This window comes from Amycolatopsis arida (assembly GCF_900115565.1).
GTDB lineage: Bacteria > Actinomycetota > Actinomycetes > Mycobacteriales > Pseudonocardiaceae > Yuhushiella > Yuhushiella arida.
The window spans coordinates 406,888-463,244 of record NZ_FOWW01000002.1; the positions used below are offsets into that span (position 1 = coordinate 406,888).

The window sequence follows — 56,357 nt, forward strand, 5'->3', positions numbered from 1 at the left end:
TGCACCGAGTCCTGTGCGAGCAGGTCTCGGGCCATCCGCGCCAGCGCGGTCGCCAACTCCTCCCAGTCCACCGACCCCGACACGGCACACCTCCCCGCTCAACACCACGGTCAGATCAACCACCTTGCCACAGCCCCGATGTGGAGGCTGGCGTGGTGGTTCAAGTGTCCGAGGGCGGGCACACTGTATCCAGGTTGGCTTCGTGCTCGGCACGTAGCCGGCTCAGATTCCGCCGGTTGAGCAGCCAGCCGGCGGGATCGCCCGGTCTACGGCATGTGCTGGCAGGTCTCGTTCCCTGGCCGGGTATCCCTTGTCCCGAGATGGTTGGCGCCGTGGTGAGCCGGTGCTCCTACGCGTGGCGACGTACTGAGCTTCCCCCTGTTGTTCGGGCACCTCAATCCGCGGCGGCCGACGACCGCGCACGGCCCAAGATCGTCGAAACCGTCCACCGCGGAGCACCACGAGCCAAGATCATTTCGCCAAACCTTGCCTTAAGCATCCCCCACCCGCTCCGGGGGCCGGCCCCGCTTCCAGTCTATCGATGACAGGGGCTCCGGAAGGGGGGCGCGGAAATCTGTGGATCACCAACGGGTGATGTGGACAACTGCCCCGGTCGCACGTGGCGCGAGCAGAGCACCAGGTGTGCTCGGTGTAAACTGGCGTCCCGTGCGCTTTCTCGACGGCCGCAGCCCGGCCCACGACCTGACCTACGACGACGTGTTCCTCCTGCCGAACCGTTCGGCGGTGGAGTCGCGATTCGACGTCGACCTCTCCACCGCGGACGGCACCGGCGCGACCATCCCGATCGTCGTGGCCAACATGACCGCCGTCGCCGGCCGCCGGATGGCCGAGACCGTCGCCCGGCGCGGCGGGCTGGTGGTCCTCCCCCAGGACGTCGATCCCGCCGCGGTCGCCGACATCACCTCGTGGGTCAAGCAACGCCACCCCGTCTGGGACACCCCGCTCGTGCTCACCCCCGGTGACGCGGTGGCCGACGCGCTCAACCTCATCGGCAAGCGCGCGCACGGCGCGGTCGTCGTGATCGACGCCACCGGCCGCCCGGTCGGCGTGGTCGACGAGGCCGCCTGCTCCGGCGTCGACCGGTTCGCCCGGCTCGGCGAGATCGTCGACACCTCGGTGCTCACCTTCGACCTCGACACCTCGCCGCGCGACGTGTTCGACAAGCTGCACGCCCACGGCGGCCGGCTCGCCCTCGGCGTCGACGCCGAGGGCCGGCTGGCCGGGGTGCTCACCCAGGTCGGCGCGCTGCGCGCCGGTGTCTACACGCCGGCCCTGGACGGCGACGGCCGGCTGCGGATCGCCGCCGCGGTCGGGGTCAACGGCGACGTCGCCGCGAAGGCCGAGGCGCTGCTGCGCGGCGGCGTCGACGTCCTCGTCGTGGACACCGCGCACGGTCACCAGGAGAAGATGATCTCCGCGCTGCGCGCGGTCCGCGCGCTCAACCCGGCCGTGCCCGTGGTGGCCGGCAACGTCGTCACCGCCGAGGGCACCCGCGACCTGATCGAGGCCGGCGCGGACGTGGTCAAGGTCGGCGTCGGCCCTGGCGCGATGTGCACCACCCGGATGATGACCGGCGTCGGCCGCCCGCAGTTCTCCGCCGTGCTGGACTGCGCGCGAGCCGCCCGCGAGCTCGGCAAGCACGTGTGGGCCGACGGCGGCATCCGGCACCCGCGCGACGTGGCGCTGGCGCTGGCCGCCGGCGCGTCGGCGGCGATGGTGGGCTCGTGGTTCGCCGGCACCCACGAGTCGCCCGGCGACCTGCGCTACGACGAGCAGGGCCGGCCGTACAAGGAGTCCTTCGGGATGGCGTCGAAGCGGGCGGTCACCGCGCGCACCCGCACCGACAACAGCTTCGACCGAGCGCGGAAGGCGCTGTTCGAGGAGGGCATCTCGTCGTCGCGGATGGCGCTCGACCCCGCCCGGCCCGGCGTGGAGGACCTGCTCGACTCGATCTGCTCCGGGGTGCGCTCGGCGTGCACCTACGCGGGCGCGCGGACGCTGGAGGAGTTCCACGAGCGCGCGGTGGTCGGCGTGCAGTCGGCCGCCGGGTTCGCCGAGGGGCGACCGCTGCCCGCGGGCTGGTGATCACGAATTCGGCTTGCCGGCGCGGCTAGCCTGGGGACGTGGATGACGCCGTCGTCGTGACCGACCTGGTCAAGCGCTACCGCCGGGGCGGCCCGAACGCGGTCGACGGGCTGAGCTTCTCCGTCAAACGGGGTGAGGTGTTCGGCCTGCTCGGGCCGAACGGCGCGGGCAAGACCACCACCGTGGGGGTGCTGACCACGCGGGTGCTGCCGACCAGCGGCAGTGCCGTCGTGCACGGTGTCGACGTGGTGGCCCACCCGAGCCCGGCCCGGCAGCTGCTGGCCGTGGTGCCGCAGCGCAACAACCTCGACCGCTCGCTCACCATCCGGCAGAACCTGATCTTCCACGCGATCTACCACGGCGTGGGCAGGGCCGAGCGCAACCGGCGGGCCGACGAGATCCTCGAGAAGATGGGCCTTGCCGACAAGGCGAAGGAGCGGGTGGACTTCGTCTCGGGGGGACAGTCGCAGCGGGTGATGATCGCCAGGGCGCTGATGCACCGGCCGAAGGTGCTGTTCCTGGACGAGCCCTCCACCGGGCTCGACCCGCAGGCCCGGCTGTTCGTGCACGAGCGGGTCGCCGAGCTGCGCGCCGAGGGGATGACCGTGGTGCTCACCACGCACGACATGGACGAGGCGGCGAAGCTGTCCGACCGGGTGGGAATCGTCGACCACGGCACGTTGCTCGCGCTGGACTCGCCGGCGGCGCTCACCCGTTCGCTGCCCGGCAGCACCACGCTGAGCGTCACCATCCACCTAAACGGGCACGGCCCGGACGCCGTCGCCAGTGCACTGTCCGGTGTGGACGGTGTTCAGCGGGTCGAGCACGTCGACGGCGCGGCCGGCGGGGACGCCCGGTTCCGGCTGTACACCGCGGCCGAGCCGGCGGCGGTGCTGCCGCACGTGCTGACCTCGGCGTCGGCGGTGGGCTGCGGGGTGAGCGACCTGTCCATCGGCACCCCGAGCCTGGAGGACGTGTTCATCCACCTGACCGGGCGGGAGTTGCGATGACCCAGGCGACCGACCAGCCGGCGGGGAGCGCCGGGACCGCGGTGCGGACGTTCGGTGCCGTGCTCTGGCGCGACGTGTTCGTCACCGGCCGCGAGCTCGGCCCGTTCGTCGCGCAGGTGGTGATCCAGCCGTTCTTCATGCTGTTCATCTTCGGCACGGTGCTCACCAGCATCGGCTTCGTGCGGGACGAGTACGTGCACATCCTGCTGCCCGGGATCGTGGCGCTGAACGGGTTCATGGTGGCGCTGCAGAACACCACCATGCCGCTCGTGCTCGACTTCTCCTGGACTCGGGAGATCGAGGACCGGCTGCTGGCGCCGATCCCGATCCCGCTGGTGGCGGTGGAGAAGATGGTGTTCGGCGCGCTGCGCGGCATCGTCGCGGCGCTGCTCATGATCCCGGTCGGGTTCCTGCTGCTGGAGGGCGTGCACTGGCCGGCCTCGGCGTGGCCCGGCGTGCTTGGGCTGATCGCGCTCGGGTCGCTGGCCGGCGCCGCGATCGGGATGATGATCGGCACGCTGGTGGAGGCCCGGCGGATCAACATCATGTTCGCGGTGGTCCTGGTGCCGCTGATGTTCACCGGCTCCACCCAGTTCCCCTGGCACGGGCTGGACCACCTGCGCTGGTTCCAGGTGGTGTGCGCGATCAACCCGCTCACCTACGCCAGCGAGGGCATGCGCCACCTGCTGCTCGGCGGCGAGCTCGAGTCGATCCCGCTGTGGGTGGACATCCCGGTGCTGGTCGGCGCGTGCGTGGTGTTCGGCGCGATCGGCATCAAGGGCTTCCTGCGCCGCGCCCTGGACTGATCGGCCGCGGGGCGAGCGGCGCCCGCCCCGCGGCGTCCGGGTCAGTGGTCCTCGAGCATCTCGGTGACCAGAGCCGCGATCGGTGAGCGCTCGGAGCGAGTGAGCGTCACGTGCGCGAACAGTGGGTGTCCCTTGAGCTTCTCGATCACCGCGGACACCCCGTCGTGCCGGCCGACCCGCAGGTTGTCCCGCTGCCCGACGTCGTGGGTGAGCACCACCCTGGACGCCGCGCCCAGCCGGGACAGCACGGTGAGCAGCACGTTGCGCTCCAGCGACTGCGCCTCGTCGACGATCACGAACGAGTCGTGCAGCGACCGGCCGCGGATGTGGGTCAGCGGCAGCACCTCGAGCATGCCGCGGTCGAGCACCTCGTCGAGCACGTTCTGACTGACCAGCGCGCCGAGGGTGTCGAAGACCGCCTGCGCCCACGGCTGCATCTTCTCGCTCTCCGAGCCGGGCAGGTAGCCGAGGTCCTGGCCGCCGACCGCGTACACCGGCCGGAACACCACGACCTTGCGGTGCGAGTTGCGCTCCAGCACCGCCTCCAGGCCGGCGCACAGCGCGAGCGCGGACTTGCCGGTGCCGGCCCTCCCGCCCATCGAGACGATGCCGACGTCGGGGTCGAGCAGCAGGTCGAGCGCCACCCGCTGCTCGGCGGAGCGGCCGTGCAGCCCGAACGCCTCGCGGTCGCCGCGGACCAGCCGAATCCGTTTGTCCTGGGTGACCCGGCCCAGCGCGCTGGACGTGCCGGCGAGCAGCCGCAGCCCGGTGTGGCAGGGCAGCTCGGCGACCTCGGGGACGCCGAAGTCGGCAGGGTCGATCGGGCCGTCGTGGAACAGCGCGTCGACGGCCTCCTGCGGCACGTCCACGTCGGCCATGCCGGTCCAGCCGGACGGGGTGACCTCGTGCGCGCGGTACTCGTCGGCGTCCAGGCCCACCGCGCCGGCCTTGACCCGCAGCGGCACGTCCTTGGTGACCAGGGTGACCGCCCTGCGCTCGACGGCGAGGTTGAGCGCGCAGGCGAGGATGCGGTGGTCGTTGGAGTCGGTGCGGAAGCCGGGTGGCAGCACGGTGGGGTCGGAGTGGTTGAGCTCCACGTGCAGCGTTCCGCCCTGGTCGCCGATCGGGACCGGCGCGTCGAGGCGGCCGTGCGCGCGCCGCAGGTCGTCGAGCATGCGGAGTGCCTCGCGGGCGAACCAGCCCAGCTCGGGGTGGTGCCGTTTCGCCTCGAGCTCGCTGATCACGACGAGTGGCAGGACCACGGCGTGCTCGGCGAACCGGGTGATCGCCCAGGGGTCGGACAGCAGGACCGAGGTGTCGAGGACGTATGTCCAGGGCCGGTCGGAACCCGTGTCGGCGACTCCGCGCGACCGGCGGGTGGACTTGCGGGACGAACGCTGCGCAGTCACGGCATCTCCCTCGTGGGCGCGGCACCACGCCCACACTCGCTGGGCCGGGCACCACCCTGGCTAATCGCACTCGCCGATCGCTCGGCGTCAACTCGTGCGGTCACGAGGGCCGCGTGCCGGCCCCCTCGCGCGTTTCGCGAACGGCGGTGCCGTTCGTTCCACCACAGCCACGACCAGGGCCTCCCGCGACGGCCCGCATGGGCTCACGGACCATCACTTCGGAAGCTACCTGCGTACCGACGATCTCGCAGGCAGCCACACAGGTGATTCCCCGATTCGTCACCTCTCGGCCACCGGATCGACGCCGCGTTAGGGTCTCGATACTTTTCGTGTCCAACACACCGGCCGATCGGGGTATTGCGCTCCGCCGAAATCCGGCACCACGTCCGGGAACTCGACCACGACCTCCCGTCGCGTCCCGGGGAACGGCCCACCCACCCGGGGGCGGCGCGGGTCCAGCGTATCCGTGGCCGGCCGCCGGAAGGGGTGCGGCGGGACAGGGTGGACGACAGGGTGTCGCGATCGGGCGGCTCACGGCGTTCCCCGCCGGATGCCGCTGCCTACGGTTGGCCGGCGACCTCGTAGCGGACGTACAGGCCGAGGTCGCGCAGCGGGCGGACGGGCCGGGTGAGCGCCGCGAAGACCCGCGCGCCGAGGGGAAGCGCGGTGCCCGCCGCGGACAGCGCGTTCACCACGTCGAGGCAGCGCAGCCGTGGGTGCACCCGTTCCAGCTCGCGGGGGTCGTCGATCCCCCAGCGGAGCAGGGGCGCGCCGAACATGCGGGCCAAACTCCGCCCCACCATCCACACGGCCAGCCGGTTGTGGGTGTCGAACACGATCACCGCGCCGGGGAAGCGGTCGGCGATCCGGCGGAACAGCGCGTGGCCCTCCTCCGGCCGCAGGTACATGGTCAGCCCCTCGGCCACGACCAGCGTCGGCCCGCCGGTCGGGACCCGTTCCAGCCACTCGGAAGCGGTCACCGACGACCCGATCAGCCGGTAGTTCGCCCGCTCCGGGTACAGCTTCGCCCGCACGTCGACCACCTCCGGGAAGTCGACGTCGTACCAGGTGACGCCGGGGCCAGGATCGATCCGCCACACCCGGGTGTCCAGGCCCGCGGCCAGGTGCACGACGGTGGCCCGCTCGTGCGCGGCCAGGAACTCCCGCGTCCAGCCGTCGAAGTGCTTCGCGCGGGCCGCGGCGGAGGCGGCGACCCGCTCCACGCGCCGCAGCCGGGTGACGTCGTAGTCGATCCGCTCGATCGCGTCCGCGGCCATCGTGTCGCCGAGGATGGGCCGGGGGTCGCGGGCGTCGAGCGCCTTGCCGTAGAGCGTCAGCACCGCGGTCTCCATCGCGTCGCCCAGCCGGACCTTGACCTGGTTCATCCGCTCGCTCCTGTCGAACCGTCGGGAAGGATCTCGGTGAGCTCGCCCCACCACTCCTCGTAGAGGTCGGCCAGCTCGGCCGCCGCGGCCTCCAGCGCCGCGGGCGCCGGCTCGGTGGCCGGCTCGAAGGCGCGGCGCAGCGTGGTGGCCAGGGCATCCGCCTTGTCGGCCAGGTCGAGCTCCCCCACCGCGGGCGTGCCCTCCAGGTGGAATGCCCCGACGACCGCGGCGGACAGCCGGTAGGGCAGCGCCGGGTCGGCGGCGGGGTCGTCGGCGAGCAGGCCGTGGTCGTGCAGCACGTCCAGGTAGCGCACGGTGTTCTCGACCTTGCCGGCGGCGAACCGCACGCCGATCTTGCTGGTGCTGGCCAGCTCGCCGAGCAGCTGGTGGTCGCCGGTGTAGAGCGCCCTGGCCAGCGGCCGGCGCATGACGTTCAGGTACGACCGGCGCATCGAGCGGTGCAGCCGGACCTCGGCCGGGTCGGCGCGCAGCGCGGCGAGGTGCTCGATGACCAGGTCGGCGGCCTCGCGGGTGAGGACCGCGGCGAAGAGCTCCTGCTTGCTGGGCCAGTACAGGTAGACCGTGCCCTTGCCGACGCCGGCGCGGCGGGCGACCTCGTCCACCGTCACCTTGCGGTAGCCGAAGCCAACCAGCAGCGACTCGGCCGCGTCGAGAATCCGCGACGCCTTGTCCTGCCCCATGTCCACGCCCAACCGACCGACTGACTGACCGAACTGGTTCTGCAGTCAGTCTAGCCCGCGGAACGGTCAGCCGCCGAACCGGCGGTGCCGGACCGCGTAGTCGCGCAGCGCACGGAGGAAGTCGACGCGGCGGAACGCCGGCCAGTACGCCTCGGTGAACCAGAACTCCGAGTGCACGGACTGCCAGAGCAGGAAGCCGGACAGCCGCTGCTCACCCGAGGTGCGGATGATCAGGTCGGGGTCGGGCTGGCCCGAGGTGTACATGTGCTCGGAGAGGTGGTCGACGTCCAGGATCTTGGCCAACTCGCGAATCGAGGTGCCCTCGTCGGCGTGCTGCAGCAGGAGCTTCCTGACCGCGTCGGCGATCTCCTGCCGGCCGCCGTAGCCGACGGCGACGTTGACCTCCATGCCGTCGCGGTCCTCGGTGCGGCGCGCGGCGGCGGTGAGCCGGGCGGCGGTCTCCTCGGGCAGCAGGTCGAGCGCACCGACGATGCGCAGCCGCCACGGGTTGCCCGGCAGGGCGAGCTCGTCGACGACGTCCGGGATGATCTCGAGCAGGGCGGAGACCTCGTCGGAGGCGCGGCGCAGGTTGTCGGTGGACAGCAGCCACAGGGTGACGATCTCGACGTCGGCCTCGCGGCACCAGCTCAGGAAGTCGGCGATCTTCTTGGCGCCGACGCGGTGGCCGTCGCTGACGTCGGTGAAGCCCGCTTCCCGAGCCCAGCGGCGGTTGCCGTCGAGCATGATGCCGATGTGCCGCGGTTGGCGGCCAGCGGCCTGTTGGATGAGTCGCCACGCGTAGACGCTGTAGACGACGTCGGAGAGGAAGGACCGAAGGCTCACGGCCTGGGAGCGTACGCAGGGGCGTCATGGAGAGCACACGCGCGTTCGATGGCCGGCCAACCTACGGCCCCGTAACGTGGGTCGGGTGAGCGTTGCGACCGAGAAGCGACCGGACCCGGGTCCCGAGTCCCGTCCCCGGTTGCGGGGGCACATCCACTACTGGTCGTTCTTCGGCGCCGTGGCCGCGGCGGCGACCCTGGTCGCGCTGGCGTCGGCCACCGTGTCGGGGACGGCCGCGCTGGCGACGTCGATCTACGGGCTCACCGTGCTCGGGGTGTTCGGGGTGAGCGCGCTGTACCACCGGCGGATCTGGAGCCGGAAGGCGTACCAGTGGATGAAGCGCGCCGACCACTCGATGATCTTCCTGTTCATCGCGGGGACGTACACGCCGTTCACCCTGCTGGCGATGTCGCGGCCCACGGGGTACGTCGTGCTCGGCGTCGTGTGGGGCGGCGCGCTGGCCGGGGTGGCGCTGAAGCTGCTGTGGCCCGGGGCGCCGCGGTGGCTCGGCGTGCCGATCTACATCGCGCTCGGCTGGGTGGCGATCTTCGTGCTGCCCGAGCTGGCCCGGCACGCCGGGGTGGCCGCCCTGGTGCTGCTGCTGGTCGGCGGCGCGTTCTACACCCTCGGGGCCATCCTCTACGCCACGAGGTGGCCCAACTTCTGGCCGGAGACGTTCGGCTACCACGAGTTCTTCCACGCCTGCACCGTGCTCGCCGCGGCGTCCCACTACATCGCCATCTGGCTGGCCCTGTACGCCTAGCGGATTCCACCCGGACGTCTTTGCTCAGGCCGAATGCAGTAGCGGGGCGTCGAGGAACTGCTCCGGGATGGCGAAGGCGTCCACGAGGGTCTCGGCGTGGGGGCGGAGTTCCTGGCACAGGGCGTTGACCGCCGCCACCACGGCCTTCGCGCGGGTCGAGCTCAGGCGGCCGTGCTCCAGGAACCAGGCGCGGTCCGCCTCGATGGTGGACAGCACGTACAGGTCACACAGCCGGTCCAGCAGCGCCGTCGCGTCGGGGTCGTCGCAGCGTTCGATGGCGGCCACGAAAGCCTCCAGCACCACCCGGTCGACGTGCACCCGCCCGGCCCTCAGCACGTGGTCCTGGGCGTTGTTGAACACCGCGAACGCGTCGCCGTCGGCGGCGGGGCGCAGGCGGCGGGCCAACGTGTCCAGCACGTGCGACTCCCGGTCCTCGAACAGCCTCAGCTGCCACCCCCGGTCGAACAGCGCGTCCTCGTCGTCCCGGGTCGAGCCGGCGTCGACCAGCCGCTCGATCACCTGCCGCGCAGCGGTGCGCTCGATCACCGCCCCCACGAACTGCTCCGCGACGAACCGCGCCGTCGCCAGCATCCCGAGGTCCTGGAAATCCTGCTGGTAACTCGTCAACAACCCCTTCGCCACCAGCTGCAACAACACCGTGTTGTCACCCTCGAAGGTGGTGAACACGTCGGTGTCGGCCTTCAACGCCGGCAACAGGTTCTCCGCCAGGTACCCCGCCCCACCGCACGCCTCCCGCGCCGCCTGGATCGTCGCGGTCGCGTGCCACGTCGCCACCGCCTTCAGCCCCGCCGCGCGCGCCTCCAACTCCCGCTGACGGCGCTCGTCGACCTCATCCGCCGACTGGATCTCGTGCAGCGTGCCGACCAGCTCCTCCTGCGCGAAGTGCACCGCGTACGTCGTCGCCAGCGCCGGCAACAGCGTCCGCTGGTGCGCCAGGTAGTCGAGGATCACCACCTCCTCGTCCTCCCCCGGCCGGCGGAACTGCCGCCGTCGCTCCCCGTACCGCACGGCCAGCGCCAGCGCCCGCATCGTCGCGCTGCACGCGCTCCCCGCCACGCTGACCCGACCCCGGATCAACGTGCCGAGCATCGTGAAGAACCGCCGCCCGTCGCTCTCGATCGGGCTGCTGTACGTGCCGTCCTCGGCAACGTCGCCGTACCGGTTCAGCAACGCCTCGCGCGCCACCCGCACCCGGCGGAACGCCAGCGTCCCGTTGTCCACCCCGTCCAACCCGGCCTTGGGCCCGCAGTCACCGATGCTCACCCCCGGCGACGGCCGGCCGTCGGCCTCCCGGATCGGCACCAGGAACGCGTGCACGCCCCGCCCCTCACCGCCGGTGACGAGCTGCGCGAACACCACCGCCATCCGCCCGTCCCGCGCCGCGTTGCCGATGTAGTTCTTGGTCGCCGACGTCTCCGGCGTGTCGATCACGAACTCCAGCGTCGCCGGGTCGTAGGTGGCCGTGGTGCGCAGGTGCTGCACGTCCGAGCCGTGCCCGGTCTCCGTCATCGCGAAGCACCCGAGCAGGTCGAGGTCCATGATCGGGCGCAGGTAGCGCTCGTGGTGCCGCTCGGTGCCGAGCAGCTGCACCGCGCCGCCGAACAGGCCCCACTGCACCCCGGCCTTGACCATCAGCGACAGGTCACCGAAGGCCAGCATCTCGAACGCCATCACTGACCCGCCGACGTCACCCCCACCGCCGTGGGCGGGGTCGAACCCCAGCCGCGGCCAGTCCGTTGTGGCCAGCTCGCGCAACTGGTCGAGCACCAGCGCCCGGTGCTCCTCGACGTCGAGGCCGATCGGCTCGCGGAAGTGCCGGCCGGTCAACTGCTCGCGCACCGCGCGCTTGAGCTCGGCCCAACGGCCGTCGAGCACCGCGGTGAGCGGGGCGGGGTCCACTTTGCCGGGCATCGGGGGCAGGTCCATGACCCCAGCCTGCATCAGCCCCACCACGGTCGCAGCGCTTCGCGGCGCGCGAACACCCTTCCGTGAGCCCTTGCGCGGGCGTAGCGTGAGAAAAGATGTAATTATGTAATCGCTGTAGCGGAGGCAGGCATGTTCATCAGGGTGGAGGGGCTCATGGGACAAGGCTGGCGAGGTCGCGGCGGGCGGCAGCAGGCCGAGGTGCCGAGCGCGGACGACGCGGCGGCGTGGTTCGCCGGCCGGCTGCCCGACGGCTGGTTCACCGGCGCGCCCGAGGTGACCGTGGACCGCGAGGAGATCGTGCTGGTCGGTGAGCTGCCGCCGCTCACCGAGGAGTTCGCCGACGACGCCGCGCGGGCGGCGGCCGAGTCCGGGCGGATCAGCCGGTTCCGCGAGGAGACCCGGGAGCAGCGCATCGAGATCGCCCGGCAGGCCGAGCACCGCTACCGGCGCAAGGTCGCCTGGGGCGCGCGGATCGGTGACACCGAGGAGCTGTTCACGACGCTGTCGGTGCCGGTGATGACCCGGCTCCGGCAGCCGGAGCGGCGGGTGCTGGACACGCTGGTGGACGCCGGGGTGGCGCGGTCCCGGTCGGACGCGCTGGCGTGGGCGGTGCGGCTGGTCGGGCAGCACGCCGAGTCCTGGCTGGCCGAGCTGCGCGACGCGATGTCCACGGTGGACGAGCTGCGGGCGAAGGGTCCCGACCTGGGGTGACGCTCACGCCCACCGAGGTCAGCCGGCGAGCGCGGCGGTGAGCTCCTCGGTGCTGGTCACCGGCCGCTCGCACACGTACCCCCGGCACACGTACGCCGCCGGGTGACCGTCGACCAGCGAGCGGTCGGCGAGCAGCGGCACGCCCTCGGCCGCCGGCTCCCCGCCGAGCACCACCGCACCGCCGTGCGCCGACCGGGCCGCCGCGTGCAGCAGCTCGGCGCGGGCCGCGGCGTCCGGCCCCACCACGGCCACCTGCACCGGCCCGGCCCGCAGCGCCTCGGCCACCGCCAGCCAGTTCCCGGCGAACCGCGGCGCCCGCGCGGCCAGCATCCCGGCCCGGCGCACCGCCCGCTCGGCGGCGTCCCGGTACCGGCCGGCCCGCTCGGCGCCGGCCAGTGCCGACGCGGCGACCAGCGCGGCGGCCAGCGCCGACGCCCCGGCCGGCGTGGCGTTGTCCGTGGGGTCGGCCGGCCGGTGCACCAGGGCCTCGGCGTCGTCGGCCGTGTCGTGGTAGGCGCCTCGCACGTCCGCGGCGAACCGGTCCAGCGCCACGTCCAGCAGGTCGGTGGCCGCCCGCAGCCAGCGCGGCGCCCCGGTGGCCTGGTGCAGCGCGAGCAGCCCCTCGGCCAGGCACGCGTAGTCCTCGAGCACGCCGGCGGCGGGCCCGGCCTCCCCGTCCCGCGAGCCGCGCCGCAGCCGGCCGTCCACCAGGTGCCGGTGGAACAGCAGAGCCGCCGCGCCGGACGCCGCGGTGATCCACGCCGGACGGTCGAACGCGACACCGGCCTCGGCCAGCGCGGTGATCGCCAACCCGTTCCACGCTGCCACCACCTTGTCGTCCCGCGCCGGCTGCGGCCGCTGCCGGCGCGCGTCCAGCAGCGCCGCCCGCACTCGGCGCCAGCGGTCCTCGTCGTCGGGGTCGCGGAGCAGCCGCAACGTCGACGACCCGTGCTCGAACGTGCCCTCCTCGGTCACCCCGAACAGCTCCGCGGCCCAGGCGCCGTCGTCCGGCCCGAGCACCTCGACCAGCTGCGCCGGCGTCCACACGTAGGTCAGCCCTTCGACACCCTCGGTGTCGGCGTCCAGTGAGGCGGCGAAGCCACCCTCGGGAGTGCGCAGGTCGCGGAGCAGGAACTCCGCGGTCTCCTCGGTCACCCGCCGGGCCAGCGGCGACCCGGTCCGCCGGGCGAGGTGCGCGTAGGCCCGCAGCAGCAACGCGTTGTCGTAGAGCATCTTCTCGAAGTGCGGCACGACCCACCCGGCGTCCACCGAGTAGCGGGCGAACCCGCCGGCCAGCTGGTCGTAAATACCGCCCCGGGCCATCGCCTCCGCGCACTGCTCCACAAGAGACAATGCCGTCGCGGAGCCGGTGCGCTCGTGATGGCGCAGCAGGAACTCCAGCACCATCGACGGCGGGAACTTGGGCGCGTTGCCGAAGCCGCCGTTGCGCTCGTCGGCCTCCTCGGCCAGCTTCGCCACCGCCGCGGCCAGCGTCTCGTCGTCCACACCGGACTCGGGCAGCGGGCCGGTCTGCTCGGCGATGTGCGCGAGTACCTGCCCGGCACCCTCGCGCAGCTCGTCCTCCCGCTCGGCCCACGCCTCGGCCACCGCCACCAGCAGCTGCCGGAACGACGGGATGCCGTGCCGGGGCTCGGGCGGGTAGTAGGTACCGCAGTGGAACGGCTTGCCCTCCGGGGTGAGGAAGCAGGTCATCGGCCAACCGCCCTGCCCGGTCATCGCCTGGGTCGCGGTCATGTAGATCGCGTCGATGTCCGGGCGCTCCTCCCGGTCCACCTTGATGTTGACGAAGTGCGCGTTCATCAGCGCCGCGGTGCCGGAGTCCTCGAACGACTCGTGCGCCATCACGTGACACCAGTGGCAGGCCGCGTAGCCGACGGACAGCAGGATCGGCACGTTGCGCCGCCGGGCCTCGGCCAGCGCCTCGGGGCACCACGGCCACCAGTCCACCGGGTTGCCGGCGTGCTGGAGCAGGTACGGGCTCGTCGCGTCGCGCAGGCGGTTCATGTCCCCAGGGTGGCACGGGAAATCCGGGGGCGCCCGGCGCGCCCCTCCGGCACACTGGCGCCGTGCTGCTGACGATCACCACCACCCGCGAGCCGGCCACCGACCTGGGCTTCCTGCTGCACAAGCATCCGGACAACACCCGGTCGGTCGAGCTGCCGGCGGGCGTCGCGCACGTCTTCTTCCCGGAGGCGACGCCGCGGCGGTGCACCGCCGCGCTGCTGGTGGAGGTCGACCCGGTCGCGCTGGCCCGCGCCGAGCGCGGGGCGGGCCAGCGCGGCCCGGGACAGCGCTGGTGGGGGCAGTACGTCAGCTCCCGGCCGTACGCGGCCGGCTCACTGCTGGCCGTAGCGCTGCGCACGGTGTTCAGCACGGCGCGCGCCGGCCGGTGCGCGGCCCGGCCCGAGCTGGCCGGCACCCCGCTGCCGCTGGAGCTCGACGTGCCCGCGACCCCCGGCGACCCCGACCTGGCCCGCCGGCTGTTCGCGCCGCTCGGCTGGCGGGTCGAGGCGATCCCGGTGCCGTTGGACGAGCACGTCCCCGAGTGGGGCGCGGCCCGGCTGGTCCGCCTGCGACTGGCCGGCGAGCAGCGGCTGGCCGACGCGCTCAACCACCTCTACGTGCTGCTGCCCGTGCTCGACGGCGACAAGCACTACTGGGTCGGCGAGGACGAGGTCGACAAGTTGCTCCGCGCCGGCGGAGCGTGGCTGCCCGACCACCCCGAGCGCGAGCTCGTCACGAACACCTACCTCGCGCACCGCGGCCACCTGGTCGACACCGCGCTGTCCCGGCTGGCCGAGGCCGGCGACCCCGACCCGGTGGCCGAGCCGGCCGTCGGTGAGGAGTCCGAGACACCGCTGCGGGTGCGGCGCCAGGAGGCCGTGCTGGCCGCGCTGCGCGAGGCCGGCGCCCGCCGCGTGGTCGACCTCGGGTGCGGCGCCGGCGCGCTGCTCCGGTCGCTGCTGCGCGACCCGATGTTCACCGAGGTGGTCGGCGTCGACGTGGCGCCGCGCGCGCTGGAGCTGGCCGAGCGCCGGCTCGACGTCGACCGGCTGCCGGACTCCGTGCGCGCCCGGCTGCGGCTGCGCCAGTCCGCGCTGACCTACGTCGACCCGGCGCTGGCCGGGTACGACGCGGCGGTGCTGATGGAGGTGATCGAGCACGTCGACGAGCCGCGGCTGCCGGCGCTGGAGCACGCGGTGTTCGGCGCCGTCCGGCCCGACACGGTGGTGGTGACCACGCCGAACGCCGAGTACAACGTCCGGTTCCCCGGGCTGGCGGGGTTCCGGCACGAGGACCACCGCTTCGAGTGGGACCGCGCCCGGTTCGCCGAGTGGGCGCGCGGGGTGGCCGAGGCGCACGGGTACCGCGTCGCGTTCCGCCCGGTCGGCCCGGTCGACCCCGAGGTGGGCCCGCCCACCCAGCTCGCCATCTTCTCGAGGGAGACAACCGCCGCGAGGGAGGTGACCCCGTGAGGCTCGCGATCCCGGACATGTCGCTGGTGGCGCTGGTCGGCGCGTCCGGCTCGGGCAAGTCGACGTTCGCCCGCACCCACTTCGCGCCGACGCAGGTGCTGTCCAGCGACGTCTTCCGTGGCCTGGTCGCCGACGACGAGAACGACCAGTCCGCCACCGCGGACGCCTTCGACGCGCTGTTCCACGTCGCCGGCAAGCGCCTGGCCGCCGGCCGGCTGACGGTGATCGACGCGACCAACGTGCAGCGCGCGGCGCGGGCGGAGGTGGTGCGGCTGGCCAAGGAGCACGACGTGCTGCCCACCGCGATCGTGTTCGACCTGCCGGAGTCGGTGTGCGTGCGGCGCAACGCCGACCGGCCGGACCGCGACTTCGGCGCGCACGTCGTGCGCCGGCAGCGGGAGAGCCTGCGCCGGTCGCTGAAGTCGCTGCGGAAGGAGGGCTTCCGCAGGGTGCACGTGCTGCGCACCGAGCAGGAGGTGGCCGAGGCGGAGGTCGTGGTCGAGCCGCTGCGCAACGACCGCAGGGATCTCACCGGGCCCTTCGACGTCATCGGCGACGTGCACGGCTGCCGCGCCGAGCTCGAGCGGCTGCTCGGCGAGCTCGGCTACACGCTGCGCCGCGACGACCTCGGTCGCCCGGTCGGCGCGGTGCCGCCGGCGGGGCGCACCGCCGTGTTCGTCGGTGACCTGGTGGACCGCGGGCCGGACACGCCCGGGGTGCTGCGGCTGGTGATGGGCATGGTCGCCGAGGGTGCCGCGCTCGTGGTGTGCGGCAACCACGAGCAGAAGCTGGTGCGCGCGCTGCGCGGCCACGACGTGCGCACCGAGCACGGGCTGGCCGAGTCGCTCGACCAGCTCGCCCGCGAGGACGCCGACTTCCGCGCCGAGGTCGAGCGGTTCTGCGACGACCTGCTCGCCCACTACGTGCTGGACGGGGGCCGGCTGGTGGTGGCGCACGCCGGGCTGCCGGAGCGCTACCACGGCAGGGCCTCGGCGCGAGTGCGGGCGTTCGCGCTGTACGGCGACACCACCGGGGAGACCGACGAGTACGGGCTGCCGGTGCGTTACCCGTGGGCGCGCGACTACCGCGGCGCCGCGACCGTCCTGTACGGACATACGCCGATGCCGGAGGCGGAGTGGGTGAACCGGACGCTGTGCCTGGACACCGGGTGCGTGTTCGGCGGGACGCTCACCGCGCTGCGCTACCCGGAGCGCGAGATCGTCTCGGTGCCGGCCGAGCGGGTCTGGTACGAGCCGGTGCGACCGCTGAGGCCAGCGAGGCCGCCGGAGCGCGAGCCGGGCGTGCTGGAGCTGTCCGACGTGACCGGCAAGCGGGTGCTGCACACCCGGCACCACGGGCGGATCAGCGTGTCGGCCGAGCAGTCCGCCGCCGCGCTGGAGGTGATGAGCCGGTTCGCGCTGGACCCGCGCTGGCTGCTGTACCTGCCGCCGACGATGGCGCCGGCGTCCACCAGCAAGCGCGACGGGTACCTGGAGCACCCGGAGGAGGCGCTGCGAGAGTACCGGTCCGCCGGGGTGCGCGAGGTGGTGTGCGAGGAGAAGCACATGGGCTCGCGCGCGGTGCTGCTGGTGTGCCGGGACGACGGCGTGGCGCCGGCGCGGTTCGGGGTCGAGGGGCCGGGTGCGGTGCACACCCGCACCGGGCGGGCGTTCCTCGACCCGGCGCGCACCGCGGAGCTGCTCGGTCGGGTGCGATCGGCGGTGGAGGCCGCGGGCCTGTGGGCGGAGCTGGACACCGGCTGGCTGCTGCTGGACGCCGAGCTGATGCCGTGGAGCCTGAAGGCCGAGGCGTTGATCACCGACCAGTACGCGCCGGCCGGGGCGGCCGGTGAGGCCGTGCTGCCGGCCGCCGTGACGGCGCTGGAGGGCGCGGCCGCGCGCGGGGTCGACGTGGCCGCGCTGCTCGGCCGGACCCGCACCAGGGCCGCGGCGGTGGCCGACTACCGAGCGGTGTACCGGCGGTACCGGTGGCCGGTGACCGGGCTGCGCGGGATGCGGCTGGCACCGTTCCAGGTGCTCGCCGCGGAGGGCGCGACGTTCGAGACACGGCCGCACGCATGGCACCTCTCCGTGGCGGAGCGCCTGGTGGCGGCCGATCCCGCGCTGTTCACGCCGACCGCGACGCGCACCGTCGACACCGGCGACGACGAGCAGGTCGCGGCGGCGGTGCGGTGGTGGGAGGAGCACACCGCGGCCGGCGGCGAGGGCATGGTGGTGAAGCCGGCGGCCAACCTCACCCGCGACGGGCGGGGCCTGGTGCAGCCGGGGGTGAAGGTGCGGGGCCGGGAGTACCTGCGGCTGGTCTACGGGCCGGAGTACCCGCTGCACCTGGAGCGGCTGCGGGAGCGGGACCTGGGCCGCAAGCGGTCGCTGGCGCTGCGCGAGTACGCGCTGGGCCTGGAGGCGCTGGAGCGGGCCGCTCGCGGGGAGCCGCTGTGGCGGGTGCACGAGTGCGTGTTCGCCGTGCTGGCCCTGGAGTCCGACCCCGTCGACCCGCGGTTGTAGCGCCCCCGGCGACCGCGCGCGACCGGGCAGTCGTGCCCGCCGGTCGCCGGCTCGTCCTGGTGCTCGTGTTGCTCTGGTGCTCGTGTTGCTCTGGTGCTCGTGTTGCTCTGGTGCTCCGGGTCGCGCTGGTGCTACGTGTCGCGCTGGTGTCGCTCGGGGACGCGCTCGGCGGCACCCGTGGCCTGGCCGGAGCCCTCGGCGTCGCCGGCGTTCTCCTCGTCCCGCGCCTCCACGGGCTCCTGCCGGGCACCGGTGTCCGTGGACGTGCCCTCGTCCCGCTCGTCCTGCTTCTCCGGCTCGTCGAAGCTGGCCGGGAGCCGCTTGAGGTGCTTGGTCATCGAGCGGACCAGCAGCGCCACCGCGATCAGGAACAGGATGAGGATCAGCAGTCCGAGCGGCGAGGACTTGCCGAAGTCCGCACCCTGGCCACCGCCGTCCCCGCCGCCGGGCTGCTGCGCCAGCACGGCGGCACCGGTCGTCACCGGCACCGCGGCGATGGCCGGTACGGCGAAGCTCATGTGGTCACCTTCTTCACGTGTTCGGCGCCCGCCGCGGCAGGCGCCCGGGACCGAGACCCGACGCCGGCGCCCGGCCGCACCCGAACCACCGGCGAGCTCCCCACCATGATGCTCGGTGCGACCAGGGCCCACCACAGCGGGGGCGCGCTCGCCCGCGCGCTAACCCTCCTCCCGGATCCCGGCGAACAGGTCGTCCTCCGGCAGGGTGGTGTCCACCAGCGAGCGCACCAGCTCGTACTCCTCGGTCGGCCACAGCTTGCGCTGGACGTCCAGCGGCACGGCGAACCACCTGCTGTTCGGGTCGATCTGGGTGGCGTGCGCGCGCAGCGCGTCGTCGCGGACCTCGAAGTGGTCGGCGCACTCGACACGGGTGGTGACCCGCTCCATCACGTCCGCCTTGTCCTCGCCCCACTTCTCCAGCCACTCCGCGTACGGCGACTCCATGCCGGCGTCCACCAACGCCTCGTGGAACGCCTGCATCTTCGCCCGGGAGAACCCGTGCGAGTAGTACAGCTTCAGCGGCTGCCACGGCTCGCCCGCCTCCGGGTACGCCACCGGGTCGGCCGCGGCGTCGAACGCGGCGACCGAGACCTCGTGGCAACGGATGTGGTCCGGGTGCGGGTAGCCGCCGTTCTCGTCGTAGGTCACCACGACGTGCGGGCGGAACTCCCGCATCGCCTGAACCAGCGGCGCGGTGGCCTCCGCCAGCGGCAGGAGCGCGAAGCAGCCCTCCGGCAGCGGTGGCGGCGGGTCGCCCTCGGGCAACCCGGAGTCGACGAACCCCAGCCACCGGTGCCGCACGCCGAGGATCTTGGCGGCGCGCGCCATCTCCTCGCGCCGGATCTCGGTCATGTTCGCGCGCACCTCGGGCCGGTCCATCGCCGGGTTCAGCACGCTGCCCGCCTCGCCGCCGGTGCACGTGACCACCATGACGTCGTAGCCCTCCGCGACGTACTTCGCCATCGTGGCGGCACCCTTGCTGGACTCGTCGTCAGGGTGCGCGTGCACCGCCATCAGCCGCAGCCGCGTGTCCGGCCGCTCAGCCTCCGCCATCACCGCCAGTGGTCCCTTCCGTCCGTACCCGGACCCGCACGCCCCCAGCCGGGCACCGAGGCGGATACTCGACATCATCGAGGTCGTTCACACCCATTGTCCCCACGAGTACGACAAGACGGATCGGAGGCCCGGATTTTGCCCACCGGACGTCCGGCTCCCACCCAGGGCACGGCCCCGGCGGCCCCGCCCGAGGGCCGCTACGGCTCAACCCGGCGGCCCGGCCGGCGCACCGCCCGAGGGTGGCGTGTCTGGGTGCTGGCGCTGGTCGCGCTCGCCGTCGGCTCCACCGTGGCGTACGTGGGCTACCGCAACCTCGGGTCGGCGCCGATCGAGGCGCAGCGGGTCGCGTTCGCGGAGCGGCCGGGCAACGCCATGGAGATCACCCTTCAGGTGACCCGTGACGACCCCAGCCGGCCCGGCGTGTGCATCGTGCGGGTGCGTGACCTCAGCGGCGCCGAGAGCGGCCGCCGGGAGGTGCTCGTCCCACCTGGTGAGACGACGATCACCACGGTGATCGCCAGCATCGCGCGGCCGGTCACCGCGGACGTGTTCGGTTGCTCGTACGACGTTCCGGAGTATCTGTCAAGCCCCTAGCGGCCAACGGGGTGAACGGTGCGTCCAGCGCCGGGAAAAGGATTGCGTGGCCGTCGGGGACCGGGCATATCGTGTTATCCTGGTCTATCGGCACGGCCCCAGGCGGGCCGTGTTTTTCCATATGTCTGCCGCGCTGGCGAGCCATGCCCGCGCGGCAGCCGGCTTGTATACCCAAGACCGGCAGGCCCGAGGAGGAGATGGTGACCGTGAGCGACACCAAGGTGACCTGGTTGACCCAGGATGCCTACGACAGGCTCAAGCACGAGCTCGACGAGTTGATCGAGAATCGTCCGGTCATCGCCGCGAAGATCAACGCCAGCCGGGAAGAGGGCGACCTCAAGGAGAACGGGGGCTACCACGCCGCCCGGGAGGAGCAGGGCCAGCAGGAGGCGCGGATCCGACACCTCCAGGAGCTGCTGCGCACCGCCAAGGTCGGCGAGCCGCCCGCGAACGACGGCACGGCCGCGCCGGGCATGGTGCTCACCGTGCGCTACGACGGGGACGACGAGGAGGAGCAGTTCCTGCTCGCCACCCGCGAGGAGGGCGGCACGGGCCCCATGGAGGTCTACTCGCCCGACTCGCCGCTGGGCCGCGCGCTGCTCGGCGCCAAGGAAGGCGAGTCCAGGGAGTACGAGCTGCCCAACGGCGGCACGCAGAAGGTCACCCTCATCAAGGCGGTGCCCTACGGCGGCTGACGGACGTCCGACGGCCGTGCCAGGCCCGGTCGCGGGCGGCGATCGGGCCCGGCACGGCGTGAACGGCAGACTCATCCCGGGGGAGACACCGTGACTGACACCCCATACCCGATCTGCGTCACCTGTGGCACGCAGTACGCCGCGCCACGGTCGGACTGCCCGATCTGTGAGGACGAGCGGCAGTACGTCCCGGAGCACGGCCAGCAGTGGACCGACCTGGCCACCCTGCGCGCCGGCGAGCACACCGCGCGGATCGAGGAGCAGGGCGAGGGCCTGATCGGCGTCGGCTGCGACCCGCGGTTCGCCATCGGCCAGCGCGCGCTGCTGGTGCGCGCCGCCTCCGGCAACGTGCTGTGGGACTGCGTCGCCTACCTCGACGACGAGACCGTCACCAGGGTGACCGAGTTGGGCGGCATCTCCGCCATCGCGATCAGTCACCCGCACTACTACACCACCATGGTCGAGTGGAGCCGCGCGTTCGACGCGCCGATCCTGCTGCACGAGAAGGACCGGCGGTGGGTGGGTCGGCCGGACCCCGCGGTGCGGTTCTGGAGCGGGTCGAGCCACCGGCTCGCCGACGACCTGACGCTGCTCAACCTCGGCGTGCACTTCGCCGGCGGCACCGTGCTGCACTGGCCGGACGGCGAGCGTGGCGCGGGCGCGCTGCTCAGCGGCGACATCGTGCAGGTCATCCCCGACCGCGCGCACGTGGGGTTCATGTACAGCTACCCGAACCTGATCCCAGAGCGCCCGACCGTCGTGCGGGCCGCGGCGGAGATGCTGCGGCCGTACGAGTTCTCGGCGATCTACGGCGCGTGGTGGGACGCCGTGGTTCCCCGCGACGCCCACGAGGTGGTGCAGCGCTCGGCGAAGCGCTACCTGGACTTCGTCACCGGCTGACCAGCCCCACCTCACCGGCCCACCCGCGTACCGCAACCGCGAACACGCGGACACGAGCAGCAAACACACGGACGCGAACCGCAAACACGGCGACGGGAACCGCGAACACGCCGGGCAGCGCTGGTCAGGTGTCGAGGTCCACGCGGATGGTGAGAGGGTCGGTGCCGAGCAGGCGGACCAGCGCGCTGTTGAGGGTGGGCAATGTCCGCAGCCGGGCGCGGGCGTCGTCGTCGGGCAGGGGCGTGGCGGTCCCCGTGTACCAGTGGCCGCGCAGCTGCAACCGCACGGTCGGGTCGGCCACGATGTTGCGGACGTACTGGGACCGCGTGCCGTGCTCGGCGACGAACCAGAACGTGTCACCGTCGCGTCGCCCGCCCAACGGCGTCCGGCGCGGCAACCCGCTGCGGCGGCCGGTCGTCTCCAGCAGCGCCTGGCCCGGCAGGTGCCCCACGACGGGGCGCGCCACCGGATTCACCAGGTTCCGTTGGAACCAGCTGACCACGCGCTGCTTGCGCGGCATGTCCTGACTCATCGTGCCTCCCGCTCCTCGTCCACACCCCATTGTCCCGACCGGAACCGGCAGCGCGGGACCGGGTGGTGTCAGGACCGAACGGTGCCAGGATCGGGCGGTGTCAGGATCGGGCGGTGTCAGTCAGGATCGCGCGACGCGCTCCAGCAGCGGCCGGACCCGGGGCGGCACCGGGGTGGACAGCGCGATCGACGTGGACGTCCGCCGCACCCCGGGAACCCCGACGACCTCGTCGATCACGCGCTGCAGGTCGTCGTTGGACCGCGCCACCAGCCGCACGAACAGGTCACCCTGGCCGGTGGTGGCGTGCACCTCGCACACCTCGTCGATGGCGGCCAGCGCCCTCGCCACCTCGGCCCGCCGGCCCTGGGCGATCTCCAGCACGGCGAACGCGGTTAGCCCGTACCCCATCGCCGCGAGGTCCAACTCCGGCGGGAAGCCGGTGAGGATGCCCCTGGCGGCCAGCCGATCCAGCCGGGCCTGCACCGTGCCGCGGGCGACACCGAGCCGCCGCGCGCACTCGAGCACGCCCAGCCGGGGGGCGTCGGTGAGCAACAGCAGCAGCCTCGCGTCCAGCGCGTCCAGCGCGTCCTCCGGCACCCGTGACGTCACCCGTCCCACCTCCTGCGCACCCTGTCCAGTCTGCCTGGCGAAAACCCATCCCCGCTAGACACATTGCGCAGTGATTGTCGAGCCGGTTGCTCATCTTGCCCCGGGAAGCGCATTCTGTGCTCACCGCCGAGCACCGCCGCCATACCCGTAGGAGGAGACCGCCATGACCCACACGATCGACTCGCAGGGTGCCATGGACGACGTCAGCTACGACCAGCTGCGTCAACTCGTCGGACTCGTCGACCACGATCCGTCGACCGACCCGTTCCCGGTCAGGTCGCTGGACGCCGTCGTGTTCGTCGTCGGCAACGCGACCCAGACGGCCTGGTTCTACCAGGCGGCGTTCGGCATGCAGCTCGTCGCCTACTCCGGCCCGGAGACCGGCAACACCGACCACAAGTCGTTCGTGCTCAAGTCCGGCTCCGCCCGGTTCGTCATCAACGGCGGGGTGCGCCCCGACTCGCCGTTGCTCGACCACCACCGGCGGCACGGCGACGGCGTGGTCGACCTCGCCCTCGAGGTGTCCGATGTGGACAAGTGCGTCGCGCACGCGAGGGCGCAGGGCGCCACCGTGCTGGAGGAGCCGCACGACGTCTCCGACGAGCACGGCACCGTTCGGCTGGCCGCCATCGCCACCTACGGCGAGACCCGGCACACGCTGGTCGACCGCTCCCGCTACGCCGGCCCGTACCTGCCCGGCTACCAGGCCAGGGAGGGCACCGTGCGGCGGCCCGAGGGCGCGCCGAAGCGGCTGTTCCAGGCCGTCGACCACTGTGTCGGCAACGTCGAGCTCGGCAAGATGGACTACTGGGTGGACTTCTACCACCGGGTGATGGGCTTCGTGAACATGGCGGAGTTCGTCGGCGACGACATCGCCACCGAGTACTCGGCGCTGATGAGCAAGGTGGTGTCGAACGGCAACCACCGGGTGAAGTTCCCGCTCAACGAGCCGGCGATCGCGAAGAAGAAGTCGCAGATCGACGAGTACCTCGAGTTCTACGGCGGGCCCGGCTGCCAGCACATCGCGCTGGCCACCAACGACATCATCGCGACGGTGTCGGCCATGCGGGCCGCCGGCATCGAGTTCCTGGTCACCCCGGACTCGTACTACGACGACCCGGAGCTGCGCGCCCGGATCGGCGAGGTGCGGGTGCCGATCGAGACGCTCAAGGAGCACCGGATCCTCGTCGACCGGGACGAGGACGGCTACCTGCTGCAGATCTTCACCAAGCCGATCGGCGACCGGCCGACGGTGTTCTACGAGCTGATCGAGCGGCACGGCTCGCTGGGCTTCGGCAAGGGCAACTTCAAGGCCCTGTTCGAGGCCATCGAGCGCGAGCAGGCCCGCCGCGGCAACCTCTAGCCAGGCGTTGGGTCAGAGGACGGTGAAGCCGGCGCGTTGCAGTTCGGTGGCCACCTCGGCGCAGTGCTGCGAGCCGCGGGTCTCCAGGTTCAGCGCCACCTCGACCTCACCCAGCGCCAGCCGGCCGGAGATCCGCGAGTGCTCGACGTCCAGCACGTTCGCGCCCAGTTCGCTCACCCTGGTCAGCACCCCGGCCAGCGAGCCCGGCCGGTCCGGCACCAGCAGCCGCAGCTTCAGGTAGCGCCCGCCGGCGGTCATGCCGTGCTGGATGATCTGCAACAGCAGCAGCGGGTCCACGTTGCCGCCGGACAGCACGGCGACCACCGGTCCGGTGAACGCGCCGTCGTGCTCCAGCAGCGCCGCGACACCGGCCGCCCCCGCGGGCTCCACCACCAGCTTGCGCCGTTCCAGGCAGAGCAGCACCGCCCTGGACAGCGACTCCTCCGTCACCGTCAGCACGTCGTCGACCAGCGCGGACACGTGCGCGAAGCTCACCGGCCCCGGCCGGCCGACGGCGATCCCGTCGGCCATCGTCTGCAGGTCGGTGAGCCGCACCGGCTCGCCAGCGGCCAGCGACGGCGGGAACGCCGCCGCGGCCTCGGCCTGCACCCCGATCACCCGCACGTTCGGCCGCAACCCCTTGACGGCGCACGCCACCCCGCCGACCAGGCCACCGCCACCGGTGGGCACCAGCACCGTCCCGACGTCGGGGACCTGCTCGAGGATCTCCAGCCCGACCGTGCCCTGCCCGGCGATGATGTCCGGGTGGTCGAACGGGTGGATGAACACCGCGCCGGTGCGCTCGGCGAACGCGGTCGCCTCGGCCAGCGTCTCCTCGATCACCTCGCCGTGCAGGTGGACGTCGGCGCCGTAGCCGCGGGTGGCGGCCAGCTTGGGCAGCGGGGCCCGCTCCGGCATGAACACCGTGGCCTTGATCCCGAGCAGCGCGGCGGCCAGCGCGACGCCCTGGGCGTGGTTGCCGGCGCTGGCCGCGACCACCCCGCGCGAGCGCTCGGCCTCGCCGAGCCCGTGGATGCGGGTGTAGGCGCCGCGGATCTTGAAAGAGCCGGTGCGCTGCAGGTTCTCGCACTTGAGGTGAACCGGCGTTTCGTGCCGCTTCCGCAGGTCCCGCGCGTGCTCCATGGGCGTCCGGCGGACCACGTCGGCGAGCAGGGCGCGCGCCTCGCGGATCCGGTCGACGCTGACGAGTTGCATGCCCCGGATGATGCCACCCTGCCCAGGGGTTCGCGGCGCGGATACCGACGAAGCTCGGTCCCCCGCGGCGCCGCGACCCGGTAGGCTGGGCAGCACACCCCGTTCACACATCGTGGTTCGGCACGGGGTCGAGCCGCCCGACAGCGAACAGGAGCATCGGATGACCTCCCGCAGGATCCGCGCCTCGCGCACCGCCGGCGTGTTTCCGCTGCTCGTGGGGGTCACCTCGGCGCTGGCACTGACCGGGGCGGCGTTCTACACGGTGGAAAAGGCCGGCTGCGGCGACCCCGGCCAGTACGTCCGCCACGACAGCCACGTCGAGCTGGTCGGCGGCTGCGTCGACGGCGCGAAGCTGCCGCACACCGACCCGCGCGAGCCGAGCTCCGCCGGCCCCGCCGGTGCCGGCGGCGCACACAACTACCGCCCCTGATCCGGTCGCGACGGCACAGCCGCGAGCCGCTCGCTATCGCTGGTCCAGCGCCTGGCGGAGGTCGGCGACCAGGTCGGCGGCGTCCTCGATGCCCACGGACAGTCGCAGGAGCTGGGCCGGCACCTGCAGCAGCGACCCGACGACGCTGGCGTGGGTCATCCGGCCGGGGTGCTCGATCAGCGACTCGATGCCGCCGAGCGACTCGGCCAGGATGAACAGCCTCGTCCTGGCCGCGGCCGCCAACGCGGCCTCCTCGCCGTCGACGTGGTCGAACGACACCATGCCGCCGAACCGCCGCATCTGCTTGGCCGCCACGTCGTGCCCGGGGTGCTCGGCCAGGCCCGGGTAGTACACCTTGGCCACCTTGGGATGCGCCCGCAGCGCCTCGACCACACGCTCGGCGTTGTCGCAGTGCCGCTCCATCCGCACCGACAACGTCTTCATCCCGCGCAGGGTCAACCACGCGTCGAACGCGCCCGGTACCGCGCCGGCGGCGTTGCGCAGGAAGAACAGCTGCTCGCGCAGCTCGGCGGAGTCGGTGACCACCGCGCCGCCGACCACGTCGGAGTGCCCGCCGAGGTACTTGGTGGTGGAGTGCAGCACGACGTCCGCGCCGAGCGCCAGCGGGGTCTGCAGGTACGGCGTGGCGAAGGTGTTGTCGACCACCAGCCGGGCGCCGCCGTCCCGCGCGACGTCGGCCAGCGCCGCGATGTCGGCCACGCCGAGCAGCGGGTTGGTCGGCGTCTCGCACCACACCAGCTTGGTCTCCGGGCGCAGCGCGACCCGCACCTCGTCCACATCGGACAGGGCGGCGACGGAGTAGGTGACGCCCCAGTGGGTGAGCACCTTGTCGATCAGCCGGAACGTGCCGCCGTAGACGTCGTTGCCCAGCACCAGGTGGTCGCCGGGGCGCAGGGTGGCCCGCAGCACGGCGTCGGAGGCGGCCATCCCGGAGGCGAAGGCGAGGCAGTTCCGGCCGCCCTCCAGCGCGGCCAGCGCCTCCTCCAGTGCGGTGCGGGTGGGGTTCGCGGTGCGCGAGTACTCGTAGTCGCCCTCGCGGGTGCCGCCGACCCCGTCCTGCGCGTAGGTCGAGGTCTGGTAGATCGGCACGATCACCGCGCCGGTCCGCGGATCGGGCTCCTGCCCGACATGGATGGCGCGGGTGGTGAAGCCGAGCGTGGCGGGGTCGTCAACCATGCGCCCACCCTACGGCCGGGCGGTCACCAGCCGTCGCCGGGCGGGGGGTACGTGCTGGCCGGGCCCTCGGCCAGCCACCGACCGGTGGCGGGCACGGTCGCCAGGACCAACGTCGCCAGCGCGGGGACGCCGAGCAGCAACACCGCGGCGCCGACCAGCCGGGCATCGCCGACCGCCGTGCCGAACACGGCCGCCAGCACGTAGAGCAGCACGGCGAGCCCGCTGCCGGCGGCCACCAGCACCCGGCCGGCCGGTCGGCGAGTGAGCAGCAGCAGTGCGCCGCCGGCGAGCAGGGCCACCAGCACGACGTTGCCCACCAGCGTGGCGACCACCGCCGCGGTGGTGGCGCCGCGGGACAGCGCGAGCACCCCACCGACCACCCCGATCAGGTGGAACAGGGCACCGAGCAGGGCCAGCACGCCCGCGGCCACGGCGGTCGCGGGGGCGGCCGGTCCCGGCCGGCCGCTCACCGCCATGCCGGCGGCGGACCGTACGCGGTCGGTGCCGGCGCGCGGTGCCGCAGGTAGCGGAACGTCGGCGGCAGCACCGCCAGCAGCAACACCACCGGCGCGAACGCGAGGGTGCCGATGCGGCTGAGGCCGTCGACCCTGTCCCACTCGAGCACCAGCTCGAAGTAGAGCTCGTACGCCGTGTCCAGCAACACCGGCTCCAGCAGCACCGCGGCGACGCCGAGTACCGCGCCGACGATCAGCAGCACGGCGCCGACCACCACCCGGAAGAAGGTCAACAGCGATCCGAACAGCAAGAGGACCGTGGCGCCGAGGTACAGCCCGAGCGCGGCCAGCGCGCCACCCCCCTGCCGGTCCAGCCCGAACTCGACGAACACCCACACCGGGAGGTAACCGGCCAGTCCGGCGACCACCAGCCCGAGCAGGGCGGCGAGGATCGCCGTCGCCGGGTTGGGCCGCCGCGGCCCGCCGTGGTGGGCAGGGGCGCCGTAACCGGGCCCGGGGTAGCCCACGCCCGGTCCGGCCGCGGGATAGCCCTGGCCAGCGGCGACGTAGCCGTGCCCCGCGCTGGGATAACCCTGGCCGCCGCCGGGATGGCCCTGGCCGGCGCCAGGGTGGCCCTGACCGGGGCCGGGTTGGCCGGGATGAGCCGGGTGGCCGTACGGGTTGGTCACGGACTCCCCCACGAGCGCGCGGTGGTTCGGGTCGCGCCCACCTTAGCCGGGCCCGCCCGCGGAGCGCGTGTCGCCGGGATGGTCAGCTCGCCGGACCACCCGGCTGCCCGGAGGTCCCTGGCTGGGGCGTGCCGGGGTACGTGCCGAGCTGGCCGTAGGCACCGGGCTGGCCGTACCCGGTCGGCTGCGGGAACGGGCCGGACTGCGGGTAGCCGGGCGGCTGGGCCGGCTGGGTCGGCCCGCCCGCGGCCTGCCTGCCGTAGGCGCACCAGCGGCCGGTGGCCGGCACCGCGGCGAGGATCAGCGTCGCGATCGCCGGAACCGAGGTGATGATCGCGAAGATCACGGTGAACCCGATGGCGATGTCCGACGCGAGCTCCGCGTCCTGGCTGGACGTACCCGGGAGTGCCGACGTGACGTCGGCGGCGAGCGTCGAGCCGACGACCACGCTGGCGATGTTCAGCACGATCACCGCGGCGCAGCCGGCGACCACCAGCCAGCGGCCCGGCGACTTCTTCACGAACAGCAGCACGCCACCGGTGATCAACAACGCCACCACCACGAGCTGGGCGACGCCGGAGACGACACCGTAGGTCTGCGCCCAGTCCGGTACCGCGGTCTCGAGCGATCGCCGCTGCTCGGGAGTGATCGCCTCCTCGGCCAGCAGGGACTTCATCACCGAGACGATCGTGAACGACGAGATCGCGCTGTAGATCGCGAAGAGCCCGCCGAGCACGGCGAGCACGCCGGCGGTGATCGCGGTGCCACCGCTGGGCGGCCGCGCCGGGTCGATCTGCCCTGGCGCCGGCGGGAATCCGCTTGGCGCCGGGTACTGGGGGTAGCTCATCCGCGCTCCTGTCCTTCGTTCCAACACCGCGGGGAAAGGGTCGGCCCACCGTAACGGTTCACGCCGCGGCTCGCGGGTGGTTTCGACACTCTCGGCCGAATGGCGGTCACCACCGCCGGGGCGGCGGCGCACCTGGCGGCGGGTGGCCGTGTCCGGCCGGCGGCCAGTGACCCCAGTGCTGCCCCTGCGGCGGGTGGCCCCATGACTGCCCGCCGGAAGGGAAGCCGCCTGGGGGCGGGCCCGCGGGCGGGCGCCGGCGAGCCGCACACCACCGGACGGTGGCCGGCGACGCGGCCGCCACCACCATCGCCACGGCGAGTGCCGCCACGATCGCCAGCAGCGTGCCGAAGACCCAGGCCTCCGGGCGCTCGAAGTACTCGGCCAGTTCCGCTCCGGGCAGCGACAGGGGGAAGATCCCGGGACCGTCCGCCAGCAGCACGACGATCCCCACCAGGTTCAGCACCGTGACCACCGCACCACTCGCGACGACCACCCACCGGGCACCCGCCCTCCCCGCCAGCAGCGCGGCACCTCCCCCGACCAGGGCAGCGGCGACGAGGGCGTACCCGCAGCCGAGGAGGATCGGGTACGCGTGCGGCCGCGCGTCGCCGAGGATCCAGTCCGCGGCGTCGGATCCGAGCAGGTCGGCGCCACGCAGAGTGAGCAGGGCACCGACGGCGAGCGCGAGCGCGCCGGCGGTGGTCGCGACGCCGGCGCCCGGTGGCCGGCCGCGGTACGCCGGCCATCCGGCCGGCGGAGGGGGATGGTTCATCCGCGCTCCCGTGCTCCTCGCCTGGTCGTTCCGACGGCGGTGCCCCCGGCCGATGTCGACCGGGGGCACCGCAGGAAAGCTCAGGACGTCACCACTGCTGCGGAGGCTGCTGGCCGTACCCGCCCTGCTGGCCGGGCTGACCGGGCTGACCGGGCTGGCCGGGCTGACCGGGTTGGCCGGGTTGGCCGTAGCCGCCGGGCTGCCCCGGCTGCGGGAAGCCGCCGCTCTGCGGGTTGTGCCCACCCGGCTGCCCGAAGCCACCCGGCTGCTGGCCGTATCCGCCGGGCTGCCCCGGCTGCGGGAAGCCGCCGCTCTGCGGGTTGTGCCCGCCGGGCTGGCCGTAACCGGGCGGCGGGAAGCCACCGGGCGGCGGGCCCTGCGGCGGGCCGCCGTACGGGCCGGGCTGACCGAAGCCACCACCGGGCGGCGGGCCGAACCCGCCGGGACCGCCGTAGCCGCCACCCGCGGCGCCGCCGCCGGCCAGCCCGAGGACCCGGGCGGTGGCCGGGATCAGCGCGACGGCACCGATGCCGAGCACCAGCACACCCATGATCAGGTACAGCACCGGCGTGCCGACCGCGGGCATGCCGGGGATCTCCCGGTCGGGCGTGGTGCCGATGAGCAGCAGGATGCCGAACACCGCCAGCAGCGCCCCGCCGGCCGTGGTGACGATCGGCGCGATCTTCTTGAGCGGGTCGCGGCCCAGCACGGCGAGTACGAGCAGCACGCCACCGGCCAGTGCCACCACGGACGCGATCAGGATGAGCACGACGTACAGGGTGAGGGTGCCGACCGAGGCGATGCCGATGCTGTCCAGCGCCTGGTCGATCTGGTCGTCGGACATCCCACCGGGCACGCTGCCCTGGATGCTGCTCCTGATGCTGGTGATGTCGCTGAGGTCGACGAAGGCGAAGATCAGCGAGATCAGGCCGAGCAACGCCGCCGCACCGCCGGCGATCAGGCCGAAGAGCTGGTTGCCGCCGCGACCGGGGCCGGCCGGCGCACCGAACGGCGGCGGGCCGCCGAACCCGCCGGGCTGACCCGGGGGCGGACCCTGCGGCGGCTGCTGGCCGAAGCCCGGCTGTCCGAACCCGCCGGGCTGGCCCGGCTGCCCCGGACCCTGCTGGCCGAACTGGCCGTGCTGACCGAACTGGCCGGGCGGCTGCTGACCGAACCCGCCCTGCTGCTGGCCGAAGCCCTGCGGGTTCATCGCCGCCGGGTTGTCCGCCGCGCTCGGCGGGGGCGCGTACGGGATGGCCGGCGGCTGCTGGTCCGGCGGCACGAGCTGGGTGGAGTCGGAGTTCTCGCCCTGCCCGCCCTGACCACCGCCCGCGTCGGACTGCTGCCCAGTGGACGACCCGGACTCGCCGGGCCGCGCCGGCTGCACGACCTGCGTCGGTTCCGGGCTGTCGCCGAACTGCCCGCCCTGCGATTGCGACTGGCCGGGCTGGACGACCTGCGTCGGCTCCGCGGAGCCGAACGGGCTGTCTTGCTGGGGTTGTTGTGGGCCGGACTGGCCCTGTGGCGGCTGCTGACCACCACCCCAAGGCTGGTTGGGTGGCTGCGGAGCACTCATGTGGGTGTTGAACCCCCTTGACGAGGACCTGGTGGAATAGCTCGCGCACACGCTATCGGATGCCCAGGTCGGGCGCTCGTAACGCCCCGAAGTGGCATCCCGATGTCGCACGGTTGGCGCGCGCCCGTTGCCGACCCGCCCGGCTCGGCCACCACCACGGGCGGACTCAGCGGCCCGGCTCGACGGACCGGCTCAGTGGCCCGGCTCGACGGCCCGGCTCAGCGGCCGGCGAGGAAGGCGAGCAGATCCTGCCGGGTCACCACGCCGGCCGGCTTGCCGTCCACCAGCACCAGTGCGCCGTCGGCGTTGGTCAGCGCCTTCATCGCCGAGCTCACCTGCTCTCCCGCGCCGATGGTGGGCAGCGGCGGGGACATGTGCGTCTCCAGCCGGTCGGCGAGCGCGGCCTTGCCGGTGAACAGCGCCTCCAGCAGGTCGCGCTCGTTGACCGCGCCCACCACCTCGGCCGCCATCACCGGCGGCTCGGCGCTGACCACAGGCATCTGGCTGACCCCGAACTCGCGCAGGATCGCCACGGCCTCGGCGACCGTCTCGTTCGGATGGGTGTGCACGAGGTCGGGCAGCGAGCCGTCCTTGCGGCGCAGCACGTCACCGATGGTGGCGCCGGAGGAGTCCGGCGGCAGGAAGCCGTAGGAGGACATCCAGCGGTCGTTGAACACCTTGGTCAGGTAGCCGCGGCCACCGTCGGGCAGCAGCACGACGATCACCGCGTCGGTGCGGCCCTCCCCCGCCAGCCGCTCGGCCAGCCGCTGCGCGGCGGCCACCGCCATCCCGCACGAGCCGCCGACCAGCAGCCCCTCCTCGCGCGCCAGCCGTCGGGTGACGTCGAAGGAGTCGGCATCGGAGATGGCGATGATCTCGTCGGCGATGTCCCGGTCATAGGTGTCCGGCCAGAAGTCCTCACCGACGCCCTCGACCAGGTAGGGCCGCCCGGTCCCGCCGGAGTACACCGAGCCCTCGGGGTCGGCGCCGACGATCCGGACCTGCCCCTCGGACACCTCCTTGAGGTAGCGGCCGGTTCCGGTGATGGTGCCGCCGGTGCCGACGCCGGTGACGAAGTGGGTGATCCTCCCGTCGGTCTGCCGCCAGACCTCGGGGCCGGTGGAGTGGTAATGGCTCGCCGGGTTCTCCGGGTTGGCGTACTGGTTCGGCTTCCAGGCGCCCTCGATCTCGCCGACCAGGCGGTCGGAGACGTTGTAGTAGGACTCGGGGTGCTCCGGCGGCACCGCGGTCGGGCACACCACGACCTCGGCGCCGTAGGCCTTGAGCACGTTGCGCTTGTCCTCGCTGACCTTGTCCGGGCAGACGAACACGCAGCGGTAGCCCTTGCGCTGGGCCACCATCGCCAGCCCGACACCCGTGTTGCCGGAGGTCGGCTCCACGATCGTGCCGCCGGGGCGGAGCTCGCCGGAGCGCTCGGCGGCCTCGACCATCCGCAGCGCGATGCGGTCCTTCACGCTGCCGCCCGGGTTGAGGTACTCCACCTTGGCCAGCACCAGCGGGCCGTCCGCGAGGTGTGCGGTGAGCGCGTTCAGCTTGACCAGCGGGGTGTCGCCCACGAGGTCGACGATGTGTTCGGCGTAGTCCACCCGCCCAGCGTAGCTTCGAGAACGGACGGCGGCGTGCGGCGCCTCGGTGGGGTGGTGGCCGGGCGACGGGTGGATCCCCGTGGTCCTGGTCGCGTTCCGGTTTGCCCCGACCACGCGAGGCGGCACGATGGACATCACGAGAGCGCAGTGCCGACCCGAAGCCGACCCGAAGCCGACCCGAAGGAGCGTCCGCCATGCCCGAAGCCGTCATCGTGTCCGCCGCCCGCTCACCCATCGGACGCGCCGGCAAGGGGTCGCTGGTGGACCTGCGGCCCGACGACCTGACCGCGCAGATGGTGCGCGCCGCGCTGGACAGGGTGCCGCAGCTCGACCCGACCGACATCGACGACCTGATGCTCGGCTGCGGACTACCCGGAGGGGAGTCCGGGTTCAACATGGCCAGGGTGGTCGCCGTGCTGCTCGGTTACGACCACCTGCCCGGCTGCACGGTCACCCGGTACTGCTCGTCGAGCTTGCAGACCACCCGGATGGCCATGCACGCCATCAAGGCCGGCGAGGGTGACGTGTTCGTCTCCGCCGGGGTGGAGACGGTGTCCCGGTTCGCCAAGGGCAGCGCCGACTCCTGGCCGGACACGCACAACCCGCTGTTCGCCGACGCCGAGGCCCGCACCGCGACGGTGGCCGAGCAGGGCGCGGACTCCTGGACCGACCCGAGGGAGCGCGACGAGCTGCCGGACGTCTACATCGCCATGGGCCAGACCGCGGAGAACCTCGCCCGGTTGAAGAACGTGTCGCGCGAGGAGATGGACGAGTTCGGCGTGCGCTCGCAGAACCTCGCCGAGAAGGCCATCGCCGACGGCTTCTGGGCCAAGGACATCACCCCGGTGACGCTGCCCGACGGCACCAGGGTCACCAAGGACGACGGCCCGCGCCCCGGGGTCACCATGGAGGGTGTCGCCGGGCTCAAGCCGGTGTTCCGCCCGGACGGCAGGGTGACCGCCGGCAACTGCTGCCCGCTCAACGACGGCGCGGCCGCGCTGGTGATCATGTCCGACACCAGGGCGAAGGAGCTGGGCATCACTCCGCTGGCGCGGATCGTGTCCACCGGGGTGTCCGCGCTGTCGCCGGAGATCATGGGCTACGGCCCGGTGGAGGCGTCCCAGCGGGCGCTGCGCCGCGCCGGGATGTCGATCGACGACATCGAACTGGTGGAGATCAACGAGGCGTTCGCCGCGCAGGTGATCCCGTCCTACCGCGACCTCGGCATCGACCTCGACCGGCTGAACGTCAACGGCGGCGCGATCGCCGTGGGTCACCCGTTCGGCATGACCGGCGCCCGGATCACCTCGACGCTGATCAACTCGCTGCGACACCACGACAAGCAGTTCGGGCTGGAGACGATGTGCGTCGGCGGCGGGCAGGGCATGGCCATGGTCCTCGAGCGCCTCAGCTGACCACCGCTTCGACCAAAGCCATCAAGGCCACCTGCATGGCAATGAACGCGATGAAGGTGGCCTTCATGGCGTTCAGCGCCGGAAAACGCGCGCGTTCGGCGGGTGTCGGCGGGGCGCGGAGGGCTCTACATTGGGCGCATGAGGTTGCTCGCCGGGTTGTGCACCCTCGCCGGGGCCGTGTTCGCGGTGCTCGGGATGCTCCGCCCGTGGACCGACGGCCAGGACGCGTCGGAGCTGGCCATCGCCGGCCTGTTCGGTGGCGAGGCCGGCTCCGCCGGGTACTTCGACTCGGTCGCGTTCCTGCTGCTGCTCGCGGTGGTCGCCGCCGTCGCGGGCCTGCTCGCCCGCTCCAGGACGGTGCTCGGTCTCGGCCTGCTGCTGTGCCTGGTGCCGACCGTGATGTGGGCGGTCACCCGGCTGGAGGGGCTCGCCCTGCCCGGGCTGGCCTCGGGCTACACCAGCACCGTCGTGGCCACCGGCGCGTTCCTGCTGGCGACGCTGCTGCTTCCGCGTCGCTGACGGCACGAGACTGACGGCACGAGAAGGGGGCGCGCCGGCCGGGCGCGCCCCCTTTCGGTGTCGACCCGCTACTCGCCCTGGAAGTACGAGAGCAGGCGCAGGATCTCCAGGTACAGCCACACCAGGGTGACCATCAGACCGAACGCGACGAACCAGGCGAACTTGGCCGGCACGCCCTCGCGGATCGCCCGGTCGGCCATGTCGAAGTCCAGCAGGAAGCTGAACGCCGCGATGCCGATCACCACGAGGCTGAAGATGATCGCCATGGTGCTGCCGTCGCGCAGCCCCATGTTCACGCCGAACAGGCCGAGCACCAGGTTGGCGAGCATCAGGATCAGCGCGCCGCCCATCGCGCCGATGATCCACTTGGTGAGCTTCGGGGTGACCTTCACCGCGCCGGTCTTGTAGACCACCAGCATCACGGCGAACACGCCGGCGGTGCCCAGGATCGCCTGCAGCCCGATGCCCTCGGCCCCCGGGATCATCTCCACGAGGCCGGTGATCGCGCCGAGGAACACACCCTCGACGGCCGCGTAGGCCAGCGTCAGCGCGGCGCTCGCCTTCTGCTTGAAGGTGATGAACAGCGCCAGGCCGAGACCGACCAGCATCGGGACGATGATCGCCACCATGACCGAGGTCGCGGCGCCGGCGACGATCTGGCCCTGCGCCCAGATGGCGGTGATGACGCCGGTGAGCAGCGCCACACCGAGGCTGGCACCGGTCTTGATGACGACGTCGTCGACCGTCATGGGGCGGTCGGCGGCACCGGCAGGGGCCTGTGGTGCGCCGTAGCCCGGCACACCGCCCTGCGGCTGGTTGAAGCCCGCGTACTGTCCGTACGCCGCACCGGCCGTGGGCAGGTTGCGGAAAGCGGGGTTGCTTGAGGTACGCACCTGATCCTCCTGGATCTCCTGCACTTGCACTCGGGTTAACGACCGCCCGTGCCGGCCGGTTCCCGTCGGTAAAGGCGACTTTACTCACGTCGTCCGGCGCCGGCCCAGGGCCCGGTCGGCGCGTCGCCCGCACCGCTCGCCGGACGTCAATCCCTTGGCCTATTGCCCGCGCGGCCGCCCACCCGCCATTCTCACGTCGCGTGTCCGAACGGTCACGAGGTCGAGTCGGGGAAGTGATCGATCAAGTGTTGGTGACCTGGGAAACCCTCCCGGGCCACGAGCCGTGAGCGAGGTCATCCTGGCGCGGGACGGCCGCGAGAGGCGGTCACCCGGGCCCCGTGCGCGAAGGAGACGACACACGATGGGGCACGGTACTCACCCGGGTAGCGCAATCGGCGGCCGGTCCCGGCTGCTGAGCGTGCTCACCGTCACCGTCCTCGGCGCACTCGGCGTGGTCGCCCCGGCCCAGCCGGTCGCCGCCGAGCCGCCACCACCCGGTGTCGAGGAGGGCGTCGGCCACGAGGTGCCCGGGCAGACCTACCGGGATCGGAGCGGGAGCACCGACTGGCTGGGCACCTACGTGGTGCGCGACGAGCACGTGTTCTGCGTGCAGTTCGCGTTCAAGGCGCCGAAGACCGGCGAGGAGTACGAGCCGGGCGACGAGCTGCTCACCAAGTGGGGAGACCCGCTGGCCCCGGACGTCGCGGCGAACATCTCCTACCTGCTGCTGCGCCACGGCGACACCCGCGACGCCGACGAGGCCGCCGCGCTGGCGCACCTGCTGCACTCCTGGACCGCCGCGCCGAGGGACGGCCACGACGACCTGAACCCGACGAAGGGTTTCGAGGAGATCGGGTACGACGTCGAGCTGCACCTCTCCGGCCTGCCCGAGGGCGCCAAGGACGCGGTGGAGCGGCTGCGCGCCGACGCCGAGACCAACCGTGGCCCGTGGACGGCCAGCGTGACCCCACCGAAGGGCGAGCAGACCATCGGCACCGCGGGCGAGTGGACGATCTCGGTGCGCAACGCTCGGGACGCGGGGGTGCCGGACGTGCCGATCACCCTGACCCTCACCGACGCGGTCCTCGACGGCGACGAGCCGGCCGACCCGGTGGAGCGGGCGAACACCGAGGCCAGCGGGTCCACCGAGGACAGCGCGGACCGGTTCGGTACCGGGGTCGCCGAGGGCGCCGAGGACACCGAGCCGGCCGCCGAGCCCGTCACGGTGACCACCGGAAAGGACGGCACGGCGACCGTGCGGGTCGTCCCGACCGGGCAGCAACCGAAGGTCGTGGCCACGCTGTCCGCTCCGGCCGACCGGCCCTACGTGCGGCACCCCGTGCGGAACGAGAAGACCCAGCGCGTGGTGTCCACCGGCGGCGAGCGCGAGCTGACCGCGGAGGGCGTGACCAAGGCCCGCACCCAGCCCGGGGTCGTGCGGGTGGCCAAGGTGGACAGCCGGACCGGCGACGGCATCGCCGGGGTGGCGCTGCGGCTGACCGGCGAGGACCGGACCTCCCCCGCGCTCGGCCAGGACGACCAGCCACTGCTCGGCGCGGACGGTGAGCCGACCGTGGTCATCACCGAGGGCGCCGACGGCACGGTCACCGTCGAGAACCTGCGCACGCCGCAGGAGGTCTGCGTCGTCGAGGTGAGCCCGCCGAGCGGCTACGACCAGGCGTTCGACCCGGCCGACCCACCGGCGGCGTGCGGCAGGCTGGAAGCCGGCGACACGCTCGTGCTCGAGGTGGCCAACGCGCCCAACGACGTACCACGCACGATCCCGGCGGGCACCGCGAAGACCATGGCGCAGAGCGCCACCCGGTCCGCGCCGTCCGGCGCCGCGCTCGCCGCGCTGGGCGGGCTGGCGCTGCTCGGGTCGATGCTGGTGGGGTGGGTCGCCCGGCGGCGGTTCACCGGGCGCTGATCCGGTGCGCGACGAGCCCATGACCGGACCCGTGCCCAATGCCCCGCCCCCGGCGGACCGGCCGCGGCTGGTCACCGCCTTCCTGGCGGGGGTGGCGAGCCTGCTCGCCGTCGAGCTCCTGGTGGCCGGCGCGCTGCTGGTGCCGCCGGCGAACACCGTCGCCGGCACCGCCCGCCCCGCTCCGCCACCACCCGCGCCGGCCGCCGCCGTCTCCCCCGCCCCGCCGGCGACCGGGGCCCCGGCCGAGCCCGCACCGCCGGAACCGGAGCCGGAACCGGAACCGGAGCCCGCACCGGCCGCCGCGGAGAGCGGCCAGCGGCCCGGCACCCTCCGGCTGCCCGGCGGCGGCACCGCCACCCTGGTGCGCAAGGAGGTGGTCGGGCCGAACGCGGTGCTGCCGGTGCCGGAGAACCTCGGCGAGGCCACGTGGTGGGGCGCGGGCCTCGGCGCGCCCAGCGGTGCCAGCGTGTTCGCCGGGCACGTCAACTGGCGCGGCCGGGTGGGACCGTTCGCCGAGCTGTGGCACGCCGAGGTCGGCGCGCGGGTGACCGTGGTCGACGCGGACGGGAAGGCCTGGACCTACCGGATCAGCCAGGTGCTCACCCTGCACAAGGACGAGCTGCCGAACCGGGCGGGCGAGCTGTTCGCGCAGAGCGGCCCGCACCGGATCGTGCTGGTCACCTGCGGCGGCCGCTGGCTCGGCGGGAACACCGGCTACGCCGACAACCGCGTCGTGATCGCCGAACCGGCGTGACGGCACCACGAGATCCACGTCCGGAACGACGAGAGCTACGTTCCAGACCGCGAGAGCGACGTTCGCTCTGGAATGGACTGCGGGCACAATGCCCCCGTACGCGGTGCGGATCGGCGGCGAGGAGGTAGGGGCATGCCCAACTATCTGGTGACCGGCGCCACCGGACTGATCGGCCGGCACTTCACCAGCCTGCTGCTGGACAGGGACGACACCGAACGGGTCACCCTGCTGGTCCGCGAGTCGTCCCGGGAACGGCTGGCCGACCTGGTCGCCGGCTGGCCGCACCCGGAGCGGGTCACCCTGGTCACCGGCGACCTCGGCGAGCCCCTGCTCGGCGTGAGCGAGGTCACCCGGGAGCGGCTCCGCGGCACGGTCGACCACGTGGTGCACCTGGCCGCGCTGTACGACCTCACCGCCGACGACGAGGCCAGCGTGAAGGCCAACGTCGAGGGCACCCGCCAGGTCGTCGCGCTCGCCGCCGACCTGGGCGCCCGTTGCCTGCACCACGTGTCGTCGGTGGCCGTCGCCGGTGACTACGCCGGCGTGTTCACCGAGGACATGTTCGACGCCGGGCAGCGGCTGGTCACGCCCTATCACCGGACCAAGTTCGAGGCCGAGCGGCTGGTCCGCGAGCAGCACGACGTGCCGTGGCGGGTGTACCGGCCCGCGGTGGTCGTCGGGCACTCGACGACCGGCGAGATGGGCAAGATCGACGGCCCGTACTACCTGTTCAGCGCCATCAGCCGGCTGGCGGCCCTGCCCAGCCTGCCGATGGTCGCGCCGGACATTGGCGACACCAACATCGTCCCGGTCGACTACGTGGCCGCGGCGCTGCGGGAGCTGGTCAGCAGGGAGGGCCTCGACGGGCGCACGTTCCACCTGGTCAACCCGGAGCCGCAACCGGTGGCGGCGGTCTACAACGCGTTCGCCCGTGCCGCCGGGGCGCCGACCATCGCCGTCGAGCTGGACGAGCGGCTCTCCGCCGGCATCGTCGGCCTGGCCAGGCTCAGCGACCACGTCCCCGGCGTCACCATCGCCCGCGACGCCGTGCTGGAGCGGCTCGGCATCCCGCCGGTGCTGCTCGAGACGTTGACGTTCCCCTCGGTGTTCTCCTCCGCGGCGACCCGCGGGGAGCTGACCGGCACCGGCGTCGACGTGCCCCGGCTGGAGGACTACGCGCCGGTGCTGTGGCGGTACTGGCGCGAGCACCTCGACCCGTTCCGTGCCCGCCGGCACGGCCCGCGCGGCGAGCTGGACGGGCGCACGGTGGTGATCACCGGCGCCTCGTCGGGCATCGGGAGGGCCACCGCGCTCGAGGTGGCCGCCAAGGGCGGGATTCCGCTGCTGGTGGCCCGGCGCGAGCACGAGCTGGAGGAGGTCCGCGACGCGATCGTCGCCGCCGGCGGGCAGGCGTCGGTGTACCCGGCCGACCTCACCGACGAGGAGTCCGTCCGCAAGATCGTCGCGGCGATGCTGGCCGACCACGGGCGGGTGGACATGCTGGTCAACAACGCCGGCCGGTCCATCCGCCGATCGATCAGGCTGTCCTACGACCGCTTCCACGACTACGAGCGGGCGATGGCGATCAACTACTTCGGTGCGGTGCGACTGATCCTCGCGCTGCTGCCGCACATGTCCGCACGCAAGTTCGGGCACATCGTCAACGTCTCGTCGATCGGGGTGCAGGGCATCGCGCCGCGCTTCTCCGCCTACGTGGCGTCCAAGGCGGCACTGGACTACTTCGCCAAGATCGCGGCGACCGAGACGCACGGCGACGGGATCACCTTCACGACCATCCACATGCCACTGGTGCGCACGCCGATGATCCGGCCGACGAGAATCTACGACGCGTTCCCGACGAAGTCGCCGGAACAGGCGGCGGACATGGTGATCAGGGCGCTCGAGGAGCGGCCGAAGCACATCGGAACCCCGACAGGGCGGATGATCCAGCTCGCCTACGCGCTCACCCCCGGGCTCACCGATGCCGTTGCCTACCAAGGGTTCCGAGTGTTCCCGGACTCCACGGCCGCCGGCGGGACCGGTGAACTGCGGGTCGGCCGCGGGGAGCGGCATCTGTCCAAGGCGGCCATGGCGCTGGCGAAGCTGGTCCGCGGGTTCCACTGGTGACTCGCGCACCGGGGACGCTGCGTAGCGGGGGTGCGGCCAATCGGGCAGGATTTCCTTTGTGGGCGGGAATACCGCTCTCCTTGACGGCGATCGCACGGGGTGCCCGGGTACGGTCGTGACATGGCGGCTGAGCGAGACAACGGGCTGGTCCCCCTGCGCCGGGACTTCGACCAGGTGTGGCACGGTTTCGACCGCAACCAGGTGCGGCAGTACGTCGAGCACGTCGAGCACCACCTGCGACGGCTGATCTCCGACCGGGACGCGTCGATGGCGCAGGCCAACACGCTGTCCCGGGAGCTGGAGAACGCGCGGCGGGAGATGGCGAAGCTGCGCGAGCGGGTCGAGGAGCTGAAGAAGCCACCGGAGCGGCCGGAGGACCTCGACGAGCGGCTGCAGCGCACGGTCGAGCTCGCCAACGCCAGGGCCGAGGAGATCGTCAGCAGTGCCCAGGTGGCCGCCGAGGAGCACTGGGCACGGACCACCAAGGCGGCCGACACCCTGCGGGAGCGCTACACGAAGCTGCTCCGCCAGGTCGAGGCGCAGGCCGAGGCCATGGAGAAGGAACACCAGGAGGCGCTGGAGGCCACCAAGGCCGAGGTGAAGCAGCTCACCACCGAGGCGGCGCGGCGGCGGGCGGCGCTGGACGCCGAGGCGGAGGGCAAGCGCCGCCGGATCGAGCGCGACTTCGACGCGAAGATGGCCGCCGAGAAGGCCGCGCTGGACAAGCACGTCGCCGACCAGAAGACGGCCAGCAAGAACCAGGCCGAGAAGCGGATCGCCGAGGCCACCGCGAAGGCCAAGCGCCTGGTGGACGAAGCGACCGCCGAGGCCCGCCGGCTGGTCGACGAGGCGACCGCCGACGCGAAGCGGCGCACCGACGAGGCCAACCGGGTGGTGGACCGGCTGACCAAGATCCGCGACGAGGTCGCCAGCCGGCTGCGCAAGGCCGACGAACTGCTCGACCGCGCCGAGCCCGCGCTGCGGCCCCTCGACGACGAGGCCGCCGAGCTCGCCGCCCCGACACTGCCCCCCACCAGCGGCAACGGCGGCGACCCGGACTCGGAGAAGACCCAACCAGCCATGCCCCGCCCCGCCCACACCTGACCCCGCACCCCGCGCGCGTATCCGCCGTGCACGTCCGCGTGTCCGCCGTCCACGTCCGCGTGTCCGCCGTCCACGTCCGCGTGTTGGCCGTCCACGTCGCCGCGTTGGCCCTCCGCGACGACGCGTTGGCCGCCTGCGCCGGCTCCGCCCGCGGTCTACCGCTGTCCAGGAAGCGCGGACACGCGTACACGAACCGCGGACACGCGTACACGAACCGCGGACACGCGTACGGGGAGCGCGGACACGCGGGTCAGTGGGGGGTGGTGACGGTGCGGGGCCAGGGGTTGGTGGTCTCGAGGTGGGCGGCGAGGCCCAGCAGGACGCTCTCCCCTCCGGGTGCGGCCACCAGCTGCACGCCGATCGGCAGGCCGTTCGGGTGCCGGCCGGCGGGCACCGAGATCGCCGGGAAGCCGGCCAGGTTCCACGGCCCGGTGAAGCCGGCCACCCCGATCGACGGCAGCGCGTTGGCCGGCCAGCTCGACCGGTGCCACGAGCGGGCCCTCGGCGGCAGGGTGGCGAGCGTGGGGGTGACCAACACGTCGTGCCGGGTGAAGAACTCCTCGGCCCGGCGGGTCCACTCCAGCGCGGTCCGCTCCCGCACCAGGCCGAGCCGGCGCACCAGGTCACCGACCCGCACGTGCGCCCGCGTGCGCGGCTGCAGCAGGATCGGGTCGAAGGCCTCCGCCTGCTCGGCGGTCCCGGCGAACCACCGGACGAGCAGCCCGCCGGCCGCGGCGGCCCCGTAACGCGGGGTGTCGCCGGTCACCTCGTGCCCGGCCGCGCCGAGCAGCTCGCCCACCCGGTGCACGGCGTCGCGCAGCGGGCGCGGCACCGGTGCCCTGGTGAGCGGCACCTGGGTGGACACCGCCACCCGCAGCCGGTCCGGCTCGCCGACCTCGGCCAGGTCGGGCCGCTCGGCGAGCACGGAGAGCAGCAGAGCGGCGTCGGCGGCGGTGGTGGCCAGCGCGCCGTGCGTGGACATCCCGTACCAGCCGTCGCCGTTCGGATCGTGCACCACGCCGGCGCCGGGCTTGATCCCGACGAGCCCGCACATCGCGGCGGGCAACCGCACCGAGCCGAGCCCGTCGGTGCCGTGCGCGACCGGCACCATCCCGGCGGCCACGGCCGCGGCGCTGCCGCCGGACGAGCCGCCGGCCGTGTAACCGGGCTCCCAGGGGTTTCGGGCGGCGGCGTCCGGGTCGTCGCTCATCGGCCACACGCACAGCTCCGGCACCCGGGTGATGCCGACCAGCACCGCGCCGGCCGCCCGCAGCCGGCGCACCACGTCGTGGTCGGCGGCGGCCGGCTCGCGCGCGCACGCCCGGGAGCCCCATGCGGCGTACTCGCCGGTGATCTCGGCGACATCCTTGACCGCCACCGGCACCCCGGCCAGCGGCAGCTCGGCGAGGTCCGGGCGGTCGCGCAGCGCGGCGGACTCGTCCAGCGCCTCCCGCTCGCGGACCCGGCGGAACGCGCCCACCACCCCGTCGGCCGCGTGAATGCGGGCCAGTGTCTCCTCGGTCACCCGCACCGGGTCGAGGTCACCCCGGCGCACCGACCTCGCCAACTCCACCGCAGTCATGGTCATGTCTGGACTCTAACGCCGCGGCGTGCTCCTCGTGCGTCTCGAGCAGCCGGCGGGCCAGGGTGAGCCGCGGCCGGTCGATCAGCTCGCCGTCCACCCGCACCCCGCCGCCACCAGCACCGGCACCGGCCGCGGCGTCGAGCACCCGGCGGGCCCAGCGCAGCTCGCGCTCGGTGGGCCGGAAGGCGGCGTTGACCGGGCCGACCTGGCGGGGGTGCGGGCAGAGCTTGCCGCCGAAGCCGAGGTGTCGGGCGCGGCGGGCCGCGGCGCCCGCCGCGGCGGAGTCGTCGAGGTCGAGAGCAACGGTGTTGAGTAGCTCGCTCGCACGCTCGCTCACGCCGTCGACCGGAGGGGCGAGCCCGGCCGCGCGCGAGGCGATGACGAGGCGGGAGCGGGCGTAGAGCAGCTCGCGCTCCTCGGCGTCGGCGGGAAGGATCCCGGCGTCGAGCCCGAAGTCGACGGTGCCGAAGACGAGCCGCCGCGGGCCGGCCTCGGCGAGGGCGTCGACGTCGCGGATCCCGCGGGCGGTCTCGACCATGGCGTGCAGGCTCACGGTGGGCGGCAGGCGGGCGGCGACCGCGCGCAGTTCGGCGGGGTCCTCCGCCTTCGGCAGCACCACGGCGAGCAGCCCGTTCGCGCCGGCGAGCGCGGCGAGGTCGGCGTCTCGTTCCGGGGGCGCGGCGTTGATCCGGACCGCCGCGGGGTGCCGGGCGACCCAGTCGGCGACCACGGCGCGGGCGGCGTCCCTGTTGGCCGGCGCCACCGCGTCCTCAAGGTCGCACAGCACGACGTCGGCACCGCTCGCGGCGGCCTTGGCGAACCGCTCGGGCCGGTCACCGGGCACGACGAGCAGCGAGCGCGCCGAGTCCGCGGGGTTCACGCGAGGGCGGTGCCGTCGGGGGCGTCCATGGGGCGATCCTGACACAGCCACACCCGATCGGGTGACTGCGCTCGCGATGTTCTCGACCGGCTTCCGGCCGGGTCCCCAGCAGCCCCCGACGCGTGACGAACGCGCTCACTTACCGATGTGCAGCGCCTCCCTCACCAAGACCGGGAGGTAGTTCGGTGTGTTCTCCCGTGGTGACGACGTCGATGCACGGGTGGACGTGCCGGTTCTCGGTGGCCTCGCGCAGCAGCGCGTCGGCGAGGTCGGCGCGCGAGGTGAACCGGCCGACCAGCCGGCGCGGCTCCGCCCGGTAGCTGGTGACGGTGTCGCGGTCGAAGAGCCCCGCGGGGCGCACGATCGTCCAGTCCAGGTCACTGCCGCGGACGATGTCCTCCATGCGCGCCATGTCCGCGTAGATGGTGCGTCCCATCGTGAGCAGGATGGGGGCGATCACCCTGCGCCACAGCAACGACTCCTCGGGCGCGCTCTTCCCCTCCACGCCCATCGAGGTCACGCAGACCAGGCGGGAGACGCGGTGGTTCCTCATCGCGGCCACGATGTTGGTGGCACCCCGCGAGTACACCGTCACGGGCTCCTTGGTGTACGGGACGCCGAGTGCCGAGATGACCGGGACCGCCGGGAAGCGTTGACCCTGCGCACGATCCTCACCGCGGCCCGCCGGCTGTTCGCCGAGCACGGCTATGCCAGGACACCCATCCGGCGAAACGCGCAGGAGGCCGGGGTGGCGCCGCTGACGATCTACGCGCACTTCGGGTCGAAGGCGGGCGTGCTGACCGGGCTGGTCGACCTGATGGACGACGAGGCCGGCATCCCGGACCTGATGACCGAGTCCGCGGGGCTGACCGATCCGGTCGCGCTGCTCGGCCTGCTGGCGGCGGTGAGCCGCCAGGTGCGGGAACGCTGCGGCGACATCGTGACCATGCTCAGCGCGGGCGCCGCGGTCGACCCGGCGATCGCGGCCACCCAGGCGGAGGTGGAACGGCGCAACCGGTTCGGCGTCGAGATGGCCATCGGCCGGGCCATGGCCCACGGCGGCAGGGTCGTCCCACGGGCCACCGACATCGCCGTGGCGTTGCTGAGCGTCGGCGTCTGCTTCAGCCTCGTCCGGGACTCCGGCTGGTCCTACGACGACTACGAGATATGGTTGACCGACACCCTCGTCGACACCCTGCTGCGGTGACCGCTCGGCGCGCTCAACCGGACGACTGCCGCGGGCGCCGGCCCTTCCGTTCCAGCTCGGTGGCGAAGGCGTGCCAGGTGAGGCCGCAGCTGCGGGCCACCATGACCACCACGTCCGCGTGGTGCGCCGGAACCGCCTCGCTCAGCCGGCACCACTCCCGTTGCAGCAGCGTGGCGGCCTCGAGCAACCGGAGCAGCAGCCGGCCCGACTCGGAGAACCGCAGCGAGGGGTCCTGACGGAGGTTGCGCAGGGCGGTCGACACCTCCGGTCCAGGGGACGCGGTGGGGGACACCGGGAACAGCGGTGACACCCGCCCCGCGTCCGGCCGGAAGGCACCCGCCCCACCCTCCCATTCGTCCGAAGTAGACTCCGAGTATCGGCGTGGGCTCGCCAGCACCGGGTCTTCGCCGCGTTCCAGCCGGGCCCGGACGTCCCGGACGGTGGCCGGGGAGATGCCGACCGCCCTGGCGATCTCCCGCAGCGAGGCGCCGGGCCGCTCCTCGAGCATCCGAGCCGCGGCGCGCCGGCCCCGCGCCGCGTCCCTCGGGCGGACCCTGCCGTCCCTCCCCCTGCGCGCGCCGTCCGGCGCGGTCCGGTCGCCCACCCGCCGGCGAACCGACCCGACCGTCTTGTGGGCGAGTCCGGTGACCGACGCGATGGCCCGGTCCGACCACTGCGGGTGGCTGGCGAGAATGCGTTCCGCCGCGGCGGTCCGTTCGGCCAGCGTGAGCGGCAGCCCGTGTGCCACGTTCATCCTGACCGAGAGCACGAACGCCTCGCGGTCCGTGCAGTCGACCAGCCGCGCGGCGATCTCCGCCCGCCCGTTCAGCTCCGCCGCCAGCACCCGGTGCCAGCCGTCGATGACCCGCATGTTCCTGCGGTTGACCAGGATGGGTGGCAGGTCGGCAGCGGACTGGGCGAGGAGTTGGGCGTGTGCGAGGTCCGCGCCGAGGGTACGTGGCGAATCGAGGCGCACCAGCGAGGTGATCGGTACCAACTCGACCGGTGCGCCTCTGATCTCTACCGGAACATCCACAGGTCTTGCGTCCATGCCGTGGATTCCCCCATTCATTAAGTTGTCCAGCCGTCGAGGCGGTACCGCCGATTTTCGGCCCGCGCGAACGATTCGGGGGCATTGAGCGGGCGCGACCCGCCGCGGGTGGGACATCCGAGCGAGGCTGAAGGGGAGGAGCCTCGCCACCGCGCCTCGTCATCCACGTGCCCCCAGGACCAGCCGGCCCGGTTCGTAGCTGTGACCCAGATTACTCCGGCAACGATCATACTTACGGCCATCGCGGCAGGTAGTCAAGTATCCGCCAATACCGCAAAGGCGGCTTATTGACTTGCCGGTAGGCAGTCTTGCTCGTTACCCGACGTCGTGGGATCGGTTCCGCACACGACCAAGTGAGGGATCCCACGTGACATTCCCGATACGCCGCGAGACGAGCGGGTTCGCCCTCGGTGTGTACAACTGGAGCAAGTCGCCAGTCGCACACCGGTACTCGATCCAGTGCACAGTGAAACTCAAGTCGGCGTACACCGAGACTCAAGCCGCGTCGTGGACGAGCCGCCACAGCGCGGTCAACGGCGACACCGACGCCGTGTCGTTCGGGGTGTCGGCGGTGACCGGGACGCGCTCGATCCATTCCGCCGTGGTGTCCAGCGACTCACACGGCTCCACGTGCTGACGACTCTGTCGGCAGGGCGAGGCTGACCGCTCGACGGGCTCAAGGGGTCGAGCTCCCACCTGACGTGCTGGAAAATCCTGCGCGACTACCGCCGCGCCGGCCGGCCCTCGCCGAGACCGTCGGCGGAATCGCCACCTGCACAACATCTGCCTCCGCGGCGAACAGCCACAGAAAGCGACACCAACCACGAGATCAATGACGGGACAGCCTTGGTGGGTGTTGGGGGTGCTGTGTTGACAGGACGCCGCGTAGGTCTCGGCGTGATCGCGGTAGATCGTCTGATCAGGCGCCCGTTCCACTCTGGATCCTGAAACTTGGTCGACCACTCGGGTTCGGACGCGATTCCGGCGTGCTGGTGACCAAGGCGGCGACGGTGTTCGCGTCCGGGTCCGCGGCGCACGCCGGGCAGCAGGCCGCGATCCTGGCCGTGCGCAACTCGCTGTGCCACCGGGCTGCCTGATCGTGCCCAACGGCTCCAGCATCGAGATCCTGGCCCCGGAGCACACCGCGCCCTGCTCGCGACTTGCTCGACGACCAGGACCGCTGAGCCGGGCGCGGCGGTCAGGCGATCAGGGCGCCCGCCTCGCGGACGTGCGCGGTGAGCGGGCGCATCACGTACTCGGCGTCCCGGTACACCCCCCGAAGGGTGTTGGAGGCGAAGGAGCGCTGGAACTCCAGCCCGACGTACACCAGGCCGAGGTGGGTGGTGGAGAGGCCGCCGGTGTGCCGGGGGCGCCCATCGGTCAGCGCGCCGAGCGGTTCGAGGTAGTCCAGGTGCGGCCGGTAGCCGGTGGCGAACAGGACGGCGTCCACCGGCTCGCGGGTGCCGTCCGGCCACACCACCCCTTCACCGTCGAAGGCGGTGAACATCGGGCGGCGATCCAGGCGGCCGGCCTCGACGGCGTCGCGGTAGTCGCCGGTGTCCAGCACCAGGGTGGTCGTGACCAGCCGGGCCAGCCACTCCGGTGGCAGGTCGTCGAACCCGGTGTGGCGCAACCAGTAGTGCAGGTCGCGGCCGTCGTGCCGTTGCGGGACGAAGCCGACGGGGTGCCGGGTGGCGAGGGTGACCTCGGCGATGCCGGCCAGCTCGTGGCCGACCTGCACCGCGGAGTTCCCGGCTCCGACCACCACCACACGCCGCCCGGCGAAGGGCTCGGGGTTGCGGTAGCCGGCGACGTGCAGCAGCTGGCCGGTGAAGTTGTCCTGGCCCGGCAGCGGCGGCAGGTAGGGGTTGCCGAACGATCCGCTGGCGGCGACCACCGCGGCGGCGGGCAGTGTCTCGCCGGCCTCGGTGCGGACGAGGAAGCTCCCGCCGGCGTCCGTGGTGACGGCGGTGACGCGGGTTCCGGTGCGGATCTCGACGTCGAGACCGGCGGCGTAGCGGCGCAGGTAGTCCGCGACCTCGTCCCGGGTGGGGTAGTGCTCGTGGTCGCCGGGGAAGGGGGCGCCGGGCATCCCGCTGTAGCCGGCGGGGGAGAACAGCGTGAGGCTGTCGTAGTAGTGCGGCCACGACCCGGCCGGCTGCGCCCCGGCCTCCAGGATCACCGGGGTCAGGCCGTGGGCGCGGGCCGCGCGAGCGGCGGCGAGGCCGGACTGGCCGCCGCCGATGACGATGACCTCGTTCATGACGTCCTCTCGGTTGGTGAGGGTGGTGTGCTGGCCAGCGCGAGCGCGGACCCCCCAGCGCCAGTGCGGCGAGCACGAGAAACATCGGTGAGCGGCCGCCGACGGGGGCGATACCGCTCCGGCCCATGGGCGAGAGCCACGGTGACGGTCAGCGGAGCGGACAGGATCCCGGTGAGCCGCCCGCCGGCGGCGCCGCCAGCGCGAGCGGCTCCACGTCCCCCGCGCAGCATCCGCCGACCGCGGCGGTGTCCGGTTCCTCGAGCAAACCCGTGCCGCCGCACACCCCGGTCTCGGGCAGCACGAGCTCGACCCGCTCCGCGGCCGCCCGGTCGCCGGCCAGCGCCGCGGCGATGCTGCGTACCTGCTCGTAGCCAGTCATCGCCAGGAACGTGGGCGCCCGGCCGTAGCTCTTCATCCCGGCCAGGAACACGCCGGGCTCGGGGTGGCCGAGCTCGCGCACCCCGTGCGGGTAAACGGTGCCGCACGCGTGCACGTTCGGATCGATCAGCGGCGCCAGCGCCGTCGGCGCCTGCAAGGTGCTGTCCAGCTCCAACCGCAGCTCCGACAGCCAGGACAGGTCGGGGCGGAACCCGGTCAGCGCCACGACCTCGTCCACGCCCTCGATTCGGGCGCCGTGCGCGGACACCAGGGTCAGCCGCCCGCCGGGCGCTCGCTCGACGGCCTCGGCGCGGAAGCCGGTCACCGCCCGCACCCGCCCGGCGGTCACGGCCTCCTTCGCCCGCGACCCCAGTGCCCCGCGGGCGGGCAACTGGTCGGCGTCGCCGCCGCCGAAGGCGTCCCCGACCGTTCCCCGGCGCAGCACCCAGCTCACCCGGGTGCCCTGGTCCGCGAGACCGCCCAGCGCGACCAGCGCGGTGAGCGCCGAGTGACCGCTTCCGGCCACCACGACGTGCGTGCCGGCGTAGCGCTCGCGCGTCGCTTCCTCGGCGAGATCGGGTACGCGGTAGGTGATGCGGTCGGCCGCCGCCCGCTCACCCAGCGCGGGCAGCCCGTCACCGCCCAGCGGATTGGGGGTGCCCCAGGTGCCCGAGGCGTCGATCAACGCCCGCACCGCCAGCCGTTCCTCGCGGCCGTTCCGGTGTCGGATGTGGACGGTCAACGGCTCGCTGTTCCGCCCTGCGTCCACCACCCGGTCCCGGCCACGTCGGGCCGCCCCGACGACCTCCGCGCCCAGCCGGACGCGCTCACCCAGCGCCGCGGCGAGCGGGCGCAGGTACGCGCTCGCCCACGCCGCACCCGTCGGATACGTCTCGTCGGCTGGTGGCCGCCACCCGGTAGCGGCGAGCAACCGGCCCGCGGCCGGGGCCACCAGCTCCGACCACGGCGAGAACAACAGCACGTGACCCCACTCGGCGACCGCGGCTCCCGCCTCGGATCCGCGCTCCAGCACCACCGGCTCGATCCCGCGCTCGACCAGCTCGGCGGCCGCGGCCAAGCCCACCGGACCGGCCCCGACCACGGCCACGGGCAACTCGCTCATCGCTCCACCTTTCATCGATGTGCCTCGATAGAGGTGCTGAGAATGTATCGACGGTCGTCGATTGACGCAACCATCGACCTCGCTCGATAATGGTGGTCATGACGACCGCCGCGCCGCAGCCGCTCCTGCCCGACCAGGACGCCGCCACCTACGCCGAGTGGTTCGCCTGTCTGGCCGAGCCGACCAGGGTGCGGCTGCTGCACGCGGTCGCCACCGCCCCCGGCGGGATCACCGTCGGCGCGCTGACCGAGCGGCTCGGCATCAGCCAGTCCACCTGCTCCCACCACATCCGCAAGCTCGCCGACGTCGGCTTCCTGCACCTGCACAAGGAAGGCACCGCCACCCGGGTGTGGATCAACCAGAACTGCTGCACGGGGCTCCCCCACGCCGCCGACGCCGTGATGGGACTCCTCGCGCCCCGCCCGTGTTGCCCCGAGAACCCGCCCGAGGACGTGCGCATGCGGCCGCTGCGGGCCGAGGACTGGCCGGCGGTGCGACGGATCTACGCCGAGGGCATCGCCACTGGGATCGCCACCTTCGAGACGACCGTGCCCAGCCGCGCGACGCTCGACGCCACCTGGCTACCCGGACACCGCTGGATCGCCGAGATCGACGGCGAGGTCGCCGGGTGGACGGCGTTGAGCCCGGTGTCCGCCCGTGCCTGCTACTCCGGCGTCGCCGAGAGCTCGATCTACGTCGCCGAGGGCCACCGTGGCCGGGGCGTGGGGAAGGCGTTGATCCGCCAGCAGGTCGTCGAGGCCGACCGCGCCGGACTGTGGACCCTGCAAACCTCCATCCTCACCGAGAACCGGGCCAGCATCGCCCTGCACCACGCCGCCGGCTACCGCACCGTCGGCGTCCGCGAACGCATCGCCCAACGCGACGGCACCTGGCACGACACCATCCTCCTCGAACGCCGCGCGGACGCCGTCGCCCGTCCCAGCTGCACCTGACGGTCCGGCAAGCCCTGCGCGGCCCGGAGCGCGTGGCCCGACCTCGGCTGGTCGTGCCAGGTATGCACCCAACCAGGAAGGCGGCCCGGTCGGGCGCGTCGTTCGGCACCGACCGGGTCGCCGGATCGACGTCGCGGGCTCGCGTCCAGAATTCGCCAAGAACCGTTCAAGGTGGACTTCCTAGGCTCTCCCGAACCGAAACACCAGGAAGCACAGGGAGTACGCGATGGGAACACACCGAGCCAGCCCCGGGCGAAAGCTGGCCTCCGCCAGCCTGCTCGCCTCCGTCGTTCTCGGGATGACCGTGCTGTCGGCGCCGGCCGCGCACGCGCACCGGGGCACGATCACCATCCACCGCCCCGGGTGCGGTGGTGTCGTGGAGGGCCACAGCAACGACACCGGGACCATCTGGACCCACTACCGCAAGCAGGGTTCCTGCAAGGGACACGCCTGGATCAGGGTCAAGACGAACCTCGGCTGGTCGAGCTGGAAGCACGCGCCCGGCACGGCCGTGCTCCTCATCGACGACCGGATCTACGCGACACAACACAAGGGCTGCGGCAGCTGCCGGGTCGGGAGCATCTACCACAACCACTGACCCGCGCCGCCAGCCCCGTACGGAACGGGTCGCGGTGGCGGGGTGGAGCGCGGTGGGGCCGGCTCCGCCCCACCGCCCTGGCCCACGGGCCGGACGTCCCCGCGCAGGAGCAGCAGTTCCAGCTCCCGCAGCCGGCGGCTCGGCTCGAGCCCCAACTCGGCCGTGAGCTCAGCCCGGTACCGCCGGTACAGGCCGAGCGCCTCGCTCGCCTGGCCGGTGCCCCGCAACGCCAGCATGAGCTGCTCGACCAGTGGTTCGGCGAGCGGATAGCTCACCCGCGCGTCGGCGAGCACCTCGATCACCCCGGTCGGCGTCCCGTGGGACATCTCCAGTGCCGCCCACTCCGCCAGCAGGGCGACATGCTGCTGGACGAGCCCGGCGCTGGCACGCTGCGCCCAGTCCCCGGGGAGCCCGCCCAGCGGCTTGCCGTACCAGAGCGACAGTGCCGCGTGGAGCAGGCCCGCGCGCGACCGCGGATCCATTCCGGTGGATCGCGCCCGCCGAACCAGGCAGCGGTAGCGGCACAGGTCGACCAGGGCGGGGTCGACCTCGGCGAGGTAGCCCGCGGCGGTCCTGGTCAGCGGCACGCCGGCCGGGCCGAGGACTGATCGCAACCGGGTGACATAGCTGTACAGGCTGTCCCGCTTCCGTGCCGGCGCCGGCTCACCCCAGACCCGACCGAGCAGGGTCTCCACGGTGACCGGTTGACCGGACGACCACAGCAACGCGGCGAGCACACATCGCTGTTTGGCCGGGCCGAGGTCGACCGCCCGACGGTCCAGCCGCAACTCCACCGGCCCCAGTAGCCGGAACTCCGCCCGCACCTGCTTCTCCCTGGCCCGCGACCGTTCGACCACGAGGCCGCTGTCCCCGTGGCCACTCGAGGGTCCACCCTCGACGCCGAGCGGGAGAAGCCGCAACGTCCTTCGAGCAGGGTCGAACGGTCGCGCCCCCGGGAACGGGTTCTGGTACGCCGCGAGCTTCCAGCCACCGTCCCGCCGGAGCACCTGTCATCACGACCGGGTGGCCCGGCCGTCGGCGGCGCCGCGCCGCACCGGGTGCGGCGGGTCAGCCCGGAGTCGGCCGGGGACCGCGACAGCGGGTGTCCGGATCACGGCCGACTGGCCGAACGGCTCGGCCGGCTGACCGATGCGCTGCCGTGGGCGTTTCGACAACGGTGGGTCGCATGACGGAAACGATCGGCGGGCTCGGGATGTCACCGTTGGAGTGTCTCGTCGTGCTGGGCGCTGTGGCGCTGGTGTTGGTCCGTTGGTTGCCCGTCCGCGCACGCTGGCCGCTCACACTCGCCGCGTCGGTCATCGTTGTGCTGTCCGGGCTCGTGCTTCTCGAGGCCGGTGTGCGCTGGACGATGGCGCCGGTGTTCGTTGGCGCCCTGATCACGCTCCCGTTCGCCGCGGTTCCGCTGTTGCGGCAGAGGGCAGGCCGAGTCACGTGGCGGGCGCGGTGGTGGCTCGCGCTGCCGGGATCGGCGGCATGCCTTGGTCTGATCGCGGCGGGCCCAGTAGCGGCATGGGCACTGCCGGTGCCGGTGTTTCCCGAGCCGTCCGGCCGATACGCGGTCGGTACCAGCGCGCTGCAGTGGACCGACCCGAATCGCGCCGAGACCGCTACGGCCGAGCCCGATGACCGGCGCACAGTGGTGGTTCAGCTGTGGTATCCCGCGCAACAGAGTCCCGCCGCCGTCGAACGGGCACCGTACATGGGACGCACCGAAGACGAAGCGAGCACGGTACTCGACAGCCTGGCCGCACATTTCGGCATACCCGGTTTCCTGCTCGCCGACGTGGCTCGCGCGCACGAGCGCGGTGTTCGACGCACCGGCGATCGACGAAGGTGAACGGTTCCCGGTTGTGCTGTTCTCACCCGGCCTGGCCGGGCCACGTACCCAGAACACCGCCTGGGCTGAAGACCTCGCCAGCCGCGGTTATGTCGTGGCCGGCTTGGACCATCCCTACGACTCGGCCGCCACTGTCGTCGACGGTCGGGTCATCCACACCCGGGTGCACGCCACCGGCAGCGACGAGGAAGACCTGCGCGACACCATCGGTCGCACCGCGATCCGAGCCGCTGACCTCAGCTTCGTCCGCACCCAACTCGGCCGGCTCGACCGCGGCGAGATCTCCGGCCCCCTTTCCGGGCGCCTCGATACCGATCGGGTCGCGGTGACCGGGCACTCGGTGGGTGGTGCCGCCGCACTGCAGGCCGCCCGCCAGGACCCCCGGTTCACGGCCGTGGTCAACATCGACGGCCACCCCTACGATCCCGACCCGCGGCCATACCACCAGCCGGCCCTCGGGATCACCAACCCCATCGCCCCACGCGACAACCCCACCTATATCCCTCGGCTCGAACACGACCTCGCGGTCAGCACCACAACGAGCTACCGCGTCACCGTCCCCGGTACCGCGCATCTCACCTTCAGCGACGCGGCACTGTACCTACCGCCCCTTCCCGCCCTCATCGGGTCGGTGGGCCGTACCGAGGGCCCGCGCATCACCGCCGACATCACCGCCGCATTTTTGGACAAGACGCTCCGCGGCGAACCCGGCGACCTGGCCACCCAGCTCTCGAGATACGGCGACCTCACCATCTATTGAACGAGAGCACTGTCCGTTCCTGTTCTCTTGATCGGAATCCGGCGACAACGACACGGCTACAGCCAGCTTTCGCGGTGTTGCTGCAGTCCGTCGAGGATCAGGTCGAGTCCAATGTCGAACTCATCGGTGTACGCGTAACCAGGTTTCAGGGCGCGGTCGACGATCATCTCGGTGAGGTGTGGGAACTCGTCGCGGGGCAGCTGTTCCAGGATCGAGCCCGCCACGTCCTCGAGGTCGACGGGGGGTTTGAAGGGCAGGCTGAGCTCCTGGAGGGTGAACCCGTAGATGTAGCTGTCCAGCACCGAGAGCGCGTGTGCCGCACCAGTGATCGAGAAGCCTCCGGACCGTAGGCAACCGATCACCGCGTTGTGGTGGCGCAGAGTCGCGTGGCCAGGGTTTGTCCGTGAGTCCAGCAGACCGATCGCCCAGGGGTGTCGGGTCAGTGCGTCGCGCATGGAGACTGCCCGCCGTCGCATCGCGATTCGCCAGTCGACGTCGTCCGATGGCAGTTCGATCTCGCCGAAGACGACGTCGACCATGCCGTCAAGGATCGCGTCCTTGTTGCGGAAGTGGTGGTACAGCGACATGGCCTCGACGCCGAGCCGGTCGGCAAGCCTCCGCATACTCGGCGCACCGGTGCCGGCCTCGTCCGCCAGCGCGACCGCCGTGCGAAGCACGATCTCCTTGCTGAGCGAGTTGCGACGAGGCGTGCCGGCTGGCTCCGTGGCCACGGTGGTCCTCCTGTGGGGGCTACTTGGACGGCTTGACAACCTTACACCGCAAGGCTGTACCTTACAGCGTAATGGGGGAGGTGGCGGCGAGCTGAGGAGAGGGTCATGGAATCGACCGATGTGGGCGGAGCCGACAAGCCGGGCACGGGGAAGAGGGTGTGCGTCGTCGGCGCGTCCGGGAAGCTCGGGCGTTACCTGGTGCAGCACGCGTTGGACCGCGGGTACGAGGTCGTGGGTGTCTGCCGGGAGCAGAGCGTGACCAAGCTCGCCGAGTTCGAGGGACGAATCACGGTCATCCCCGGGGCGACCGACGACCGCACCGTCATCGCGCGGGCGGTGAACGGATGCGACGCCGTGCTCACGGTGCTGGTGCCGTGGGGGATGAACCACTATGCCTCCGGAACAGCCCAGGCTGTGCTCGACCACGCACGTCCGGGCACCCGTTTGGTGTTCTCCTGCGGCTGGCACATCACTCGTGACGGGAAGGACGTGTACACCCGGAAGTTCAGGCTGTACGCGGCCGTGTTCGGGCGGCTGGCGAAGCTGGCCCGTGTCGTGGACGTGGACGACCAGGTGGAGGCGTGCCGGAGGATCTTTGCCAGTGACACCAGCTGGACGGTCGTGCGTGGCAGCGACTTGACGGAGGGCGCCAGTCAGGGCCTGCCGGTGTGGAGCCTGCACGTCGGCGACCCTGTGCTCGCGAGCAATCTGACCTGTCGCGTGGACTACGCCCGTTTCATCGTCGAGGCGGTGGAGAACGACGCCCTTGTCCAAGAGGCCCCCGCCATCGTCGGCAGGCTGACCCCGTCGGCCCTCGCCCACGCCGGCGGACCAGCGTGAAGGCTCCGCGGGTTCCCCGGTCCCACCCGCGTTCCGGTTCCGGCCATGTTCGGGTGACCTGCCCGGCGAACCAAGAGAGGACGAAACCGTGACCGCACCGAAGACGCTCGCGAGGATCGCGGGGGCCCTGTATCTGGTCGTCGCCGTGTTCACCACCTTCGCCGGGCTGGTGAACACGCGCATCGTCGAGTCAGGGGACGCAGCGGCCACGGCCGACAACATCGCCACCTCGGCCACCCTGTTCCGCGTCGGCTTCGTCAGCGAGTTGGTGGGGGCCACTGCCTTTCTGTTGACGGGCATGGCCCTGTATCTGCTGCTCAAGCACGTCCACCAGCTGGCCGCCGCCGCGATGGTCACTCTTGTCGCGGTCAGCATCGCGATCCAAAGCCTGAACCTGCTCAACCAGCATGCGGCGCTCACGATCGCTACTGGCCAGGGCTACACCGACGCTTTCGGCCCGGCGGGTTCCGACCAGTTGACCATGCTGTTCGCCGACATGCACCGCGACGGGTATCTCATTGCCCAGACGTACTTCGGCCTGTGGTTGCTGCCACTGGGCTACCTGGTCGTCAAGTCTGGGTACTTCCCCAAGGTGTTGGGCTTCCTGCTGGTGATCGGATGCCTAGGTCACCT

The 56,357-nt window shown here is 72.6% G+C and carries 54 protein-coding genes (2 of these 54 only partly in view); 25 read left to right on the forward strand and 29 right to left on the reverse strand.

The window, feature by feature from the left end; all coding sequences use genetic code 11:
* On the reverse strand, positions 1 to 83 hold the start of the coding sequence (locus BM051_RS06740) for a GAF and ANTAR domain-containing protein (protein ID WP_243859198.1). Its footprint begins 631 nt before the window's first position; the window shows 83 of its 714 coding nt (coding positions 1–83); it begins with the start codon at positions 81 to 83; its stop codon lies beyond the left edge, outside the window.
* Positions 84 to 666: 583 nt separating this feature from the next.
* Here BM051_RS06740 and guaB1 point away from each other — a divergent pair.
* Genes guaB1 through BM051_RS06755 form a run of 3 tightly spaced genes read left to right on the forward strand, consistent with a single transcriptional unit; the run spans position 667 to position 3,922 of the window.
* On the forward strand, positions 667 to 2,106 hold the full coding sequence (gene guaB1 / locus BM051_RS06745) for a GMP reductase (protein ID WP_092529158.1): 1,440 nt from the start codon (positions 667 to 669) through the stop codon (positions 2,104 to 2,106).
* 38 nt (positions 2,107 to 2,144) lie between these two features.
* Entirely contained in the window at positions 2,145 to 3,116 is a 972-nt protein-coding gene (locus BM051_RS06750; RefSeq protein WP_092529159.1) for an ABC transporter ATP-binding protein, read from the forward strand.
* Positions 3,113 to 3,922: an ABC transporter permease gene (locus BM051_RS06755; protein ID WP_092529160.1), complete on the forward strand. Its 810-nt coding sequence runs from the start codon at positions 3,113 to 3,115 to the stop codon at positions 3,920 to 3,922. Before BM051_RS06750 ends, BM051_RS06755 begins: the two co-directional genes overlap by 4 nt.
* Before the next feature lie 41 nt (positions 3,923 to 3,963).
* On the opposite strand, the gene phoH2 is transcribed toward BM051_RS06755, so the two are convergent.
* The 4 genes from phoH2 to BM051_RS06775 form a co-directional block, all read right to left on the reverse strand.
* Complete coding sequence (phoH2, locus tag BM051_RS06760; RefSeq protein WP_092529161.1) at positions 3,964 to 5,331, reverse strand: RNA 5'-3' helicase PhoH2; 1,368 nt, start codon at positions 5,329 to 5,331, stop codon at positions 3,964 to 3,966.
* Positions 5,332 to 5,891: 560 nt separating this feature from the next.
* Positions 5,892 to 6,716 carry a class I SAM-dependent methyltransferase gene (locus tag BM051_RS06765; RefSeq protein WP_092529162.1) on the reverse strand — a complete coding sequence of 275 codons (825 nt, stop codon included), beginning with the start codon at positions 6,714 to 6,716 and terminating at the stop codon, positions 5,892 to 5,894.
* On the reverse strand, positions 6,713 to 7,423 hold the full coding sequence (locus tag BM051_RS06770; RefSeq protein ID WP_243859256.1) for a TetR/AcrR family transcriptional regulator: 711 nt from the start codon (positions 7,421 to 7,423) through the stop codon (positions 6,713 to 6,715). Before BM051_RS06770 ends, BM051_RS06765 begins: the two co-directional genes overlap by 4 nt.
* Before the next feature lie 60 nt (positions 7,424 to 7,483).
* On the reverse strand, positions 7,484 to 8,260 hold the full coding sequence (locus BM051_RS06775) for an isoprenyl transferase (protein ID WP_092529164.1): 777 nt from the start codon (positions 8,258 to 8,260) through the stop codon (positions 7,484 to 7,486).
* Between the two features lie 85 nt (positions 8,261 to 8,345).
* On the opposite strand from BM051_RS06775, the gene trhA reads away from it, so the two are divergent.
* Positions 8,346 to 9,023, forward strand: a complete 678-nt coding sequence (trhA, locus tag BM051_RS06780) for a PAQR family membrane homeostasis protein TrhA (protein ID WP_092529165.1) — start codon at positions 8,346 to 8,348, stop codon at positions 9,021 to 9,023.
* A gap of 24 nt (positions 9,024 to 9,047) precedes the next feature.
* Here trhA and BM051_RS06785 read toward each other — a convergent pair whose 3' ends face one another.
* Positions 9,048 to 10,970 carry an acyl-CoA dehydrogenase family protein gene (locus BM051_RS06785; protein WP_092529642.1) on the reverse strand — a complete coding sequence of 641 codons (1,923 nt, stop codon included), beginning with the start codon at positions 10,968 to 10,970 and terminating at the stop codon, positions 9,048 to 9,050.
* Between the two features lie 153 nt (positions 10,971 to 11,123).
* Between BM051_RS06785 and BM051_RS06790 the strand changes: the two genes are divergently transcribed.
* Positions 11,124 to 11,681 (forward strand): hypothetical protein, encoded by a 558-nt coding sequence (locus BM051_RS06790; protein ID WP_092529643.1) that lies wholly within the window; start codon positions 11,124 to 11,126, stop codon positions 11,679 to 11,681.
* A gap of 18 nt (positions 11,682 to 11,699) precedes the next feature.
* On the opposite strand, the gene BM051_RS06795 is transcribed toward BM051_RS06790, so the two are convergent.
* Positions 11,700 to 13,706, reverse strand: coding sequence for a thioredoxin domain-containing protein (locus BM051_RS06795; RefSeq protein WP_092529166.1), 2,007 nt, complete (start codon positions 13,704 to 13,706; stop codon positions 11,700 to 11,702).
* Between the two features lie 62 nt (positions 13,707 to 13,768).
* On the opposite strand from BM051_RS06795, the gene BM051_RS06800 reads away from it, so the two are divergent.
* Entirely contained in the window at positions 13,769 to 15,178 is a 1,410-nt protein-coding gene (locus BM051_RS06800) for a 3' terminal RNA ribose 2'-O-methyltransferase Hen1 (protein ID WP_092529167.1), read from the forward strand.
* Entirely contained in the window at positions 15,175 to 17,703 is a 2,529-nt protein-coding gene (locus BM051_RS06805; RefSeq protein WP_092529168.1) for a polynucleotide kinase-phosphatase, read from the forward strand. The genes BM051_RS06800 and BM051_RS06805 overlap by 4 nt, the downstream gene beginning before the upstream one ends.
* Positions 17,704 to 17,834: 131 nt before the next feature.
* Here the strand turns inward: BM051_RS06805 and BM051_RS29695 are convergent, their stop codons facing one another.
* Together BM051_RS29695 and mca are read right to left on the reverse strand one after the other, a co-directional pair.
* Positions 17,835 to 18,221: a hypothetical protein gene (locus BM051_RS29695; protein WP_243859199.1), complete on the reverse strand. Its 387-nt coding sequence runs from the start codon at positions 18,219 to 18,221 to the stop codon at positions 17,835 to 17,837.
* Positions 18,222 to 18,380: 159 nt separating this feature from the next.
* The gene (gene mca, locus BM051_RS06815; protein ID WP_092529169.1) at positions 18,381 to 19,274 is read right to left on the reverse strand and encodes a mycothiol conjugate amidase Mca; all 894 of its coding nucleotides are present in this window, start codon (positions 19,272 to 19,274) and stop codon (positions 18,381 to 18,383) included.
* A gap of 138 nt (positions 19,275 to 19,412) precedes the next feature.
* Here mca and BM051_RS06820 point away from each other — a divergent pair, with 138 nt between their 5' ends.
* From BM051_RS06820 to BM051_RS06830, 3 genes are all read left to right on the forward strand, one after another.
* Positions 19,413 to 19,871 carry a DUF4307 domain-containing protein gene (locus tag BM051_RS06820; protein WP_092529170.1) on the forward strand — a complete coding sequence of 153 codons (459 nt, stop codon included), beginning with the start codon at positions 19,413 to 19,415 and terminating at the stop codon, positions 19,869 to 19,871.
* A 197-nt stretch (positions 19,872 to 20,068) separates the two neighbouring features.
* Positions 20,069 to 20,566, forward strand: coding sequence for a transcription elongation factor GreA (gene greA / locus BM051_RS06825; protein WP_092529171.1), 498 nt, complete (start codon positions 20,069 to 20,071; stop codon positions 20,564 to 20,566).
* A gap of 90 nt (positions 20,567 to 20,656) precedes the next feature.
* Positions 20,657 to 21,466 (forward strand): MBL fold metallo-hydrolase, encoded by an 810-nt coding sequence (locus BM051_RS06830; RefSeq protein WP_092529172.1) that lies wholly within the window; start codon positions 20,657 to 20,659, stop codon positions 21,464 to 21,466.
* 124 nt (positions 21,467 to 21,590) lie between these two features.
* On the opposite strand, the gene BM051_RS06835 is transcribed toward BM051_RS06830, so the two are convergent.
* Positions 21,591 to 21,998 carry a nitroreductase/quinone reductase family protein gene (locus BM051_RS06835; RefSeq protein ID WP_092529173.1) on the reverse strand — a complete coding sequence of 136 codons (408 nt, stop codon included), beginning with the start codon at positions 21,996 to 21,998 and terminating at the stop codon, positions 21,591 to 21,593.
* Positions 21,999 to 22,118: 120 nt separating this feature from the next.
* A complete protein-coding gene (locus BM051_RS06840) occupies positions 22,119 to 22,595 on the reverse strand; it encodes an Lrp/AsnC family transcriptional regulator (RefSeq protein WP_092529644.1) in 477 nt (158 codons plus the stop codon).
* A 175-nt stretch (positions 22,596 to 22,770) separates the two neighbouring features.
* Here BM051_RS06840 and hppD point away from each other — a divergent pair, with 175 nt between their 5' ends.
* Positions 22,771 to 23,970 carry a 4-hydroxyphenylpyruvate dioxygenase gene (gene hppD / locus BM051_RS06845; protein WP_092529174.1) on the forward strand — a complete coding sequence of 400 codons (1,200 nt, stop codon included), beginning with the start codon at positions 22,771 to 22,773 and terminating at the stop codon, positions 23,968 to 23,970.
* A 12-nt stretch (positions 23,971 to 23,982) separates the two neighbouring features.
* On the opposite strand, the gene ilvA is transcribed toward hppD, so the two are convergent.
* On the reverse strand, positions 23,983 to 25,185 hold the full coding sequence (gene ilvA, locus BM051_RS06850) for a threonine ammonia-lyase (protein WP_092529175.1): 1,203 nt from the start codon (positions 25,183 to 25,185) through the stop codon (positions 23,983 to 23,985).
* A 160-nt stretch (positions 25,186 to 25,345) separates the two neighbouring features.
* Here ilvA and BM051_RS06855 point away from each other — a divergent pair, with 160 nt between their 5' ends.
* On the forward strand, positions 25,346 to 25,615 hold the full coding sequence (locus BM051_RS06855; protein ID WP_092529176.1) for a hypothetical protein: 270 nt from the start codon (positions 25,346 to 25,348) through the stop codon (positions 25,613 to 25,615).
* Between the two features lie 33 nt (positions 25,616 to 25,648).
* On the opposite strand, the gene BM051_RS06860 is transcribed toward BM051_RS06855, so the two are convergent.
* The 7 genes from BM051_RS06860 to BM051_RS06890 form a co-directional block, all read right to left on the reverse strand.
* Positions 25,649 to 26,812 (reverse strand): cystathionine gamma-synthase, encoded by a 1,164-nt coding sequence (locus BM051_RS06860; RefSeq protein ID WP_092529177.1) that lies wholly within the window; start codon positions 26,810 to 26,812, stop codon positions 25,649 to 25,651.
* A 23-nt stretch (positions 26,813 to 26,835) separates the two neighbouring features.
* On the reverse strand, positions 26,836 to 27,288 hold the full coding sequence (locus BM051_RS06865) for a hypothetical protein (protein ID WP_092529178.1): 453 nt from the start codon (positions 27,286 to 27,288) through the stop codon (positions 26,836 to 26,838).
* Complete coding sequence (locus BM051_RS06870) at positions 27,279 to 27,956, reverse strand: hypothetical protein (RefSeq protein WP_243859200.1); 678 nt, start codon at positions 27,954 to 27,956, stop codon at positions 27,279 to 27,281. Before BM051_RS06870 ends, BM051_RS06865 begins: the two co-directional genes overlap by 10 nt.
* 82 nt (positions 27,957 to 28,038) lie before the next feature.
* On the reverse strand, positions 28,039 to 28,803 hold the full coding sequence (locus tag BM051_RS06875) for a DUF4064 domain-containing protein (protein ID WP_092529180.1): 765 nt from the start codon (positions 28,801 to 28,803) through the stop codon (positions 28,039 to 28,041).
* A gap of 106 nt (positions 28,804 to 28,909) precedes the next feature.
* A complete protein-coding gene (locus tag BM051_RS06880) occupies positions 28,910 to 29,575 on the reverse strand; it encodes a hypothetical protein (RefSeq protein WP_092529181.1) in 666 nt (221 codons plus the stop codon).
* 88 nt (positions 29,576 to 29,663) lie between these two features.
* Positions 29,664 to 31,151, reverse strand: a complete 1,488-nt coding sequence (locus BM051_RS06885) for an ABC transporter permease (RefSeq protein WP_092529182.1) — start codon at positions 31,149 to 31,151, stop codon at positions 29,664 to 29,666.
* Positions 31,152 to 31,369: 218 nt separating this feature from the next.
* The gene (locus BM051_RS06890) at positions 31,370 to 32,758 is read right to left on the reverse strand and encodes a cystathionine beta-synthase (RefSeq protein WP_092529183.1); all 1,389 of its coding nucleotides are present in this window, start codon (positions 32,756 to 32,758) and stop codon (positions 31,370 to 31,372) included.
* 194 nt (positions 32,759 to 32,952) lie between these two features.
* Between BM051_RS06890 and BM051_RS06895 the strand changes: the two genes are divergently transcribed.
* Together BM051_RS06895 and BM051_RS06900 are read left to right on the forward strand one after the other, a co-directional pair.
* Positions 32,953 to 34,173: an acetyl-CoA C-acetyltransferase gene (locus BM051_RS06895; protein WP_092529184.1), complete on the forward strand. Its 1,221-nt coding sequence runs from the start codon at positions 32,953 to 32,955 to the stop codon at positions 34,171 to 34,173.
* Between the two features lie 138 nt (positions 34,174 to 34,311).
* Positions 34,312 to 34,692, forward strand: coding sequence for a hypothetical protein (locus tag BM051_RS06900; protein ID WP_092529185.1), 381 nt, complete (start codon positions 34,312 to 34,314; stop codon positions 34,690 to 34,692).
* 68 nt (positions 34,693 to 34,760) lie between these two features.
* Here BM051_RS06900 and BM051_RS06905 read toward each other — a convergent pair whose 3' ends face one another.
* Positions 34,761 to 35,585 (reverse strand): Bax inhibitor-1/YccA family protein, encoded by an 825-nt coding sequence (locus BM051_RS06905; protein WP_092529645.1) that lies wholly within the window; start codon positions 35,583 to 35,585, stop codon positions 34,761 to 34,763.
* Between the two features lie 361 nt (positions 35,586 to 35,946).
* On the opposite strand from BM051_RS06905, the gene BM051_RS06910 reads away from it, so the two are divergent.
* From BM051_RS06910 to BM051_RS06925, 4 genes are all read left to right on the forward strand, one after another.
* Positions 35,947 to 37,512, forward strand: coding sequence for an MSCRAMM family protein (locus BM051_RS06910; RefSeq protein ID WP_092529186.1), 1,566 nt, complete (start codon positions 35,947 to 35,949; stop codon positions 37,510 to 37,512).
* Between the two features lie 19 nt (positions 37,513 to 37,531).
* Positions 37,532 to 38,266, forward strand: a complete 735-nt coding sequence (locus tag BM051_RS06915; RefSeq protein WP_092529187.1) for a class F sortase — start codon at positions 37,532 to 37,534, stop codon at positions 38,264 to 38,266.
* Positions 38,267 to 38,398: 132 nt separating this feature from the next.
* Complete coding sequence (locus BM051_RS06920; RefSeq protein WP_092529188.1) at positions 38,399 to 40,393, forward strand: SDR family oxidoreductase; 1,995 nt, start codon at positions 38,399 to 38,401, stop codon at positions 40,391 to 40,393.
* Positions 40,394 to 40,513: 120 nt separating this feature from the next.
* Positions 40,514 to 41,497: a coiled-coil domain-containing protein gene (locus tag BM051_RS06925; RefSeq protein ID WP_243859201.1), complete on the forward strand. Its 984-nt coding sequence runs from the start codon at positions 40,514 to 40,516 to the stop codon at positions 41,495 to 41,497.
* Between the two features lie 250 nt (positions 41,498 to 41,747).
* Here BM051_RS06925 and BM051_RS06930 read toward each other — a convergent pair whose 3' ends face one another.
* The 3 genes from BM051_RS06930 to BM051_RS06940 form a co-directional block, all read right to left on the reverse strand.
* Positions 41,748 to 43,085, reverse strand: coding sequence for an amidase family protein (locus tag BM051_RS06930; protein WP_092529189.1), 1,338 nt, complete (start codon positions 43,083 to 43,085; stop codon positions 41,748 to 41,750).
* A complete protein-coding gene (locus tag BM051_RS06935; protein WP_208325824.1) occupies positions 43,039 to 43,962 on the reverse strand; it encodes an HpcH/HpaI aldolase/citrate lyase family protein in 924 nt (307 codons plus the stop codon). The genes BM051_RS06930 and BM051_RS06935 overlap by 47 nt, the downstream gene beginning before the upstream one ends.
* 139 nt (positions 43,963 to 44,101) lie before the next feature.
* The gene (locus tag BM051_RS06940; RefSeq protein WP_279587012.1) at positions 44,102 to 44,665 is read right to left on the reverse strand and encodes an NAD(P)-dependent oxidoreductase; all 564 of its coding nucleotides are present in this window, start codon (positions 44,663 to 44,665) and stop codon (positions 44,102 to 44,104) included.
* Here BM051_RS06940 and BM051_RS06945 point away from each other — a divergent pair.
* The gene (locus tag BM051_RS06945; protein WP_166677542.1) at positions 44,615 to 45,169 is read left to right on the forward strand and encodes a TetR/AcrR family transcriptional regulator; all 555 of its coding nucleotides are present in this window, start codon (positions 44,615 to 44,617) and stop codon (positions 45,167 to 45,169) included. The genes BM051_RS06940 and BM051_RS06945 overlap by 51 nt on opposite strands.
* 13 nt (positions 45,170 to 45,182) lie before the next feature.
* Here the strand turns inward: BM051_RS06945 and BM051_RS06950 are convergent, their stop codons facing one another.
* The 4 genes from BM051_RS06950 to BM051_RS06960 all read right to left on the reverse strand — a co-directional run bounded on the left by BM051_RS06950 (position 45,183) and on the right by BM051_RS06960 (position 49,984).
* Positions 45,183 to 46,145, reverse strand: a complete 963-nt coding sequence (locus tag BM051_RS06950; RefSeq protein WP_208325826.1) for a ParB and winged helix-turn-helix domain-containing protein — start codon at positions 46,143 to 46,145, stop codon at positions 45,183 to 45,185.
* A gap of 570 nt (positions 46,146 to 46,715) precedes the next feature.
* On the reverse strand, positions 46,716 to 46,850 hold the full coding sequence (locus BM051_RS30315) for a hypothetical protein (RefSeq protein WP_279587013.1): 135 nt from the start codon (positions 46,848 to 46,850) through the stop codon (positions 46,716 to 46,718).
* A gap of 568 nt (positions 46,851 to 47,418) precedes the next feature.
* Positions 47,419 to 48,483, reverse strand: a complete 1,065-nt coding sequence (locus tag BM051_RS06955) for an NAD(P)-binding domain-containing protein (protein WP_092529192.1) — start codon at positions 48,481 to 48,483, stop codon at positions 47,419 to 47,421.
* A gap of 148 nt (positions 48,484 to 48,631) precedes the next feature.
* Positions 48,632 to 49,984 (reverse strand): FAD-dependent oxidoreductase, encoded by a 1,353-nt coding sequence (locus BM051_RS06960; protein ID WP_092529193.1) that lies wholly within the window; start codon positions 49,982 to 49,984, stop codon positions 48,632 to 48,634.
* A gap of 98 nt (positions 49,985 to 50,082) precedes the next feature.
* Here BM051_RS06960 and BM051_RS06965 point away from each other — a divergent pair, with 98 nt between their 5' ends.
* Positions 50,083 to 50,937 carry a helix-turn-helix domain-containing GNAT family N-acetyltransferase gene (locus BM051_RS06965; protein ID WP_092529648.1) on the forward strand — a complete coding sequence of 285 codons (855 nt, stop codon included), beginning with the start codon at positions 50,083 to 50,085 and terminating at the stop codon, positions 50,935 to 50,937.
* Between the two features lie 226 nt (positions 50,938 to 51,163).
* On the forward strand, positions 51,164 to 51,535 hold the full coding sequence (locus BM051_RS06970; RefSeq protein ID WP_134045869.1) for a hypothetical protein: 372 nt from the start codon (positions 51,164 to 51,166) through the stop codon (positions 51,533 to 51,535).
* Here the strand turns inward: BM051_RS06970 and BM051_RS06975 are convergent.
* Positions 51,520 to 52,392 carry an AfsR/SARP family transcriptional regulator gene (locus BM051_RS06975; RefSeq protein WP_166677559.1) on the reverse strand — a complete coding sequence of 291 codons (873 nt, stop codon included), beginning with the start codon at positions 52,390 to 52,392 and terminating at the stop codon, positions 51,520 to 51,522. The genes BM051_RS06970 and BM051_RS06975 overlap by 16 nt on opposite strands.
* A gap of 329 nt (positions 52,393 to 52,721) precedes the next feature.
* On the opposite strand from BM051_RS06975, the gene BM051_RS29700 reads away from it, so the two are divergent.
* Together BM051_RS29700 and BM051_RS29705 are read left to right on the forward strand one after the other, a co-directional pair.
* Positions 52,722 to 53,393, forward strand: a complete 672-nt coding sequence (locus BM051_RS29700; RefSeq protein WP_243859202.1) for a hypothetical protein — start codon at positions 52,722 to 52,724, stop codon at positions 53,391 to 53,393.
* Positions 53,362 to 54,153: an alpha/beta hydrolase family protein gene (locus tag BM051_RS29705; RefSeq protein WP_243859203.1), complete on the forward strand. Its 792-nt coding sequence runs from the start codon at positions 53,362 to 53,364 to the stop codon at positions 54,151 to 54,153. The genes BM051_RS29700 and BM051_RS29705 overlap by 32 nt, the downstream gene beginning before the upstream one ends.
* A 56-nt stretch (positions 54,154 to 54,209) precedes the next feature.
* On the opposite strand, the gene BM051_RS06985 is transcribed toward BM051_RS29705, so the two are convergent.
* Positions 54,210 to 54,884, reverse strand: a complete 675-nt coding sequence (locus BM051_RS06985) for a TetR/AcrR family transcriptional regulator (protein WP_092529196.1) — start codon at positions 54,882 to 54,884, stop codon at positions 54,210 to 54,212.
* A gap of 105 nt (positions 54,885 to 54,989) precedes the next feature.
* On the opposite strand from BM051_RS06985, the gene BM051_RS06990 reads away from it, so the two are divergent.
* Positions 54,990 to 55,724 carry an NAD(P)-dependent oxidoreductase gene (locus BM051_RS06990; protein WP_092529197.1) on the forward strand — a complete coding sequence of 245 codons (735 nt, stop codon included), beginning with the start codon at positions 54,990 to 54,992 and terminating at the stop codon, positions 55,722 to 55,724.
* 88 nt (positions 55,725 to 55,812) lie between these two features.
* On the forward strand, positions 55,813 to 56,357 hold the 5' portion of the coding sequence (locus tag BM051_RS06995; protein WP_134045871.1) for a DUF4386 domain-containing protein. The gene runs 175 nt beyond the window's last position; the window shows 545 of its 720 coding nt (coding positions 1–545); it begins with the start codon at positions 55,813 to 55,815; its stop codon lies off the right edge, out of view.

What these genes read in the sequence shown, in the direction of transcription:
- mca (WP_092529169.1), bottom strand. Translation starts at nt 19,274, where the DNA reads ATGGCGGAGGCTGAGCGGCCGGACACGCGGCTGCGGCTGATGGCGGTG.
- BM051_RS06915 (WP_092529187.1), top strand. Translation starts at nt 37,532, where the DNA reads ATGACCGGACCCGTGCCCAATGCCCCGCCCCCGGCGGACCGGCCGCGG.
- BM051_RS06795 (WP_092529166.1), bottom strand. Translation starts at nt 13,706, where the DNA reads ATGAACCGCCTGCGCGACGCGACGAGCCCGTACCTGCTCCAGCACGCC.
- BM051_RS06920 (WP_092529188.1), top strand. Translation starts at nt 38,399, where the DNA reads ATGCCCAACTATCTGGTGACCGGCGCCACCGGACTGATCGGCCGGCAC.
- BM051_RS06880 (WP_092529181.1), bottom strand. Translation starts at nt 29,575, where the DNA reads ATGAACCATCCCCCTCCGCCGGCCGGATGGCCGGCGTACCGCGGCCGG.
- BM051_RS06765 (WP_092529162.1), bottom strand. Translation starts at nt 6,716, where the DNA reads ATGAACCAGGTCAAGGTCCGGCTGGGCGACGCGATGGAGACCGCGGTG.
- BM051_RS06895 (WP_092529184.1), top strand. Translation starts at nt 32,953, where the DNA reads ATGCCCGAAGCCGTCATCGTGTCCGCCGCCCGCTCACCCATCGGACGC.
- BM051_RS06860 (WP_092529177.1), bottom strand. Translation starts at nt 26,812, where the DNA reads ATGGTTGACGACCCCGCCACGCTCGGCTTCACCACCCGCGCCATCCAT.
- BM051_RS06900 (WP_092529185.1), top strand. Translation starts at nt 34,312, where the DNA reads ATGAGGTTGCTCGCCGGGTTGTGCACCCTCGCCGGGGCCGTGTTCGCG.
- BM051_RS06930 (WP_092529189.1), bottom strand. Translation starts at nt 43,085, where the DNA reads ATGACCATGACTGCGGTGGAGTTGGCGAGGTCGGTGCGCCGGGGTGAC.
- ilvA (WP_092529175.1), bottom strand. Translation starts at nt 25,185, where the DNA reads ATGCAACTCGTCAGCGTCGACCGGATCCGCGAGGCGCGCGCCCTGCTC.
- BM051_RS06955 (WP_092529192.1), bottom strand. Translation starts at nt 48,483, where the DNA reads ATGAACGAGGTCATCGTCATCGGCGGCGGCCAGTCCGGCCTCGCCGCC.
- BM051_RS06990 (WP_092529197.1), top strand. Translation starts at nt 54,990, where the DNA reads ATGGAATCGACCGATGTGGGCGGAGCCGACAAGCCGGGCACGGGGAAG.
- BM051_RS06960 (WP_092529193.1), bottom strand. Translation starts at nt 49,984, where the DNA reads ATGAGCGAGTTGCCCGTGGCCGTGGTCGGGGCCGGTCCGGTGGGCTTG.
- BM051_RS29700 (WP_243859202.1), top strand. Translation starts at nt 52,722, where the DNA reads ATGACGGAAACGATCGGCGGGCTCGGGATGTCACCGTTGGAGTGTCTC.
- BM051_RS06965 (WP_092529648.1), top strand. Translation starts at nt 50,083, where the DNA reads ATGACGACCGCCGCGCCGCAGCCGCTCCTGCCCGACCAGGACGCCGCC.
- BM051_RS06855 (WP_092529176.1), top strand. Translation starts at nt 25,346, where the DNA reads ATGACCTCCCGCAGGATCCGCGCCTCGCGCACCGCCGGCGTGTTTCCG.
- BM051_RS06875 (WP_092529180.1), bottom strand. Translation starts at nt 28,803, where the DNA reads ATGAGCTACCCCCAGTACCCGGCGCCAAGCGGATTCCCGCCGGCGCCA.
- hppD (WP_092529174.1), top strand. Translation starts at nt 22,771, where the DNA reads ATGACCCACACGATCGACTCGCAGGGTGCCATGGACGACGTCAGCTAC.
- BM051_RS06970 (WP_134045869.1), top strand. Translation starts at nt 51,164, where the DNA reads ATGGGAACACACCGAGCCAGCCCCGGGCGAAAGCTGGCCTCCGCCAGC.
- BM051_RS06865 (WP_092529178.1), bottom strand. Translation starts at nt 27,288, where the DNA reads ATGGCGGTGAGCGGCCGGCCGGGACCGGCCGCCCCCGCGACCGCCGTG.
- BM051_RS06925 (WP_243859201.1), top strand. Translation starts at nt 40,514, where the DNA reads ATGGCGGCTGAGCGAGACAACGGGCTGGTCCCCCTGCGCCGGGACTTC.
- BM051_RS06835 (WP_092529173.1), bottom strand. Translation starts at nt 21,998, where the DNA reads ATGAGTCAGGACATGCCGCGCAAGCAGCGCGTGGTCAGCTGGTTCCAA.
- BM051_RS06885 (WP_092529182.1), bottom strand. Translation starts at nt 31,151, where the DNA reads ATGAGTGCTCCGCAGCCACCCAACCAGCCTTGGGGTGGTGGTCAGCAG.
- BM051_RS29695 (WP_243859199.1), bottom strand. Translation starts at nt 18,221, where the DNA reads ATGAGCTTCGCCGTACCGGCCATCGCCGCGGTGCCGGTGACGACCGGT.
- BM051_RS06790 (WP_092529643.1), top strand. Translation starts at nt 11,124, where the DNA reads ATGGGACAAGGCTGGCGAGGTCGCGGCGGGCGGCAGCAGGCCGAGGTG.
- BM051_RS06910 (WP_092529186.1), top strand. Translation starts at nt 35,947, where the DNA reads ATGGGGCACGGTACTCACCCGGGTAGCGCAATCGGCGGCCGGTCCCGG.
- BM051_RS06785 (WP_092529642.1), bottom strand. Translation starts at nt 10,970, where the DNA reads ATGGACCTGCCCCCGATGCCCGGCAAAGTGGACCCCGCCCCGCTCACC.
- BM051_RS06755 (WP_092529160.1), top strand. Translation starts at nt 3,113, where the DNA reads ATGACCCAGGCGACCGACCAGCCGGCGGGGAGCGCCGGGACCGCGGTG.
- greA (WP_092529171.1), top strand. Translation starts at nt 20,069, where the DNA reads ATGGTGACCGTGAGCGACACCAAGGTGACCTGGTTGACCCAGGATGCC.